We start from the raw sequence: 57,506 nt of genomic DNA, 5'->3' as shown, positions 1-57,506 counted from the left end.
GAGCTGTGGCGGCTGGCCGATAACCAGATCAACGGCGCCCTGGTGGTGGGCAGCGGTGTGACCGACTGGCAGAACATAGAGCTTGGCAAGCAGCCGGTGATACTGCGCTTCAACGGCGTCGAGCAGGCCAACAAGGTGGGTGGTCATCCGTTGGCTGATCCCACCCTGATCCTGACGGAAGCGGTCAATCATCTGGTGGCGCGCAACGGTGGCCTGCAGGAGGGAGATTTGATCACCGCCGGCACCTGGACCGGCATGATCTTCGTCGAGCCGGGTACCGAGGTGGAAGTGATCTTCCCCGGTATCGGCGAAGCTCGGGTTCTCCTCGGCGAATAAAGGAGCCGCATCATCGTCTGGTTATTCCCACTGGGGCTGTGTCTGGCGTTCGGCGCCGCCCTGCTGTTGCCGGCCCCCGGCATCTGGCTGAACCAGCTGGGGCTCTTGCCCTGGCTGGTGGCGCTGATCTTCCTGATGAACGGTCTGCAGACGTCGCTGCGGCAGTTGCGGCCGGAGCCGGGCTTTGGCCGCACCCTGTTGAGCGGTGCGCTGATAAGCCTGTTGCTGTCGCCGCTGTTGGGCTGGCTGGTGTATGCCTTCGGCGGGCTGGACGAGAGCCTGCGTCTGGGGCCGCTGGTGATGTCGATGGTGCCGCCGACCCTGTCGTCCTGCGTGGTGCTGACCCGCATCACCGGGGGCAAGGCCGGCTGGTCGCTGTTCATGACCCTGGGGCTGAACTTCCTCGGTATCGTCACCATTCCCTTCATGCTCAGCCTGCTGGTGGGGGGAGAGCTGGCTCTTTCGCCCTGGCCCATGCTGGTGACCCTGCTCAAGATAGTGTTGCTGCCCTTTATCGTCGGCATGCTGTTGCGACAGTGGCGCCCGGCACTGGGAGGCCTGTTCTGGTTGGGGCAGGTATCGACCCTGAGCGTGATTGTGACTTCCTGGGTTACCCTGTCGGCCAGCGGGCAGGCGCTGTATCAGCTCTCGGCCGGTGCCTTGCTCGAGCTATCGGTCTGGTCTGTGTTGTTGCATGCGACCCTGTTACTGCTGTGTGTGCTGGGCGGCCGCCTGTTGCGGCTGGCGCTGGCGGAGCGGCGGGCGCTGATGTTTACCACGTCCCAGAAAACCATGCCGGTGGCGGTGAGCGTGCTGGTGGGGCTGGGTTCCAGCAGCGGGGCGGCGGTGGTCAGTTGCATTCTGTTTCACTTTCTGCAGATGCTGTTCGACTCCCTGCTGGCCTCCCGCATCCAGCGGCGGCAAAGGCAGCCGGCTGCGCTTGAAGAAGCGACTTAGCCGGAAGAGGAGGACGGCGATAGTGTATCCATAAAGGTGTCCAGCACCAGATTGGCTCTGCGGCTACGGGCGGTGATGGCACAAAAACGGGTAGTGAAGCCGGCATTGTCCGGCTGCAAGGCCCGCACTCGGCCGCGCTCCACCCAGGGGCGGGCGTAGTGATCCGGCAGGTAGCCGAGATAACAGCCGGTGAGCAGCAGAAACATGATGCCTTCTCTATCATTGGCCTGCGCGCCCTGCGGATGACGGTGATACAGCGCCTGCGCTTCGGCGGGCTGGGCGAAGCTGGGCACCACTACCTCGTGGTCGGTCAGTGTTATGGTTTTGTCGCTCGCATAAAATAGCGAGTGTCCGGTGGCGCAATAGAGGCTGGAGCTTTCTTCATAGAGTGGCAGATAATCCAGCCCCGGCAGCTCGCGCACCCGGGGCACCACGCCGATATTGAGCCGGCCGTCGAGCACACCGATTTCGATATCATCCGACGGCTGCATGTGAATGTTGATCTTCACCTCCGGCCCCCGGGCCTTGAGCGCGGCCAGGCCGTGGGTGATTTTCATACCCGGGTGGCTGACCAGGTTATCGGTAATGCCGATGGCCAGGGTGCCGCGCAGGTGCCGGTGCAGATCGTTGATTTCGGCCTTGAAGTGGTCGATGGCGCCCACCAGCCGATCGCTGGCTTCCAGTACCCGTCGCCCTTCGTCGGTGAGGGCAAAACCGGCCCGACCGCGCTGACACAGCTTGAACCCCAGCCGGCTTTCCAGATCCGCCATCTGCATGCTGATCGCCGCCCGACTGATGCCCAGGCTCACTTCCGCCGCCGAAAAGCCGCCGCAGGCCGCCACGGTACGAAATACCTTCAACAGTTTCAGCTCGAAATCACTGACCTGATTCAGCAGCGGCTGCCTTGCTTGCTCCATGGTTTCTCCTTGTGTCTCTCATTGCCTGCGACGTCACCCCGAGTCTCTGCTCATGCCTCAACCCCGTAGGCGCCCATTTATGTGGCGCAATCCTTCATGCGACCCGGTGCCTGCCGGCATGGCGCCATAATCTGAGCATGCTGTGTCGTCTGTATTGCCTTGCGCTGCAAGCCTGCCGGCTAAAGTGGCGGCGACACGGCAGCATCGAGCTGCTCAATGTTGAGCGACGTTTATAGCGGCGAATGAAAGTTAAGTAAATACTGAACTGAAGTTCACAAAGTTTACATTTAACCTTTTGGTAACAGATTGCATTATCCGGTTATCGCGTGGCGTCCATGAGGCGCTGGCATGTAACAGGGATACAGGGAGCCGTGATGAACAGCATGATTGACTTATCATCCACCGCCGAGGCCAGGGCCCGGCAGTTGAATCTGGATGCCTTCTGGATGCCGTTTTCCGGCAACCGGGCCTTCAAGTCCGCCCCCCGACTGATTGCCGGGGCCGAGGGGGCCTGGTTTACCGACACCCGGGGCAACAAGCTGTTTGACAGCCTCTCGGGCCTCTGGTGTACCGGGTTGGGCCATAAACACCCCAAAATCAACGAGGCCATCACCCATCAGCTGAGTACCCTGGATTATGCCCCGGGTTTTCAGGTGGGGCATCCGCTGGCCTTCGAGCTGGCCGAGCGACTGGCCAGGCTGGCACCGGCGGATCTTAATCGGGTGTTCTTCACCAACTCCGGCTCCGAATGCGCGGACACGGCGCTGAAAATGGCCCGCGCCTACTGGCGTGCCAGGGGCAAGCCGGAAAAAACCAGGCTGATCGGTCGGGCCCGGGGCTACCACGGGGTCAACATGGGCGGCACCAGCCTGGGGGGCATAGGTGGCAACCGCAAGCACTATGGCCAATTGATGGATGCGGATCACCTGCCTCATACCCTGCTGACCGAAAACGCCTTCAGCAAGGGGCAGCCCGAGCATGGCGCCGGGCTGGCGGATCATCTGCTGCAGCTGATTGAGCTGCACGATGCCTCCAACATCGCCGCCGTGATTGTCGAGCCAATGGCGGGATCTGCCGGGGTGATAGTGCCACCGGTGGGTTACCTGCAACGGTTGCGCGAGTTGTGCGACCGGCACGATATTCTGCTGATTTTCGACGAGGTGATCACCGGCTTCGGGCGTATGGGCGCCATGTTCGGTGCCGAGGCGTTTGGCGTGGTGCCCGACATCATGAACCTGGCCAAACAGCTCACCAACGGGATCATCCCCATGGGGGCGGTGATCGCCAAGGATCATATCTATCAGGCCTTCATGGATCAGCCAGGCCCCGATTATATGGTGGAATTTCCGCACGGCTATACCTATTCAGGGCATCCGGTGGCCTGCGCCGCCGCCATGGCCTCGCTCGATGTGCTCATTGATGAAGACATGCCGGGCCGGGTACGCGGCCTGATGCCGGTGTTCGAGGAACAGATCCACCGTCTGAAAGGGCTGCCTCATGTGGTGGACATCCGTAACTGTGGCCTGGCCGGCGCGGTGCAACTGGCGCCCTGTCCGGGGGAGCCGGCTCGTCGCCCGATGGAGCTGGCACTCAGCCTGTGGCAGCAGGGCTACTATGTGCGTTTTGGCGGCGATACCCTGCAGTTTGGCCCCCCCTTCATTTCCACCCCGGACGAGCTGGAGCAGCTGTTCAACGCCGTGCACGGCACCCTCAAGGCTCAGGTTTGAATATGACGCCGGAGATAGCCCGATGTAGCAGCCGCATTGGCTGGCAGGCCTTGCCGCGCAAGGCAGTACCAACGACACATGACGCTATACCTGCAGGCACCGAATTGCCTGCAGATTTGCGCCGCATAAATGGGCGCCTACTGGAGTCATTTTCGAGCAGGGGTGCAACATCCTGCTCGTTTCAATCTATTCGCATAACAAGCAAAAGGACCACAAGATGAACACCATTCCTCACCTGATCAATGGCGAACGCCACCACAGTACCCCTACCCTGGACGTGTATAACCCGTCCACCGGCCAGGTGTGCCGCCAGCTTTGCATGGGCGACCAAAGCCTGGTGGCCGAAGCGGTGGCCGTTGCCAGGGCGGCGTTTCCGGCCTGGCGCGATACGCCGCCGGCCAAGCGGGCGCGGGTGATGTTCCGCTTCAAGCAGTTGCTGGAAGAGCGGGCCGATGATATCTGCGCCCTGATCAGCGAAGAGCACGGCAAGACGCTGGAAGACGCCCGGGGTGAGCTGCAGCGGGGCATCGAAAACGTGGAATACGCCTGTGGCGTGCCCGAGCTGCTGAAAGGCGACTACACCCGTAATGTGGGCCCCAGTATCGATGCCTGGTCCGACTTTCAGCCGCTGGGCGTGGTGGCCGGCATCACGCCGTTCAACTTTCCGGCCATGGTGCCGCTGTGGATGCTGCCCATGGCCATCGCCTGCGGTAACTGCTTTATTCTCAAGCCGTCGGAAAAAGATCCCGGCTCTTCGTTGCTGATTGCCCAACTGCTGGAAGAGGCCGGTCTGCCCAAGGGGGTGATTGGCGTGGTGCACGGCAACAAGACGGTGGTCGATGCCTTGCTGGCCCACAAGGATGTCAAGGCCATCAGCTTTGTCGGCTCCACCCCGGTAGCGGAATACATCTATGCCCAGGGCACCGCCAACGGCAAACGGGTGCAGGCACTGGGGGGCGCCAAGAATCATGCGGTGCTGATGCCCGATGCGGATCTGGACAACGCCGTGAGTGCCCTGATGGGCGCCGCCTATGGGTCTTGTGGTGAACGCTGCATGGCCATTTCGGTGGTGGTGTGCGTGGGCGATGCGGTGGCCGATGCGCTGATCGCCAGGCTGGAGCCTCAGATCCGCGCCCTGAAAGTCGGCCCCGGCACCCAAAGCGGCCAGGACATGGGCCCGGTGATCAGTCGTGAGCATCTGATCAAAATAGAAGGCTACATCGGCGCCGGGCTAGAGCAGGGGGCGGCGCTCACCGTCGACGGCCGGGGCCTGACGGTTCCCGGCCATGAAGGGGGCTACTTCCTCGGTGGCTGCCTGTTTGACCGGGTCACCCCGGAGATGAGTATCTACCGGGAAGAGATCTTCGGCCCCGTGCTGTGCGTGGTTCGGGTCAACAGCCTGGAAGCCGCTATCGAGCTTATCAACGGCCACGAATACGGCAACGGCACCTGCATTTTCACCCGCGACGGTGAGGCCGCCCGGTTGTTTGGCGATGAAATCGAAGTGGGCATGGTCGGCATCAATGTGCCGCTGCCGGTACCGGTTTCCTACCACAGTTTCGGCGGCTGGAAACGCTCGTTGTTCGGTGATCTGTCCGCCTACGGACCCGACTCGGTACGCTTCTATACCCGCCGCAAGACCATCACCCAGCGCTGGCCCGAACGCGCCAGCCATCAGGCCTCGGACTTCGCCTTTCCGAGTATGTAGGACCTGAGTGGTGAAGAGTGAGGGACATGGCGGCCGTAGGATCCAGTTTATTGGACCGATCCAAGCCGCCGTCTTCATATATACCGACCTGAAGGACCTTTTCTTGGCTGCGGCAAGCTGTCACAATATGCGCCTCTTGGGGGAGTAATCGTTCGGCGCCGGCCGAAACCATCGTCAACAATCTCTAAGCCGAAGGCTTATGGTGGTGGTGTCCTGTTGGATTGATGAGACCTGAGTCAGACCTATTTCCGGGCGGGATCTGGGTCTTTCTCTGGTATTCAAGATCCCGCCCTGAAGAGTCTTTATGCTACCCACTGCTGTTAAAACCCTGGTCACCACCTGCTTTGCTCCGGCGGGAGGTGTCTCATGCTGATGTCTGTTGCCGCCATTGTTCTCGGCCTTGCCGTACTGGTGTGGAGTGCCGACCGCTTTGTAGACGGCGCCTCGGCCACGGCCAGATATGCGGGCATGCCGCCCTTGCTGATTGGTATGGTGATTGTCGGTTTCGGCACCTCGGCGCCGGAAATCGTGGTGTCGATTATCTCTGCGCTGGAAGGCAATCCGGGCCTGGCTCTGGGTAACGGTTATGGCTCCAACATCGCCAATATCGGCCTTATTCTTGGTGTTACCGCCCTGATCAGCCCGATTTTGGTGCATTCCCAGGTGCTGCGCAAAGAGTTGCCGATACTGCTGCTGATCACTCTGCTGTCGTTGGCGCTGGTGTGGAATGGCACTATTACCCGGCTGGATGCCGGTATGCTGCTCGGCGTCTTTGTGTTGCTGATGGGCTGGAGCATCAAGCAGGGCATGAGTAACGGCAACGACAGCATGACCGGTGAGGAGGTAAAGGAGCTGAATGATAACCTGATGAGCCTGAAACAGGCTATCTTCTGGCTGCTGGCCGGCTTGCTGCTGCTGATTGTCAGCTCTCGTATCCTGGTATGGGGCGCGGTGAATATCGCTCACTCTTTTGGGGTGAGCGACCTGATCATCGGCCTGACCATAGTGGCCATCGGCACCTCGCTGCCGGAGCTGGCGTCGTCCATTGCCGCCATTCGCAAGAATCAGCACGATCTGGCCATCGGCAACGTCATCGGTTCCAACCTGTTCAACACCCTGGCGGTAGTAGGCCTGGCGGGCATTATCCATCCGATGGAGGTGGCGTCCGAGGTGATCAGCCGTGACTTCATGGTGATGGGGGGCCTGACCCTGTCGTTGTTTGTGCTGGGCTACGGCTTCGGGGGCCGTCAGGGGCGCGTCAATCGTTATGAAGGCGCCCTGCTGCTGGCGGTGTACGTTTGTTACACCGGCTGGCTGGCTCGGGGCGTACTCGTCGCCGGCTGAGCCGGTACCCGACTATGGCTGAATACAAGCACCAACCTGTCATGGGGCGGTGCTTTTTTGTGTGTGTCGACGGAAACTTCCCGGGCTTACGCAGGTTGGGCTGACGCCGATCTGCCCTGGGTAGCAGACCGACCACGCCCAAGCTGCAGCTTATACACCCGAATTCAGATTGAAGATTCACCTGGAAATCAAAACTACTTGATCAATTTTATGATATTTGTTCTCATTCGCGCCTTTCTTTAGGTTTTGAATGTTGAAACGGACTTAACACCATGCTACCCAAACCTCACCCCCTTGCTCTTTCCGTGGCATTGGCCTGCGGCCTGCCAATGCTGGCCCAGGCCGATGCAGTTTTTACTCTGGACGATGTTCTGGTGGAAGCCGAGCTGTACAAGAGCTATGCGGAGTACGCGCCCACTTCCGGTACCAAAACCGACCTTCCCTGGCAGCAGGTGCCCCAGTCGGTGTCGGTGGTGTCCAGTGCCGAAATGCAGGACAAGGGCGCCATTCGGCTGGTGGATGCGCTGGAGGGCGTAGCCGGGGTCAACAACACCCTGGGGGAGGGCAGCCGGGATCAGTTCGTGATCCGGGGCTTTGATGCCCTCAACGACACCTATCGTGACGGCCTGCGCGACGATGGCGGCTTTCAGACCTTTCGCAGCCTGGCCAACATAGAGCGGGTGGAAGTGGTAAAGGGGCCGGCCGGCGCCCTCTATGGCCGAGGCTCGGCCGGCGGTATCATCAACCTTATCAGCAAGAGGGCCGACGGTCGCAAGGTACTGGATGTGAACCTCGGCGCCGGCAGCGAAGGTCGTTTCGGCAGCCGGCTGGACGCGGGGGGGAATCTGACCGATTCGCTGAACGGGCGTATCAACCTTGAGCTGCGGCAAGGCGACAGCTATGTAAACGAAGTGGACTACAGCGATTACTTTATCGCCCCCACGGTGCGCTGGGAGCCGGGCGAGCGGCAGACTCTGGATCTGGATCTGGAATTACTGCATCAGGAAGTAACGCCTTATCGCGGCGTGCCCTCGGTAAACGGCAAGCCGGTAGATGTGCCGGTAGAAACCTACTACGGTGCGCGCAACGATTTTCAGGAGGCCGACAGCCAGCGGCTGGCGCTTACCCACAAGGTGGCTCTGGCCGACAGCTGGGAGTGGGTTAACCGCGCCGCCTATAACCGTATTACCCTGCAGCAAAAGGGCACCCGCAACGCGAATGTGAACGGTAACCGCCTGGAGCAGACGGTTAACAATTTCGGCTTCGATCCCCAGACCAGCGCTACCCTGCAATCGGAGCTGACCTGGAACACCGAGCATAACCAGTTGCTGATGGGGGTGGATTACAACGAATTTGAACGTGATTTTACCCTGGCCACCATCAAGAAAGATCAGGTGCCGACACAGGACTTGCTTAACCCGGAAGGCAGAAACACCGACAACCCCGGTTTTGCCCCGTTCAGACAAAACAGCACCGACTCTCTGGGACTCTATGCGCAGAATGTGGTGACTCTCGGGCCCTGGTCGGTGCTGGGCGGGGTGCGCTACGACCGCATGGAGCTGGAACAGCAATTCAAGGGTACAACAAGCAGCAACGAGGATGAAAAGCTGAGTCCTCGCCTGGGCCTGGTGTACACCCTGAGTGATGAACTGTCGTTTTACGGCAGTTGGGGCCGCTCCTGGCAATTGCCCTACGGCGGTATTTACGTCAACCCCAGGTTGGCCGAATTCTACCGTACCGACCTGCTCGAGCTGGGGATGAAATCCTACCTGTTCGAAGACCGGCTGATGTTGCACGGCGCCCTGTTCCGCATCGACCAGCAGCAGCCCGAAACCAACGATAACGGCGAGATCACCGCCCGCAACGAGTTTCGTCATGAGGGTCTGGAGCTGGAAGCCCGGGGCCAGATCACCGATGCCTGGAATATTGCCGCCGGCTACAGCTATCTGGAGGCGAAAGACCGGGAAACCGGCTACCGGCCCAATGATGTGTCCGACCATTTGTTTTCCCTGTGGACCAGCTATCAGACTGACTTTGGCCTGAAACTGGGCGGCGGCGTCAAGTACGTGGGCAATCGCTTCGCAGGCAACAACGAGGCCGTGACCCTGGGGGATTACACCAAGGTAGACCTGATGGCCGCCTACAGCTGGCAGCAGCATCATACCCTGCAGCTGAATCTGGATAACGTGCTCAACGAAAAATACATACTGGGTACCACCTCCGGTGGCAGCGGTGCACATCAGCTGGGCTATGGCGCCCCGACTCAATGGATGCTGAGCTACCGTTACCAGCTTTGATCCATCTTGTACGCAGGCGTTGAACCACAGTACCAGGCGGGGCGTCGGTGGCACCCCGCAGATCTGGACGCCATACAGCACCCATTCCCTGGCCTATGCCCGGCTGATCCCGCCGGGCTGAGCCTCTACCTCCCCCAACGACATTCCTCATACTCGACCAAGGTCTGGTGTACCTTTTTGTCGGGGTTTGCTAAGGTCGCCGGCTTTACCGGTGCTGCAACAGTACCTTTTGTCTATTCGGCCCTTTGTAATCTATCTATGGGGTCATTTAACGGACTATTAGACGATCATGTGGAATATATTGAAAATCGCCAGTGCATTCATTGGCATTATCGTAGGGGCCGGATTCGCTTCCGGTCAGGAAGTGCTGCAGTACTTCACCAGCTTCGGTTACCTGGGAACCGCCGCCGCCGTGGTGGCCACGGCCCTGTTCGCCTATCTGGGCATGATGCTCACCCTGTTGGGTAGTCGCACCGGTACCCGTTCCCATAAAACCGTGGTGTATCAGATCAGCGGTCGTTACATCGGCGTGATCGTGGATTACGTGATCATCTTTACCCTGTTCGGGGTAGGGGTGGTGATGATTGCCGGCGCCGGCTCGTTGGTTAACCAGCAGTTCGGGCTGGATGCCTACATCGGCAGCGTACTGATGACATTGCTGATGGGGGCGACGGTGCTGATGAACGTGCAGCGCGTCGTGGCCCTGATCGGCAGTATTACTCCCTTTCTGGTGCTGGCGCTGGTGTTGAGCTGCATATACAGCCTGGCCACCATGGATCGCACCTTTGCCGAATTGGCACCCATTGCCGAAAGCGTAGAATCCACCTTGCCGCACTGGCTGGTGTCTGCGGTCAACTATGTGTCGTTCAACATCGCCGTGGGGGCTGCCATGTCACTGGTGATGGGGGGCGCCGAGAAAAACGAAAACATCGCCAAATGGGGCGGCCTGCTCGGCGGCGCCGGGGTGGGGGTGCTGATCATGATCAGCCACCTGGCCATGTTCTCGCAAATCGACAACATTGCCGGTTATGCCCTGCCACTGCTTAAAATCATCGACGGTATTTCACCCTGGCTGGCGAAAGGCATGGCCTTTGTGCTGTTTGGCATGATTTTCAGCACAGGTGCCAGCATGTTTTATGCCTTTGTCGCCCGTTTTGTGGAAATGCGTACTCCGGCCGCCAACCGCTTTGCCCTTATCACCCTGGCAGTGGGTTTTGTGGCCAGCTTTGCCGGCTTTACCCAACTGGTTGCCTTCTTCTACCCCTTGATCGGCTACCTGGGCCTGTTCCTGGTGGGCGCGCTTATTTACGCCCCCTTCAAGCTCAAGCGGGATGCCCGCCAGCCGGTTAGGGCACCGGCGGCTCGCGGCACCGATTAAGAGAACGGCCGAACACTGAGCCGAGAAGACAAAAGCCGCCATCAACAGATGGCGGCTTTTGTCTTCGCTATTCGATGCGTTACCTTATGCTGCCGCTACCCATACCCGGAATCCGGGCTTTCCTGCCACTCAGCCTGGCCAGCATGAAGTAAGCCACCCGTAACAATCCCATGAGTAGTGGGCCAAAGAGCCAAAGCAGCCAGCTGCCAAGGTAAAGCGCCGGAATCAACAGCAAGAGCCACCCCGCAAACTGCACGGCCGGCACGGGGTAACCCAGCACATCCGCGACACCCGCGAACAGGTCACTGACAAGGCTGGGGTGGGTCATCACCAGGTAGCCGGCACCAATAACCAGGGGCCACTTCGCATAGCGGGCACCGCTCAGCACCATGCGCCCGCCCTGACTTGCCCGGGCAGCCAGGGCCGCCGAGCGGGCACTTCGGCCGGCACCCTGAGTGGTGACTGCTGCCGCACGCCCCATGCGCAACACTTTTACGGCACTGGTTAATACCAGCACATCGACCGATGCCCAGCCGATATCCCCTGCTGTGAGCTCTTCACCGGCGCGGTATTTGGTTTCCAGGCGCCGGATGCCGCCGGTAAAAAACTGGTTCAGACCTTCCAGCATGCGTTCGGTCACTATCCACCGGGTTTCACCCTGGGTATCCACCACAAACTGGCCGAGAAAGTCATGGCCTTCATGCTTGATGAAGTTGACGGCATACCAGCCGCGCTCTTCCGGCGAAAGCGTCTGATGCCGGCCCTGGGTTGAGATCGGGCTTGTGGTGTTGGCCCCTTCCGGGGAAGCGCTAAAGTACTGCTTGATGGCCTGGTAGCCTTGGTTGGCCTGGTTTATCAGCTCGATGCTGTGGATGGGGTGGCTCAGAAAATGATGGATAGGTGGCAGAATCGTTTCACCGTAGCGCAGCAGAATTTCCTGAAATTCAGGCTCCTGGCCGTAGAGAAAAAACACCCTGCGGGCCATGCCCGGATAACGAACAAACGCCGCCTGCGCTTTCACCAGCAGCAGCGGGTTATCGGTCAGATCCAGCAGCACGGCCTGAACCTCGACCGGTTCTTCCTCAATATCGGAAAACCCCTGCAGCACATCGCCGGCCTGAATCTGTATCAGTCTCTGCTCAATGGGAACCGGGCGGCTAACCACACTGAACACCGTTGCCAGCAGCAGGGCCAGGCCACAAATCAAAAATAGCTTCTTCACGGGATCACCACTCAGGACGACTCAACAGCCAAGGGTATATCCGGTTTGTTCCGAGTCTACAACCGTTAACTGCATCTGATTTGAGAATATAGCGGTGAGCTTTGTGGCCAGTTTGCCGGTTTTCCCAGCTGGTCGCATTGTTTTACCCGCTGATCGGCTATCTGAGCCTGTTTCTGGTGGGCGCTAATCTACGCTCCCTTCAAACTTAAGCGGGGCGCTAGCCAGCCCAGTATGGAGCAGGGAGTTCACAGCAACGATTAAGTGAAAGCTCGAATACTGAGCCGTACTGATAAAAATCCGCCATCTGTAGATGGAGAGTTTTTTCATATTGAGAGCTTAGCCGAGGAGCTCTGTAGTTGGTATGGCATTAAATAGAGCAAAGAGGGGAGAGTTCAGAATAAATGTGTTCCCCTCTCTGGTTGGTCAAGTATTGAACAGTGGGTTAGGCAACGATCGTCGATAATGATCAGATAATTTTCTGTTAGCCCTTTAACTATTGGCCGCTTTTAGATTCAATAGGCTACTCTTCCAAAATTACATTATTTTTAGGGCTATCACGTGAGTGGACTCATTCTCAGAAAGGCCCTTGGGGTCTTGGCTAAATCTTCATCATTTTCGGTTAAAACTTCATCGGATCGCCGACCAGATGTTTACGATGAGTTGAAGGATTATCTCTACGTTAAACCAGAGATTGAACTGGATTTTGAGAAAAACCTCAGATCTCTTCAGCCTGGGGAGTGTCTTTTTCTCTGTGGAAGTAGTGGTGACGGCAAATCAGAAATTTTATCTCGTAATGTTGAGCAATATAAACACCGCTTCAACTTCCACCTTGATGCGACCCACAGCTTTGCGCCCCACCAGTCGGCCATAGAAGCGCTGGATGAGCTTTTTGATCGCAGTGGTCAAGGACACCCCCCTCTGGTTGTCGGGATCAACATTGGCATGCTGGCCAATTTTGCGAAGGCAGGGGATGAACGGCATGCTGAGCTGAGAGCTGTGATCGAACGTTTCTTGACGGAAGGAATACGTACAGAAGGGCCCTATCATTTTCTGGATTTTGAGTCATACCCGAAGTTTCGCTTCGACGACGAATCCGGCTGTTATTCCGGCTTTATGCGTCAACTACTTAAGCGTTTAACTCAGCAAAGTGATGAGAACCTGTTCCATATTATCGCGCAGCGAGATGAGCAACAGCAGCGTGATGCTCGTTTAACGACCAACTTCAGGCTGCTTGCCGATGAAAGCATCCAAGATATCATCATCACTACCTTGTTCAAGACTCGGTTGATCAAGGATCAATTCATCACCACCCGAGCCTTGTTGGATTTTTTGCATCAGATACTGGTGGGTGAAAATTATCTGTTCGATAACTTATTTATGGGGCGGGAGAACGAACTGAGTTTGCGCATTGCCGAGTTTGATCCCGCTCTGATCCACACCCAAGCTATTGACCAGTTTGTTTTACGCTATGAGTTGTCTTTGCCAGATCCTAAGCTGGATGATTATTTGGCCGAGCTTGCCTCGTTAGGCATTGTTTTTACTGAACCCAGGTCGACGCCAGGGCAAGCAGCATCGCTTATTCGCCTTTTTTACCTACTCAAAAATAATGATCTAGGTAATAACTATCATCATCAGTTTAGATCCAATTTTGAGGAGCAATTGCTGGAACACTATGCCAGTGTTTGGCTACAACATGAGCAATACAGTGGCGCAAGTGAGATCCAGAGTACATTGCGTGCCTTTTATACGAAGGAGCTCATTCCCGCCATCTTTAAATACGCGAATCGCAATGCGCCTGAGTTGTCCAAGCGTGAACTATTTCTAGGGCAGTTTGGACCCTGTAAGGTGGCAGCTCCCATTGACCTAAAAGCGGATTTTAAAGTCATACAATCTCAAAATGTCGAGAAGTACGACTATTTCTGTGTCTACCTCAAGGTCAGCGACCAAGCGCTCAAGCCGATGGATATCAACCTGAATTTGTTTGAATTGATCTGCAAGCTCAATAGTGGTTATCGACCCAACAAGTACGACAAAAACGCCATTATTTTACTTGATGAAATGGTTGAACAGGTCCGAACCGTCGCTAAAATCAGCCCAACACTCAAGTATTACGAGGGAGGGGATAGCTATCTCCTAGAGCAGGATGATGACATGATTATCGTGGAGGGAGCCGTCTGATATGTACCAATATCCCATTTCTGAAGGGCTAGCCCCCACAGATAAAAATAAGCTTTCCAACTACTGGCCTATCCGCAACAAGGGCAATGATTTTGATTGGGATACAGTGACGGGAGTCGTGCTTAGTTTGGCACTACGTAGACAAGTTACGGGTTATGAATTCGAGCAATATAGAGAAGATTGTAGAGAGCGTTTTCTCAACAAGCTGGACGAGCCAGATTTTTGGTCGGTAGTGAACAGAGCCTATTTTGCTAGTGAGGCATTATTTGATATTTCACCGCTTTTTTTGTTGTTCAAGGCGAAAGGCCGGCAGAGTGGGAAAGTGGATGTCAGCGCTTCAGACTTACGGTTGTGTAAGTTGTTTGCGGGCTTACTGGGTAATTATTTTCTTGAAAATGCGCTCGATGACCGCCTTAATTTTATAGAGCAGGAAATGCTGACGGTGCTGCAGTCCCGTCTTCAACAAGGTACTGCAGTTCAGAATAATGAACAGCCATATTTACCCTTCTTGAATAAGGTTTTTCGAGAAGATATCGCTTTTTTAGCTGAACACCCGCAGTACCTGCTGCAAGCCCTACCCAAAATGCTCAAGCTTTATGCCTTTGCTTACTGTGCTCAACTGGCCTTGAATGTCACAGATTGGCGAGATGCAGAAGTGCCCCAGAGCAAGCCGCTTTATTTCATCCTCGATTCAGAGAAGGCAAGCTCAGAGCGGACCTCGGTCAAGCGTTCGGGTTATAAGTTGCTGGCCTCCGCCTGTGAGCGAGTGTTCCCCATGCTGTCGGCCCTTGATGCGCTGCAAATTCCAGACTCGGCACCTCGTCCACTTTGGCAGGTGTATCAGGAGGCAAAGCGTTATTACGATCAGCCCAGATTGCTTGGCGAACTCAATAGTTACCTTCAGGCCTTTATCGAAAAAAGAAAATTGCAGCCTCGAGCTCAGGCCGAAGATATTGAGAGCGCTTTTGAGCAGCTAAAAGAGCTGGCTTTGGAACAGTTTCGAGATGCCAAAACTACCCGAGGGGGAGTTAACAAAAAATATATGAAGGAGCTGGAAGAGCAGCTTCTGCGCGATTTTGTACAGGCACGCGGTGCTGCCGGTAGAACCTTAGTGCTGAATCAAGATCAGATTCTGTTGCTGACTAATTTAACAATAGGCAAGGCGGAAAAGCTGCGCTTGCACGAGCTGCGAGAAGGTTTTGAGCAGCGAGGCTTTTATCTGGATAACCAATCTTTGCAGATGTTGGTGAGCTTTTATGAGCGCATGGGCAATGTGGAACGTATGAGTGACAGTGGAGATGCCGTTTATGTCCGTAAGACCCTTTGAACAATTTTTGGCAGAGTGTTTTATTGAATGGGTTTCCGCTGACATTCAGACAGGCTCCCGTTACCAATTTAAATCGCCGAGTGCCGATAATGGGCTGAGCTTGTATCAGGCATTGGTTGCCAAGGCGACAGATACACCATTACAAACGGAAGACGGTATCGATCTGCCACGTATTCTTTGCAACGGTGTGAACATACTACCGGTACTACATGGTGGGGATAAGGGATTTACCGAGAACTATATTTCTCGCTTGCGAGACCTGGTGGCTGGGCGCAGTGGTGATTTTTCTTGCACTGCCCTGTTGATCATCCACAACAGCATGCTCGATACCCTGATCAACAGCGCGTTCGATTTGGGAGCGCCAGGTGCAGTCTGGCACCCGGATAGCCTGTCACAGAAATTGGCTGAGCTGATCGATATTGGCAGCAACCATAAAGAGCTTTCTGCCTGTCTGCTAGAGGAGCAACTGGCCATCATCGCCGAGGAAGGGGCAACCGTCTTTGGTTTTTCGCCTCTGTTTAGTGCTCTTGAAAATGATGGTGTACTGGAATTTCAAGAGCTGAAACTCTTTGATGACCAAGTGCTTTTGGAGTTGAGCGGCAATAAAAACCAGATTAGCAAGCGGTTGCAGGCCAATCGACAGCTACACCATGACATTGAAGAGGCTGTAGAGCACTACGATGTAGATCAGCTAGAAAACGTGCTTAAGGAATTCAGTGCAAAATTTATTCGCCAGCACTTTCAAGATGACAGTTGGCGCAAACTGGAATATGCAGCCTACAACAATGAGATCGAAGCCAACAAGGCACAGAAACTGATACTGGAAGAGATAGCGGTAGATGGAACAGAAGTACAGCAAAGGGCTAAGAGCCAAACCAAGGCAGGGCAACGCGAGCTGAGTTTGCTTATTCAACTGCCACCTGGTCAGAACGAGTTAGCGCTGTCGCTTACCTTTACCGGTAACGATTTGGATGAAAGACAGTTCAAGTTGATGCATAACACGGCCCTTAAGAAGCAAGCGCGTTATAACGTTAGCCGTGCTGGTGGCAAGCGTTGTAAGGCTACCGTTACCTTGCCGGTTAATGGCAATCCTACATTTTTCAGCCTTGAGCTTAAGCGAGACAATCGTTCTGAAGAGTACAAGCTGCGTTGTCTGGTGGTGGTGCAGGGGGACTTCTATTTTGACGACATTCTTCATCGTTTTCGTGTGGAGCCGCTCAAAGGTTGGTTAACTCTGCTATTGGAAGAAGATCGGCTGAGGATAAATAGCGAGCAAGAGTCCTGCTATAACCTGGAAGAGGATGACGTTGAGGTAGATTGCCATCGCTTTGGTTGGGTTAATTTCGAGTCGTTGGCCGAGCAAAGTGAACAGACTCTGTTCAACCTGAGATCGGGAGAGCGCCTACTCCCGATCAATATCGAAGGGCCAGCGGCCGACGAGAGTATTTGTGTCCCTCTGTTGTTTGATAAGGATCGTTTCAGCAAGCTGTTTAGAGATGATCGCAACGCCGAATATAATCGTGCCAAAGGTAAAATCATTTTCGACAATGCCGAGAGTGGTGTGGTCGGCTTGCGCCAGCAGCTACTCAACCTGGAAGCGCGTATGGTTGATGAACAAGTGCTCTACATTGGCAGTCATGGTGAGCCTATGCCATTGAGCACTTTAAGAGCCCCATTTGCTGCATTACATTCCGCCTACGAGTCTCTGCTGAATTATCTGCAACGGCACAAGACACTGCCGAGCCTGGCTGCCTGGGGAGAGAGTTATCGCGGTCTGGTGCAGAGAGTGTTGGATGCCTATGAGGCGGCATTAAACACAATCCCGACCAATGCGGTGCTAAGTCTTGAGCATAAGCAATTGCTGCGCCTTGGATTATGTCGGCAGGAAGAATGGCAGCGAGTGACCCCGCTTCACCCCTTGGTTTTGGCCTATCACCAGCAGCTGGTGGTGGCTATTCAAGAAGATAGGGATGAGGATGGATTAAGCAGCTTTGCTGATTTACCGGAGGTAACCCGAGAACGTTTAGTCGCCTCTGGCTTATTACCGTTTGTCTACGACAATGACTCTGGCTATGCCCATTTGTTGCCGGTGCGGGAAAATAGCTTCTGGCTGGATGTGATCCCGCAAAAGCAGGAAAGCTACAGCTACATCAAACGTTTGGTTCGCGACAAGTTGGCCGAGTTTACCCAAGCGTATGCACGGCTGTTCAGCGCGGGCTCGAAGAGCACGCTGATCGTCAATGCCATCAACCAGGCAAACGCTGTCGAGCTTTTCTTAGGGTTAGTGGAGCATTTCAAGCAACACAAAGAGAGAGCCATCGCCATTCATGTAAACTTCTACGATGAACGGCTGCAATATAACGACTTCGACCGTTTCGCTGAAACGGCCTCCTATGACGAGTTGAAAACCTGGCTGGGGCTCAATACCGCGGCGTTACGCGCAGATGCCGACTTGTTGATTGATCTGATCCGAAGCCGCTTAACCTACAGCAAATTTACCTTGCCGAAAGAAGGGGAGGCGTTTGCCTATGCCCATCTCGCCTTCTTCCGTAACAAGGAGCCGGTGGAGTGCCGCCCCATCAATACCGATGAGGCCGTAAGCGGCGTTTTGTGTGATGGCTTAATAGCCGGGGAAGCCGCCGAAACCCAGGGTGGTGCCTACTTCACCGCATTTGGCTTGCGCGGGGTTGAATACGCCCCGGTGCAGTCTTTACGCCTGGCGCGCCTGTTGGGTAATTTGTGGCAGCCGGCCATTCAAAGTAATGCTCAATATCTTGAGACCAGCCTAGGGTTGGCCGTGAGTGCCGACTTTAAAGGATTGCTCGGTCGCTCTTACGACAGTGCACTATGGACCACCATTATCGACCCTAAGGTGACCCTGGACTTCTTTACCAGCCAGAAGGATGTGGTGCTGATCCATTACTCGGATCAATACACCAGTGCGGCAGGTTACGATGCGATTACCGTCACCAAGCAGGTGGATCTGTTTAAGCGCTTGCTGCAAAAAGAGGGGCATGGTCAAGGTGAAGACCTGCTCTCTGAATTTAACGCCTTCAACGGCGAGTGGTTGCTGAAGATGCTGACCTCCAACGAGAAGGAGCGCAAAGAAAAAAATGGCATCATAGGTGCCTACAAGTTTGTGTCGGCACTGCTGTGCAAGTCGGACATCTGCTGGGTACCGCTTTCGGTGGCCGAAATGATACGTGTCTCTGGCAATGTCGGCCTCAAGATGAGCGACAGCGAGTTTGCCCGCAAGGTGCATGGTTATCGCAAAGGGGCCATTTCGGACGACGTGCTGTTTGTTGGCTTTAAAGGTGACCAGCTTTATCTCTTGCCACTGGAGGTTAAAACCGGAGCCAGGCCCGACTTTTCTTATGCCGGGGCACAGGCGCTGGAGCTGAAACGTTACCTGATGGAAGAAGTACTGGGGCCAAATACCTTGGCTGCCCGGCTTTATCGTGGGCTGTTTATTCGCCAGGTATTGATGCAGGTCGATAAGCTTTGCCTTTATCAGGTGATAACACAACAACAGCTGGTGCCTTTGTTGTCGCATCGCGAATGGTGGCTTAAGGGCGAATATAGTCTGGCTAACGTGCCTGACTATGTTGAAGGCTTTGTAGTGGCCCATGTAGAGAATGACAGCTGTTTTGTGCCCGAGTACAAAACTACCGACAAGGGTATTTTACAGGTTGAATTGCCTTATTCGCTGTTGCCGGCATTGATTAATGCCAGAGTGGGGGAGACGTTAGAAGAGCTAGTTGCCCTCTGCTATGTGCCCCCAGAGTATCAGCTTGGCGCACGCACAGCGCCGCCAAGCCAGGCGGCAATCACGCCTGAGGGCATTTCATCGCAAGCAGGCCAGCCCGGTGAAACGTCTCAGGTTGAACACTCAAATACCCAAATAGAGCCTGAACCGGTTGACCCTTTTCCACAGGAGAAGACGCCGCTTCGCATACTGTTTGGTCATGAGGCCATGCGCCAGACTCCGCTCTATTGGGAGCCGACCAATACCGCTCGTTTCATGAATACCAATACCGGCATTATCGGCACCATGGGTACCGGTAAGACCCAGTTTACCAAGTCGTTGATCACCCAGTTGATTCAGCAGCAAGGCAGCAATGTGAATGCTGCGCCCATTGGTTTGCTGATATTTGACTACAAGTCCGACTATGTGGATGAGGACTTTACTAAGGCGAATCAAAGCCGTCGATTGCGGCTACACCGCTTGCCCTATAACCCCCTCTCTCTGTATGGGGATATGCCCATGCTGCCGGTGCATACCGCTACCGGCTTTGCCGAAACCCTGGCTAAGGCGTTTGGTTTGGGACCAAAGCAGCAGTTGCGTTTGCGTAAGTTGATTCTGGATGCCTATGAGTTGGCTGGCATTAGTAAGTCTGACTCTAGTACCTGGCAACGTCCGGCCCCTACTCTGGCACAGGTTTGGGATCTCTATTTGGAACAGGAGAAAGTAGAAGAGGATTCGCTGTATGCGGCGCTCGACTCTTTGGTGACCTACGAAATTTTTGAGACGATGCCAGATTCGGTCTGCTCCCTCTATGACCTGCTTGAGGGCGTGACCGTTATCGAGCTTGCCGGTTACTCGCCTCAAATTCAAAACCTGGTAGTAGCGCTGACGTTGGATCTCTTTTATTCGCAGATGCAGAAACGCGGCAAACCGCAAGTGGATGGCGATTACCGCCAGATCACCAAGATGATTCTGGTAGATGAGGCCGACAATTTTATGTCGCAGGACTTCCCCAGCTTGCGCAAAATCTTGAAAGAAGGTCGAGAGTATGGAGTAGGGGTGATCCTCTCAACCCAGGATCTCAGCCACTTCAAGACGGGGGAAAATAACTATGGCTCTTATGTTTTAACCTGGGTAGTACATCGTGTTGCCGAGATAAAAAACGCCGATATCAAGGCCATCTTTAATAAAGATGATAAGAGTGAACAAGAACAGTTAATGGAAACCATTCGTAAGCTGGATAAGCACTTTAGCCTCTATATCGATGGCGACAAGCGTGTATCTATGATGCGAGATAAAGCGTTTTGGGAGTTAATTTGAGGTTGTTATGGATGTAAAGCCAAATTATTGTTCTATGGAATCTGTATTTGCTGACTCTGCAATATACGAAGTACCAAAGTATCAACGAGCATATTCATGGGAAAGGAAACATATAGAGCAATTTATTTCAGATATAAATCTGTTGTGGGAAGGCTATAAACAAAAAAATGATGGTGGTGAACAAGACTGTAATCATTTTTTTGGTGGTGTGGTATGCGTAAAGGTAAAGAATAAAGATAGTTTAGATGATAAGAATCTCTATGTTTTAGTTGATGGGCAACAACGGTTGTCTACAATTGTTCTTTTTGTATCTAGACTAATTGTTAATATAAAGGAACTGAAGTTAAATGAAGAGATGTCAAAGGTTAGAGATAGAAGGGTTGAGAAATATAAAAAAGGATTTATTACATTTACAACAGAGGAAAATAATAAAGAAATATCATATCCAAGAATTTCATTATCTAAAAGAGATCTAAACTACTATGATGATCTAATACAAAGCGGTGATATAAAACCATCAAAACTAAAATCACATGAGTTATTAGCAAAAGCAGCTAAAAAAATTGATTTATGGTTAAATGATTTTTTTCCTGAAAAATATTCATCAGAAGATATACTCACTGAAGTTGAACATTTATATAAGGTAGTATCTAAGTTTTGTAAGATTCTAATTATTAGAATGTCAGATGTTAATGATGCATATAGACTTTTTCAAGTGATAAATGATAGAGGGCGAACATTAACTGCAAGTGATTTATTACGAGCGTCATCATTAGGTGCTATTGATTCGGCGGGAGTTGAGGAAAATATCATTCATGATTCAGAAGTCATTTGGGATAAATTAACTGAAAATGGTTCTAGGTCAACGGACGAGAAGTTGATAGCTTACTACACATCTAAGAAAGGAAGATCATGTCAGAAAAGTGCTTTATTTGAGACTTTCAACAAAGCTTTCTTTTCAAAGCCTGAAATGGTTGTGAATGAAATTAAAAGCATTAAGAATGGAATAGATATCTATAATGTATTGTCCAAAGGAGTTTGGCCATATGAAAAAAGTAATTTAACAGGATATCAAAAAAGAAAATTATACAATCTCACTGTGACATTTAAACATAGTCATTGTATTCCTCTCTTGATGGCAGCGACTAATTTGGTAGAAAAGAAATTCTACCAATTAGTGTTTTTCTTAGAAAAGTTCTTTTTTATTTTTAGAGTTGCTCTTGAGAGAAGAATGACAGCAGTCACAAACTTATATCACAGTGCTATATTGTCGATTAACATAAACCCTAATGCATATCAAGTTAAATCATTTTATTCTGAGTTGCAAGCTATACTAAAAAGAAGTGTTACAGTACTAGATATACAAAATTACTTATTGAAGCTTCACTATGTGGCAGATGGTGACAATAGAAATATTAAATATATACTGTCTTCTCTCGAGGAGTCTTATAAGTACTTATCCATTAATAAAAAAAGTGCTCCTCTTATGTACAGGCATGCATTTAAAGGCTTAGCTTCTGATTATTTTGTTTTTACTATAGAGCACATTTATCCTCAGAACTCTAAGGTTGAACATGTTGATTTTGATTTGGAAAGCATGAAAAATAGTATTCCAAACCTTGCGATTCTGTATGGTCAAGATAATGAAGAATTCAAAAATGCTCCTTTTTCACAGAAAAGAAAAGAATATAAAAAATCTAGACTTAACTCTACAGTTGAACTGTCTACTGTTGAAGCTTGGGATAAAGTTGAAATTGAAAAGAGAAGAGAGTTTTTGGTTAAAAGTATAGTTGATATCTTTGGGATTGGTGTGGAGCTTAAGTCAGGTTTAGATGGTTTGGTAGAAGCTAAGAGTGAGGCTTTTATCGAATAAATATTAATTGACAAAGTGAAGTGGCCCTTTATTTAATTCAGGGCCACTTTATTAAGTTTATTTTATTTTGGTAAGTTAGTCGCTTTCAGTGAAGTATATAGTCCATTTTTTTAAGAAATAATATAATTACATTGTATGGAGTCATAACGTTTGAGAAAAATCTTTGAGGCTACGATGGTTACGAAGTGCCGCTATGCCATCTTCCACATGGGCAGCCCAAGCTTTTATTAATTCTTTTTGTTCTAGCTCAGGGTAAGTCATCTTTAGCACTAGTTCGGTCACTGCCAGAGTTCCCCCCAGCCAGGTGATTTTGTCTAGTACTAAGCTGCCGTCCAGCTTCTTATCGCTATCGGTATGATAGCGAAAATCAGACTCAACCGATCGGAAAAAAGCTAAGCGTGCGGCAACGTTTGGAGTAATTCCGGTGTTCGCTTTGAGGCGCTTAAGCTGGTCTTCTGTTTGTCGGGTTAACTGCATACGATTAGGAAGCATTAGTTGACCTCCCTGGCTAGGGTGTGTTTAGGTTGCCAAAAGTAACCTTTTACTAAACTCGATGATTTGCTAGCGGCATCGAATTGAATCTGATACGAATGGGAAATATCGTCTTTTAGTTTAGAAGCAAAGTAACGTTCATCCACCTCGGTATCTGTCGATAGCAGAATTACTTGGTGGCTAGCAAAAGGAAAATAGTGCTCGATGAGCTTATCTCTATGATGCGAATCTAATCGGCCCAATGGCGTGTCTATAATTACAGGAAGTTGTCTACCTGAAGTAGTAGCAAGAGCCTCCAAAATAGCTATGGCATAAATCTGTTTCTCACCGGCAGAGAGTGATTTACGGTTAATCGCGATACCAGATTCATCAACCAGCTCCACATCAAAGGATTGAGGGTTGATACGCGCCTTTATTTGAAGATCTTCTTTACGTGCCAGTTTACGGTAGGCTTTTTCGAAATTTTTCTCTAGGGTCTTCACTCGAGCTTGAGTCAAAACGTGGCTGTACTCATCCAGTAAGTTGATGCTCTCTTCGGCATGCTTAATCGCGCTGGAAAAACCATAATGCTCACGTTCTTTATCATGTAACTTTTGGATCTGGCGTGCACAGTCAAGCTGGCTTATCATAGCCTGCTTTGCTTTTTCTAGTAAGGATTTGTATTTATGTCGTTCATCTTGACGTTTCGCATCCAAGTCGCGTAGAGTTTGAAATAAATCAAGCAGCTGTTCGTCCTCCGGAGCCCGCTCAATATTACTTGCCGCTTGCTCTAGCTGATGTTCGATTTGGTTCAATAAACCTCTTTGTTCGATAAACCTGGACCAGGCACGTTGGCTTTCTTGCTCTATAGCGTGCTGGATCATACCGGTCTCACGTTCTGAGATGTCAAATATTACTTTTCCCTGAGGTTTGCTTTCCATATAAATGGCAAGCTGGTCTTCTATCGCCTCGGTAGCAATTTTTAGAGAGCCTTTACCTCTAAAGCCAATGTTAGCTTTGAGTTGATCTAAAAAATGAGATAACTCAGTATTAAAGCTATCGGCTCGCTTTATTGCTGCTTCATCGGAAAGTTTTTTTAACAGTCGACTTAATATATTAGGTGCGAGAGCATAGGGAAGTGTACCATCACACTCATTGCGCAGGCTTTTTTCAAGTAGATCTTTTTCTTTGATTAGCTCGGCGACCTTCTGCTGCTCTTGTGTTTTGGTTAAGGCAAATGCACCACCCTGAGCAGATAGCATTCCTTCATACTTTAGAATATCTCTACTAATTAACTCAATACGAGCCATTGCCAAGTCCGCTTCAAAGCGGAAATGTTCTGACTTTTTAGCAAAGAGATTTTTCTCTTCTTCTAGCTGCTCTATTTTTTTCTGCTGTTGACTGCCAAGTGATTTAGCTCCCTGTCGCTTCAAAAATATACTAAGGTCGCTACGTAGCTTTGAAATAAGATCAAGGCCTAGTAGGCGTCGCACAGCCGTTTGCAATATTTTTCCTGATTCATCCTCTGCTAGTGATGCTATTTTTTCACCATCAAAGAAGAAAAGATCAGCAATTCCATGGGGTATTAATTCATTAAGAAATCCCTGGCATTGATCATAGTTTAGTTCATCTAGCGATTTGCCATTTTGTAGGAGTTGGAGTCTATCTTTTTTGTCTCGTTTCCAGCTGCGGATAACGGTAAACTCAGACTCTACTCCGCTCTGATTATAGGTAAAAACCAGCTCAACTGATGCGTTATCTGGCCGCACTGTCTGGTTTACGCCATTGTGAATAAGAGCGGAGAGTTGGTCGATATAGTCCTGGTTATGTACCAGTCCATCAAAGGCTAAACGACCATAAAGAGCCAAGCGAATGGCAGACAAAATAGATGTTTTACCAGCACCATTTAAGCCACCAAATAGCACTATGGGTCTATCATGATATTCACTTTCTCGTCGTTTTGGCATAAGCTCAATTTCATGGCTACCGCGAAACACTCTAAAGTTATGCAGCACTAATTTCTTAATGATCATCTTTTATTGCCTCACTAAATAGGGCTGCCATATCATCCGCTTTCATTAATTGTGCTTGCAAGTCAGACAGTTCACGCTCTACTCTGTCCACTTCTGCTTGGTGTATATCTAACTCATTACGTGTTTGCAGTTTGGCTTGCTTATTCTTTATGGCTTCAAGCGAACCCCAGTCTTGTTTTAAGATAGATCCAATTTTTTCAAAAACGCCCTGGCGACGACTCAAGCCCTCAAGCGAAATTTCAAGCTCGATCAACTTCATTACCATTTCTGGCTCAATTTCATATTTTTGAGTTATCTGTGCCAGTAGTTCAGCATCACTGGCATTAAAGCGTGATTGATCATCTACCAGCCACTCGATATCTCTAGCGTAAACATCTCGATAGATGGCGGGCAATGAGTCATTCCAGTCGGGCTCGTTAGGATCTTTAAGCCACTCTTGCCGAATGGCATGTAACTCTGGCTGAGTAATCAGAGTAATAGCGTGGCCTTTAAGATTTAGATCTCTCTCAATTTCGAGTAGTTCTTTCAACCAAGATTGGCGATACTTTAACCAGTAGGGGCCAGGGACATGCTTACGTTCAGCGCTGATGTCCTCTCCCTCTTTGGCATACTGATAACTAACCTTACCCGAGCGCCGTTTGTAGTTTCGATAGGTATCTTTCTGCTCGGGGTTTGTAGTCAGAGCCAACTGGTTGCGGAATTTAAGCAGTGGCAACATCCAGTCTTCACCATTCTTGATCAGGCTTTCCATTGCTCTGTCTTTAGTGACCACGGTACAAGTCCAGCAGCCAAAGCGCGAATTTCCGCAAGAAGGAGTGCTGTCATCAATGACGAGCGGGCATTCACCTTGATCTGATGAGTCCATATAAAGGGTCCAGAGAGGACGGTTGTTACCACCCCATGGGTTTTCCCACTCTTCTATATCATCAGGTGAATATTTGAATGCCCCCCGCAATACCTTCCACACATCTTCGGTATCCCAAGTATCTATCGGAGTGTATATAAAAGCATTCGATAGCGTGGTATGGCGAGCTAATCGTGTCCCGTCAATTTTATGCTTGGCAATGACTTGTGCGCGTGATGCACTCTCGCTGCTACGTGAGCCTAATACGACGATAACTTCATCAAACTGACTGACCTTGTCTTTGATAAAGTCACTTACCGGATTAATTTTCATCCGTTCGGTACACCAGCGGAAGCTGCGGGTGGGTGCAGGGTAACCCTTACCTAATAAGTTGACCCAGAAGGTTTCATGGGTTTTGGGTACGACCGGATGAGAGGTGATGGGTAAGCCGTCTCGCTTAGCCCCTTTTTCTATCTGCTCCATGGTACGGATAATCAGGTCTACTACAACTGGCGTTTCTACCAGCGTATCGGAGGAGACTACAAATACTTGCTTGGTGCGCATTGCTTGAGGCAAGCCCAACAATGCCAAGTATACTAGGGTAACCACAGCCGATGAGTCTTTTCCACCGCTGTAACCAATTACCCAAGGGCGATTGTCTGCACAATAGATACGCTGAACTTCCGACACATAATCGGCTAAAGGGCGACCAGCAAAGGGCTCTAAATTGATAAAATCTTCATAATCGGCCAAGTCGTGGGCCTGAATTAAGGTGCTCATTTCTGTACAACCTGTTCTTCGAGCATCTTTTCCTCTGGTGAGAGGGAAAGGTTCAAATGATGTTTAAGTTCGTTACAGGTAAGCTGTATAGCCGTATTCGACTTGCTTAACTTGCCATGCAACATGGTTCTGCGAATCCATTCCGGATTAGTTTTTCGCCAATCAATAGTGCTTAGTTTACCAAGCTCTTGTTGCCAGTTTTGAGGGTGTTCACATACTAATTTATGACCTAACAGGCCAAGAGCATGCAGGCCAACACCATGAGCATGAATGTATTCTTGCCGCAGCTGAGCCGGTGATACTTCTTTATTGATGGCCATTTTCCAGTCTGGCATGTTGTGGTAAACCGTTTGCCAAAATTCGGTAGCCAGAGCTGTCTCTTCCTCGTTACAGCCATCTTTCGGGCCTTTACCGAGTAAAGCTCTGGTTGCCTGTTTAATGCTGCTAAGGGTAAACAGCTTGCTTGAATATAGAGATATACTGGACTTTTCCATTTCGGTCAGTCCGATAAAGGGCTTAGTGGTGGTAGCAAGAATACGTGCCAATTCGGAGCCAAGATCTCTATGATCATAGAGTGTGGCTAATGAAGGGCTGGGTTTAACGGCGTACTTGTTTAAATCCGCAAACATCTGCTGGCTACGTTGTAAGCCTTCATCTACAAAAAACAGAACAGGAATGTTGTCGTGACCGAGTTCGGGTCTTTCTTCTATCGCCTCTTCAATCGCTTTACGGCGATGTTGACCGTCATTGATGAGGATCTGTGCATCCATAGGGACTCGCAGAGTGCCCAAATTGTTGGAGCCAGGATGCTCATCAAACATCACATCGATGGCGATAGAGGCAGTAAGCGCTGAAAACACATAATCCTTAGGGTTATCCAACAGATAACGGACCATTTCTGGGATGCGCGCTTTGTTTAACGTTCGTTGTGCTCGGAGCTCAGGGGGTACTTCAGTCTCATCAAAATTAAAGATCTTGGGGATGATACGAAGGGGGCAGGTGGCTATGTAGAAGGGTCTACCCGCCTGGATACCACGAACAGCAGGAAATGAGTAGCAGTAGTCAGCGTCAAAGTGGCTCATGATTTGCTCCTTCTTTCGGTCGTGTACAAAAAATGAACAATAATGACCGCTACGTCAAATTTAACGTAATAATGTTTTTATATAAGCTTTTTCACTGCTATTACGTTTTATATGACGTATTTTTCGTGGGGCTATGTCATTAAGGGCGTATATTCTACTGATCTTGGTCTTGTTGGTAAAGTCGAAACCCCTTGAGGTGGCAATTATGCTGGGCCAGAAGAGCATCAAACTGCGCTCCTTTCAGATTCAAATCTGCGCTAAGATCTAGCCCTAGCAGCTTACCTAACCGCTGCTCGAGTGAGGGACATTTCTGAGCCAGGCTGACGTTTTATGGGGGAATTATGGTTTTTAACGAGCAGGATTTACGACATCTGCGCCGTTGCGTGGCGTTGGCGGAAGAGGCGCTGGCCGGTGGCGACATGGCCTTCGGCTCTGTGCTGGTATCGGCCGAAGGAGCCGTTCTGGCGGAGGATCACAACCGTATTCACAGCCATGAACCCACCTGGCACCCGGAGATTGCCCTGGCCGATGGGCGGCCGAGCATTTGAGTGAAACCGAGCGGGCCCGGGCTACCCTGTATACCTCGGGCGAGCATTGTCCCATGTGTTCTGCGGCACACGCCTGGGCGGGCCTGGGGCGCATTGTGTATGCCAGCTCGGCGGCGCAGTTTACCGACTGGTGTGCCGAGTGGAGGCTGCCGCCTTCACCGGTGAAGCCGTTGGCCATCAAGGAAGTGGCGCCGGAAATTGAAGTCGCGGGCCCGGTGCCCGAGCTGGCCGAGCAAATTCGTGAATTGCACAAGCGGTATTTCGGCATGGCCCGATGACGGCATGAATGCCGGAGTGGCGGTGGGCACTCGGGGTTGAAAGCGGCCGTAAAACGGCGTCATGTCTACCATCAGGGTATTCAACCGTTCAGGCGGTTTGATGGTCGCCGTCTACCGCCAGGATCTTCTGCCGGGAAATAAAGATGGTTCGGTCCCCTGCCTGAGTCAGGAAGCAGACACAGGGACGAGCGTGTTGCTTGCCTACGGGGGAAGACCTACGTTGCGTCTCAGTTACCAGTGGTGCGGAATAAACGTGCCAGTTTCTTTCCCAGTTCAGTCAGCATTTGTTCGGCATTGGTCTCGGGCCGGTTCAGGCCGTGGAGCAGGGTCATGAAGTAGCAGTCCATCATGATCTCGGCGTCCAGTTCGTTATTCTCGTCCTGGTCTGCCCGGTCGGCAAACAGCAGCCGTTTGAAGTCGTCCACCTGCGGCCGAAAGTAGTCGTATTGCCAGATGGCTTCCTTGAACAGTTCCCGGCTGAATTCCCGGTTATCCGCATAAAAGCCATACAGAAAGCCGGCATGGTGCAGCAGTTTTTGAGCGGGTGAGCCGCCCTGTTTTTCTTGTCGGGCTTTCGTCAGCACCAGTTCTACCTGGGTCAGCATGCCAGCCTTGAGCATGTCCAGTTTGGTGGGAAAGTGACTGAACACGGTGCCGTCTGCCACTCCGGCCTCCCGGGCGATCTGGCGAGTGCTGGTCTCGGGGTAACCTTGCTGGCGAAACAGGTGCCAGGCGGCCTTCAGGATCTTTTCCCGGGTGAGCTGTTTTTTGGTGGTGGTCATCTTGGTGTCTGACATGTAACGGTAGCGGCATGCTAGCAAGCCCGTCGGTTTTTTCAATGAAAACAGTTGATAATTGAGCGTGCTCAGTTTAATTTGAGCGCACTCATTTATTGGAGGTGATGATGAAAAAACTGTTATTGCGGCTGCTGGGGAGCCTGCTCTATATGCCTTTCATACTGTTTTACTGTTATGTGATCGGCCCCATTCTCAAGTTGGTACTGGTGCCAGGGGCCATACTGCTGTTACTGGTGATTGGCCGTGGAGAGGCCTGGCAGGCGCTGAAGGAAGGCGTATTTTACTCTGGTTCCAAAACAAAAAACCGTGTGCTGCCGTAGGGTTAGCCAGGAAGCCATCTGCTTTGAGCCTTATATTCCAAACGCCGTTCGGCCGGTCCGATACAGCGCTGTGTGGCGTTGGCCGAGCAGATTCGAGAGTTGCACAAGGGGTGTTTTGGGGTGAAAGACAGCCATAAGCCGTAAGCTATCAGCGGTAAGTTAAACCACCAGAGCGGTAGGGTTGGTGTTGTTCCTGATGTTTGTGCATCGCCTGTTCCGGCAGCTAAAGCGCCGGCTACAACACTGATTCCGATGTCTGTTGAGGGTTTGCTCCGCATGAATGGGGGGCTATGGTGTGGCTTTTGGTCGAATGAATTCGACCCTACGAAAATGAATTCGACCCTACGTAATACCAATCTGGAAAACTAACTGATCTGTTTAGCTGCCCAGTAAAGGTCGAACGAAAGGTCTACTCCACCGACACGCTGCAAGCACCTCCATGTGGCGCTCAGCACATGACGTCCCTGTCATGTGATGGTCGGTAGAGTAGAACCCTTCATCCGCCCCTCTGCTGCGGAGTAGCCTGTGGGAGCCTCCTGCAGATAACTCGGTGCTTAAGGAGAGGCAACAGAGATCGGCTCCCACGACCGTGAAATGCCAGGGATGGCATTTTCCGAGCCCCCATGGATGGGTTTATGGCGTGTCGCGGGAGGTGGCTCTGTTTCCTCGAGTATTCAGTTTTAAACTAGATCATATTTTTACTTAGATTGGTATGAAATGGGGACAGCGGAAACAAAAAAGCCGTAGGCGGTTCTGCCTACGGCTTTTAGCTTTATGGCTTCTAGCTTCTAGCTTCTAGCTTCTAGCTTCTAGCTTCTAGCTTCTAGCTTTCAGCTTGGTTTGGTCGCGGCTTTCATGCTTTGCACGAAACCGGTCAGGGCGTCCAGCATTGCCTGAGGATTGCTCAGGTTCTGCTCGATGATCTTGACCACGGCCGAGCCGGAGATGGCGCCGGCGGCACCGGCGGCAATGGCGTCACGCACCTGCTCGGGGCTGGAGATGCCAAAGCCGAGCAGTGATGGCGGCGCCTTATATTGCTTGAGGGTGGCGACCAGGGTGTCTACCGGCTTGCCGGCCCTGGTTTCGGTGCCGGTTACCCCGGCGCGGCTCAGCAGGTAGGTGTAGCCGGAGCCCATTTCGGCCACGGCCTTCAGGGTGGCTTCGTCACCGTTGGGCGGGGCGATGAAAATGGTCTCAATGCCGGCCTTGTCGGCGGCGGCCTTGAAGGGCTGCGCCATTTCCAGCGGCACGTCGGCCACCAGTACCGAGTCCACACCGGCCCTGGCGGCACGGCCATAGAAGCTGTCCATGCCCGGTGCATAGACCAGGTTGGCGTACACCAGCAGGCCGATGGGCAGCTCGGGGTACTTTTCCCGTACTCGGGTCAGCATGTCGAAGCATATTTGCGAGTTGGTACCGGCACCCCGGGCGCGCAGGGTGGCGGCCTGAATGGTGGGGCCGTCGGCCACAGGATCGGAGAAGGGAATGCCCAGCTCCAGCGCGTCTGCACCACCGGCCACCAGGGCGTCGATTACCTCGAGCGAATGTTCCGGCGTGGGGTCGCCCAGGGTCACGAAAGGCACGAAGGCGCCTTCATCTTTGGCCTTGAGGCGGTCAAACAGGCGGTTGTAGCGGCTCATTTCAGTTCTCCTTTCTGTTCCAGAATCTCGGCGACGGTAAAGATATCCTTGTCACCACGACCGGACAGGTTAACCACTAGTACCTGCTCTTTTTCCGGCTCGGCTTCGGCTATTTTCAGGGCGTAGGCCAGGGCGTGAGACGACTCCAGCGCCGGAATGATACCTTCGTTGCGGGCCAGGGCCTGGAAGGCGTTCAGCGCTTCGCCATCGGTCACCGACACATACTGGGCACGGCCCGTGGTGGCCAGAAACGCGTGCTGGGGGCCGACCGAGGGAAAGTCGAGCCCGGCAGAAACGGAGTAGGATTCTTCTACCTGGCCGTCTGCGTCGTGCATCATCAGCGAGAGCATGCCGAAGAACACGCCCTTGGTGCCTTCGCCCAGGGTGGCGCCGTGTTCGCCGGTTTCAATGCCCTTGCCGGCGGGTTCTACGCCGATCAGTTTGACGTTTTCTTCATCGATAAAGTCGGCGAACAGGCCGATGGCGTTGGAGCCGCCGCCCACGCAGGCGATCACCGCGTCGGGCAGGCGCGCTTCGTGCTCCATTATCTGCACCTTGGCCTCTTCGCCGATCATGCGCTGAAATTCACGCACTATGGTAGGAAAGGGGTGTGGGCCGGCGGCGGTACCCAGCATGTAGTGGGTGGTGTCGTAGTTGGCGGTCCAGTCGCGCAGCGCTTCGTTACAGGCATCCTTGAGGGTGGCGGAGCCGGAGTGTACCGGTACCACCTTGGCGCCCATCAGCTCCATGCGGAATACGTTGGGCTTCTGGCGTTCGCAGTCTTTCGCACCCATGTAGACGATGCATTCCATGCCCATCAGGGCGCAGGCCAGGGCGGTGGCAACGCCGTGCTGGCCGGCTCCGGTTTCGGCGATGATGCGCTTCTTGCCCATGCGCTTGGCCAGCAATGCCTGGCCCAGTACCTGATTGGTCTTGTGGGCGCCGCCGTGCAGCAGATCTTCCCGCTTCAGGTAGATGCGGGTCTTGGTGTTGGCGGCGAGGTTGCGCACCCGGGTCAGCGGGGTGGGGCGGCCGGCGTACTCGGTCAGCAGCTCGCGAAATTCACGGTCAAACTCCGGATCCTGCTGGGCATCCACGAAGGCCTGCTCCAGTTGCAGCAGCGCCGGCATCAGGATTTGCGGCACGTACATGCCGCCAAAGTCGCCGAAAAAGGGGTTCAGTAAGCTCATAGTGTGGTTATCCTGCGTCCGTAATGTCTGAGTGAGGCGAAGGCGGCGTTCAGTTTGGCCGCGTCTTTCTGCCCGGGAGCGCTTTCTACGCCGGAGTTCAAGTCCAGACCAATGCAGCCGAGGGCGGCGGCGCGGGCCGCGTTATCCGGGGTTAGGCCGCCGGCCAGCATGGCGCTGGCCTTGTCGATGTCATTCAGCAGTTGCCAGTTAAAGACCCGACCGGTGCCGCCGCTCTGGCCGCCGGCTTTGGTGTCGAACAGTAGCCGGTCGGCCTGCTGGGGCCGGGGGGGTAGGCTGTCGCTTACCGGCACCGCCTTCCATACCGCCACGTCGGGCAGCAACGGCTTCAGTTCACTGATGTAGGCGTCGTCTTCATCGCCATGCAACTGTACCGTACTCAGGCCCAACTCGTGGGCGGTGGCGGCCACCTCATGCAGCGGCTGGTTCTGGAACACGCCCACGTAATGGAGCGGAGCGGCGGCCATGACGATTCTCGCCTGCTCTATGTCTACACAGCGCGGGCTCTTGCCCACGAAGATCAGGCCGCCGAACACGGCACCGGCCGCATGGGCGGAGGCCGCATCTTGTGGCCGGGTCAGGCCGCAGACCTTGTTGTCGCCCAGAGTCAGCCGGCGTACGGCTAGCTCCAGATCGTCTTCGGCCATCAGCGAACTGCCTACCAGAAAGCCGTCGGCGTGGGCCGACAGCGCCTTGACCTGGGTATGGCGATGAATGCCGGACTCGGAGATCACGATGCGATCATCCGGAATAAGGGCGGAAAGCACCCGGGTACGGTCGAGATCTATGCTCAAATCGCGCAGGTCTCTGTTGTTGATGCCGATAACCTGAGCGTCCAGTTTGATGGCGCGTTCCACTTCTTCACGGCTTATCACCTCGGTCAGCACCCCCATGTTCAGGGACTGGGCCACCGCATTCAGCTCGCGATATTCGTCATCGTTCAACACCGACAGCATCAGCAGTATGGCGTCGGCCTTGTGGTGGCGCGCCAGCTTGATCTGGTAGGGGTCTATGATGAAGTCTTTGCAGATCACCGGCTGGTGAACTTGATCGCGCACCCGGGTCACGAACTCGAATTTGCCCTGAAAGTACTTTTCGTCGGTCAGCACCGAAATGGCCGAGGCATGGCGGCCGTAAACGGCGGCGATGGCGTCCAGATCGAAGTGTTCTCGGATCAGTCCCTTGGAGGGTGAGGCTTTCTTGCATTCGAGAATAAAGGCCGGCTTGCCGGCGCTCAGGGCCGCCACAAAGGGGCGGTCGCTGGGGGTCAGTTCGGCTTCAAAACTGCTCAGGGGCTGGCTCTGTTTGCGCTCGGCTACCCAGATTTTCTTGTCGGCAACAATCTTGCCGAGAACGGTACTTAACATTGGCTCAACTCCGCCAGTTTATTGGCTACTTCCATGGCTTTGCCCGATTTTAACACAGTCAGCACCTGGCTCACCGCTTCTTTCAGGGTCTCGGTCTGGCCGCTCATCACCAGCAACGGCGCCACGTTCATGGCTATGACACCCTGCTGGGCCGGGGTGCCACCGCCTTGCAGCAGGCTCAGGGTAATGGCCTTGTTTTCACTGGGCTCACCGCCGGCAATGGCGCTGATGTCGTAGCGCTCCAGGCCTAGCTCTTCGGGGGTGATGCTGTATTCGCTGATCACGCCGTGGTTGATTTCCGCCACCATGGTGGGGCCGTGAATGGCAATTTCATCCAGGCCGCTGCCATGCACCACCATGCCGCGTTTGAGGCCCATGGCCAGCAGGGTGTCGGCAATGGGCCGCACCAGCTGTTCGGAATACACCCCCAGCAGCATAAAGTCCGGGCGGGCCGGGTTAACCAGCGGGCCCAGCACGTTGAAGATGGTGCGGGTTTTCAGGGCCTGACGCACCGGCATGGCATTGCGCATGCCGCCGTGATAGTTGGGCGCAAACAGGAAACAGGCGTTGACTTCATCCAGGCAGCGGCGGGCGCGATCCGGGCTCATGTTCAGGTTGATTCCCAGTTGTTCCAGCAGATCGGAAGAACCGGACTTGGACGAGACACCACGGTTGCCGTGTTTGGCTACTTTAATGCCACAGGCGGCGGCCACCAGGGCCGAGGTGGTCGAGACGTTGATGGTGTTCATGCCATCGCCACCGGTGCCGACGATGTCGCAGAACGGATAGTCCGGGCGCGGAAAGGGGCTGGCGGCTTCCAGCAGGGCTTGCGCCGCGCCGGCAATTTCATCCGGGGTTTCGCCTTTCATTTTCAGCACTGTCAGCAAGGAGGCCATGGTCATCTGATCCATTTCGCCCTTGATCAGCTCGCCAAACAAGGCCTGTGCCTGGCTGCGGCTGATGTGCTCGCCACGATACAGCTGATCCATGGCTTTGGTTTCCGGCGCGCTTAAAAAGGCCAGGCTCTGCTCCAGGAGCCTGGCACCCTCGGTGGTCATGATGGATTCGGGGTGAAACTGAAAACCCAGTACCCGCTTGGCGGTATCCTGCACCGCCATGGTCATGCCATGGTGGTCGGCAATGACCGGCAGGGTGCTGGGGATTTTAGTACCTACCAGCGAGTGGTAACGGGCCACCGGCAGCGGGTTGGACAAACCGGCAAACACTCCCTGGCCGTTATGGCTGATGAGCGAACTCTTGCCGTGCCTGATTTCACCGGCGCTTTCTACGGTGCCGCCGTAGTGCTCCACCAGGGCCTGATGGCCCAGGCAAATGCCCAGGATGGGGAAGCGACCGATGCAGGCATGGATCAGGGCCGGCATGTTACCGGCGTCGCTGGGAATACCGGGACCGGGAGAAAGCACCAGTATGGGCCGCTCGTCTTGCTGCTCGCATTGCGTCATGGTGGCGACCAGTTGCGCCACCGGCACCGTGTTGCGATATACCTTGACGGTGGCGCCCAGGGTGCGGAACTGATCCACCAGGTTGTAGGTGAAGGAGTCGTAGTTATCGAGTAAAAAAATGGTATTAGTCATGGCTCACCTCCGCCAGTGTAGTGCCGTGGGCCAGAGCGATGGCGTTGAGTACCGCCGCGGCCTTGTTGCGGGTTTCGTCGGCTTCCGACTGGGGATTGGAGTCATACACCACGCCGGCGCCGGCCTGCACATGGGCCACGCCATTACTGACAAAGGCGGAGCGAATGACGATGCAGGTGTCCATGTCGCCCAGGCCGTTAACGTAGCCTACGGCACCGCCGTAGCTGCCCCGGCGTTGCTGTTCTACCTGGCGAATAAGCTCGCTGGCGCTGATTTTGGGGGCACCGGTCAGGGTACCCATGTTCATGCAGGCCTGATAGCCGTGCAGGGCGTCCAGGTCGTGACGCAGGGTGCCGACCACGCGGGATACCAGGTGCATCACGTGGCTGTAGCGGTCCACGCTCAGCAGGTCTTTCACATAACGGCTGCCGGGCTCGCTGATACGGGCGATGTCGTTGCGGGCCAGATCCACCAGCATCAGGTGCTCGGCGGTCTCTTTGGCGTCTTGGCGCAGATCCAGCTCGATGCGGCCGTCCAGGTCCAGGTTGATGCTGCCGTCCGGGTTGATACCGCGCTTGCGAGTACCGGCAATGGGATACATTTCTACCTGGCGGCTGTGGTGATCAAATTTGACCGAGCTCTCGGGGCTGGCGCCGAACAGGGTGAAGTCCTGATCGTTCACATAGAACAGGTAGGGGCTGGGGTTGGTTTGCTTGAGCTTGCGATAGGCGGCCAGCGGATGCGGGCAGGGCAGGCTGAAGCTGCGCGACGGCACCACCTGAAAAATATCGCCCGCCAGAATGTGCTCCTTCAGGTTGACGACGTCGGTCCTGAATTCGGCATCACTCTTGCTCGCCTGTATCTTGCCCTCTAAACGTTCGCCGCCCCGGGGCTCCGGGTGTTGCCGACCACAGGCCTGGGCCAGTTGGTCCAGCCGGGCCTGCAACCGGGGCTGTTCGGCCGGGTCGAACACACAGGCAGACAGGCGACCGGTTTCCTGCTTGTGATCCAGGGTTATCAGGGTTTCGGCCAGGTAGAAACAGAAGTCTGGGCAGTTGTTGATGCCCTCGGCAACGTCCGGCAACTGCTCGAAGGAGGCAATAAGATCGTAAGAGAAGGTGCCGGCCATAAACAGGTGCTGCTGGCCCTGGCTGGCGGTGAAGCGAGTCAGGATAAGGCGCAGGGTGTGCAGCACGGACGGGGCCTTGAGGCGGCTGTCTTCGTCCAGGTTGCCATCGGCCTGGGGCAGGGTAACCACCAGTTGGTGCCCGGTGCGCTCGCCGCCGAGTTCCTGTTCCACCAGGTTCAGGGCGGGCAGGCCGTTGCCGTTGAGGGCCGTCAGGGTCACCTGATGGTGCCGGCATACCAGACGCACACAGGCGTCCAGCATCAGCAGACTCTGGGTGCCGGCCTTGGTGTCGATTTCGGCGGACTCCAGCAGCATGCTGTTGTCGCCCGCCTGGGTGAGGGCCGCGAATAACGCGAGCGGATCATCGGTATAGGGTGCGTCTTGCAATAACACGTGGAGCTGACCATGCGCCATCTTGTTTTCCTTTTTTAGTTAGTCGCGGTCATCAGGTATTTGCCTGATCACCTGGCTGGCAATGTCGTCATCGGTAATGGACACGAATGTTGTTTGTATCGGCGTAAAATCCGGTTCGGCTTGCCATCGCCAAAAAACTGCCTTGCTCGGTTTCATCGCATCACCTTTTGCTGGATAATAAAAAAGCCCGCAAGGTTGCGGGCTTTTATGTTCGCTGAGACTTTAAGACGAATACAGCAAATCACACCACCCGAGGTTAGGGAGTGTGCCACCACCAGATAATGCGTAGAGTGGAATTTTGCTGAAACATCGCGCTCTTCTCGTTAATCAGAAACTGGATACAGTTAAACGATAATCGGGGGTGCAAGTCAACCCTGAACACAGGATTTTTTATGCGAATCGATCTGCACAGTCATTCCACCGCCTCCGATGGCCAGCTGACGCCTGCCGAGTTGATGGCCCGGGCCGCCGAAAAAGAGGTGGATGTGCTGGCGCTGACCGACCACGATACCCTGGCCGGGCTGGAAGAGGCGGCTCTGGCGGCCGAAGCCCATGGCGTGCGTCTGATCAATGGCGTAGAAATCTCCTGCCTGTGGGAAGCGCTGGAAGTGCACGTGGTGGGGCTGAATATAGAACGGCACCACCCGGGCCTGAATGGGCTGCTGGCCGAACAGCAAGCGCGGCGCGAGCAAAGAGCCAGGTTGATGGCCGAACGGCTGGAAAAGGCGCGCTTTCCCGGTGCCTATGAAGGGGCCCGGGCACTGGCGGGCGACGCGCCCATTACCCGAACCCACATGGCCAAATGGTTGCTGAGTCAGGGGGCGGCGGACTCGACTCCCAAGATCTTCAAGAAATTTCTGAGTCGGGGCAATACCGGCTATGCGCCGCCCAACTGGTGTTTGCTGAACGAGGCCATTAGCGCCATTCAGCAGGCCGGTGGAGTGGCGGTGCTGGCGCACCCGACCCGTTACGACTTGTCCAACAAGTGGGTCAGGAAAATGCTGACGGCCTTTGCCGAGGCGGGAGGCGATGCGATGGAGGTTTCCATGGCGCAGCAGAGCCCGCAAGAACGTGCTACGTTGGGGCAATGGAGCAAGGATCATCAGCTGGAAGCCTCGGTAGGCTCCGACTTCCATTACCCCAGCCAGTGGCGGGAGCTGGGTCGGCAGTTGTGGCTGCCGAAGGAAGCCACGCCCGTATGGACACGCTTTATCTAAATCATTCCGGGAGGAATTATGAGTCAATATTTTGAACTGCATCCCGACAACCCGCAGGCTCGTCTGATCAATCAGGCGGTGGCCATTGTGCGTCAGGGCGGGGTGCTGGTGTATCCCACCGATTCCGGTTACGCCATCGGCTGCCTGGTGGGCGACAAGAGTGCCATGGAGCGTATCTGTCGTATCCGTAAAATCGAAAAGGATCACAACTTTACCCTGGTGTGTCGGGATCTCTCCGAGCTGTCTTTTTACGCCCGGGTCGATAATGGCGCCTTCCGGTTGATGAAAAACAACACCCCCGGCGCCTATACCTTTATTTTGCAGGCCACCAAGGAAGTGCCCAAGCGGCTGCAAAACCCCAAGCGTAAAACCATAGGTCTGCGGGTACCCGATAACGCCATCAGCCTGGCCCTGCTGGAGGCGCTGGGCGAACCGCTGATGTCCTGCAGCCTGATCCTGCCCGGTGAAACCGAGGCGGAATACGATCCGCACCTGACTCGCGAAAAGCTGGAAAAACTGGTCGACCTCATCATCGATGGTGGCGTGCTGGATCCCAGACCCACGACCGTGGTCGAGCTGTATGATAATACCCCTGTTATTGCCCGTGAAGGCGCTGGCGATATCCGTCCCTTTGAATAAGTGAATGATATGACTGAGAAACTGCAAAAAGTGCTGGCCCGAGCAGGCAAGGGCTCACGCCGCGAAATTGAAACGCTGATAAGCCAGGGACGGGTCAGCGTAAACGGCAACGTTGCCCACCTGGGTGACAGAGTCACCGGCCGCGAGCCCATTCGGGTTGACGGCCATTTGGTAGAAACGCAGCCCGAAGGCGAAATCATCTGCCGCGTGCTGGCTTACCACAAGCCGGAAGGCGAGGTCAGCACCCGCAAGGATCCTGAAGGTCGGCCTACTGTGTTCGATCGACTGCCCAAGCTGCAGGGCTCCCGCTGGGTGGCGGTAGGCCGACTGGACGTGAATACCTCCGGTTTGCTGCTGTTTACCACCGATGGCGAGTTAGCCAACCGCCTGATGCACCCGCGTCATGAAATCGACCGGGAATATGCGGTGCGGGTATTCGGTGAAGTGACCGAAGCCATGCTGCAACGGCTGCGCAAGGGGGTGATGCTGGAAGACGGCATGGCCAGGTTCGACACCATCAAGTACAGCGGTGGCGAAGGCATGAACCATTGGTTCCATGTCACCCTGAAAGAAGGCCGCAACCGGGAAGTGCGTCGTCTGTGGGAATCGCAGGAGATGCAGGTCAGCCGGCTGATCCGGGTGCGTTACGGCAAGATTGAACTGCCCCGCAACCTGCCGCGTGGCGGCTGGTCCGAAATGCCACTGGATCAGGTGAACTACCTGCGCAGTGAAGTAGGCTTGACCGCGGAAGCACAGAGCAAGGTCGACGTACACGCTACCGAACGTTACAAGCAGGTGGCGCAAATCCGCAAGGCGGTACGCAAACACAACTCCCGGGTGAAAGGCGACGGCGCAGGAGCTGCGGCGAAAAAGCCCGCTCCTACTCGCTCGCGCAGCCCCAGCCAGCGCCAGAAGCGCAAGACACGGCTGTAACCGACGATCAGAAGCGGTAGGCTGCAATAAAAACGGCGCCGGGGGCAAGCTCGGCGCCGTTTTTTTGCTTTAACCCCCGAGGGGGGATCTCGTCATTCTTGCGAAGGCGGGAATCCAGATCAGTCCACGCGAGACCTTCGGGCGATATGTATGAGCTACAGATAAAGCTTTGGCTGCAGGTTTGAGCCGCATAAATAGACGGCTACCATGTTCCGCGTTACGCCTCTTGCCGCTCAAAACACTTCGCTGGCAAACTCCTTGCGCGAGAAGGTGACTCGCTCTTCCGGAGTCAGGGTGATCTTCTTGCCCAGCTTTTCGATTTTGTGCAGGCGGGGTACCAGGCCGGCGCCGTTGGCGGTTTGAATGGCCAGGCCCGGGCGGGCGTTCAGCTCCAGCAGCATGGGACCGTGCTGTTTGTCCAGCACCATGTCGGTGCCGATATAGCCCAGCCCGGACATCTCGTAACAGGACGACGACAGGCTGAGCAGCTGTTCCCAGTAGGGGACTTTAAGCTCCAGCAGATCGCGACCGGTATCCGGGTGATAGCGGATAGGCAGGTTGAATTGCACTGCGCGAATGGCGCGGCCGGTGTTGATATCCAGCCCCACCCCCACGGCGCCCTGGTGCAGGTTGGCCTTGCCGTCTGAGGCCTCGGTCGACAATCGCATCATCGCCATCACGGGAAACCCCTTGAACACTATCACCCGGGTGTCGGGCACGCCTTCGTAAGAGAAACCGTCGAACACATCATCGAAGTTGATAAGGGCTTCAATCAATGCCACATCCGGCTTGCCGCCCAGCGAGAATAGTCCGGCCAGAATGTTGGATACGTGCCGTTCCAAATCGCCGATGCTTTCACCCTTGCCGCTGGGTTTGACGAAGTTCTTTCGGTCGTGGTTGATGATCACCATGATGCCCTTGCCGCCGGAGCCCTTGGCGGGCTTGATGCAGAAGCCTGGCCAGTCTTTGATCATATCCCACAGGCGGGCGACCTGGTGCTGAAACTCGATAACCCCGATCAGATCGGGCACGGTCACGCCGGCATCCAGCGCAATTTTCTTGGTCTGCAGTTTGTCGTCCACCAGCGGATACAGTCGGCGCGGATTATAGCGGCTGATATAGGAAATATTGCGCCGGTTCATGCCCATGATACCCATCTTGTCGAGGGCGAAGGGGGAGGCATATTGTTCAAGCCAGCGCTTAATCATTTTTCTGCCCACTCGACTGTTCATCGACAAGGGGTTTGAAACGCTTGAGCTCGGTCAGGCGATAACCGGTGTAGTTGCCCAGCAGCAACACAGCCGCCATCACGATCAGCTGCAAGCCGAGGAAGTTGAAGGTGAGGTGACGAACCAGTTCGCTGTTCATCGCCAGAAATGCCACCACGGCCACCATGAGGGAGCCGCCCCCCTGCTTGACCACTTCCTTGGGGCCTTCTTCTTCCCATAGAATCGACATCCGCTCTATGGTCCAGGCCAGGATGATCATCGGGAAAAAGGTGATCTTCATGCCCTCGGTCAGGCCGAGCTGATAGGCGACGATGCTGAAGAAGCCGATCATGCCGATAACCATGATGATCACCGCCGATATTCGCGCCACCAACAGCAGGTTAAGGTGCGACAGGTACGAACGCAGTATCAGACCGGTGCCGACAATGATCAGGAAGCCCACCAGGCCGGTAAGCAGACTGGTCTGAATAAAGGCCATGGCGATCAGTACCGGCATGAAGGTGCCCGAGGTCTTGATGCCGACGATAATGCGCAGGAACACGACCACCAGTACCCCGATGGGGATCAACAATATGCCCTTGAACAGGGCCTGTTCTTCCAGTGGAAGGTTATAGAGCGAGACGTTGATCCAGTGTGGCTGATCGAATTTCTTTGCCAGCGCCACGTTCACCGGTTGCTCCTGCTCCAGCATGGTAAAGGTCACCCGGGAGTTGCTGCCGCCGACCAGATCCAGCACGGGTGCTGAATGATATTCCCACAGCAGCAGCTGTTCCTGACGTCCCTGATCACCGGTGACCGGGTTGAATATTTCGTACTGCTCGCCGTTGTACACCTGCACTATGTTGATTAGCGGCTGACGGCGACGACCGTCTTCCAGCTGCAGCCCCTTGAGCAAGCGGGCCGGCACATTGGCACGGTGCAACAATTCGACCAGTAGCGGGCCCGGGGACTGGTACTGAGCCAGTAACTCGGCGTTCTGGCCGCGGTTGTTCAGCTCTTTCAGCAGTTCTCGGGTCAGAGTGATACCGTCGGAGGAGCGTTCCTCGGCCAGTGACAGCACCTGATCCATGGCGGTGGCATAGGGCTCGGCCACGTCGGCCTGCATCATGGCCGGGATCTGGGTCGACAGCGGGCCCTTGGCGAAGGGATCCAGCATCATGTCGACCTTGTAGTACAGCTCCTGGTGGCCCGAAGCGTTGCGAATCGACCATTCGGCCCGGCTGGTGCCGTTGGCTTCGATAAACGACAGGCCGTAACCCGGAGAGGCGGCGGATTCGTTCATCAGGGTAAAGCCGGGCTGGCTACCGGGAATGGCCAGTGAGGCCTTTACCGGTTTGCCGTTGGCTTCAAACTCCACCTTGGCCTCAATGGACCAGATCTGGCGTTTTTCGCCGGGTAGCCAGGGCACTTCGTACACGAAATAGCGGTGCAGCATCAGTGCCAGGCCAACCAGAAACAGGGCGGCTACGATCAGATAAAACGGCTTGCGTGAGTACATGAAGTTTACTCGCTGGCAGGAGTCGGACGCTTAGGCTTGCCCTGCACGTTCTGACGGGCAATATCCACCACGGCGATGTCTTTTAAAAACTCCCGGCCCAGCAGTACCGGATAGGTCATCTGGCTTCTGTCGGTCAGGGTAAATTCGGTTTTTTCGGACAGGCGGCCCAGACGCATGGTCAGCGCTACCACAGGACGACGCTCTGTGCTGTCGGCAGAGGCCTGGCGAATGCGCACATAACGTACCAGCGGCGTTTCGACCGACAGTTTTTCGTCCACGCCTTCGTGAGCCAGATTGAAACTGACCCAGGGCTTGCCATCGCGTTCGAAGACGGTGATGTCCTGTGCGCTGAGCGAAGAGGTGGTGGCGCCGGTATCGATACGGGCAGGAAAGCTGTCGCTGACCACATCCAGCCAGACGGCTTCGGTTTCGCCCACGATCAGTTTTCCGTCCCGGGTTTCATTTTCGGGGTAGTCGGCCGGGGCGGCTTGTTGCACCGCAGGCTGTGCGGCGGGAGTGGGAGCGGGGATCTGCTTTTTCAAATTCCTGATATCCTGTTGCAAGGCTTTCATGAAGGCGTGATGGTTGCTGCTGAGCTGCGCATTCTGCTGGAACATGGTGTCTGTCAGCCGGGCTTCGAGGTTTGAGAGGGTAGCATCGAGCCGGGCCTCGGAAACAGGCTGCGGCTCGGGCTGCGCGTCCATCGGTGACGTCTGGCTGACACAAGCGGTCAGCAACAGCGGTAATACCAGTGATGTCGCGACGTTATTCATAGCTTCCCTCGTGTTGTTGGTATTGCGGGTCTATCGGCTTGTTGGCGATGATGATCGTCCGTTTGGGTGCCGGGTAGCCCTCGATGGTTTTAGCGGAATCTTCCGGATCCAGAAAGTCCGCCAGTGATTCGTTGCGCATCCAGTCGGTGCGTCTTTGTTCCTGCAGCGTGGTCGGATTCTCGTCCACCACACGTATGTTTTCGAACCCGCATTTCGCAAGCCAGCCCACCAGAGCGGCCGAACTTGGAATAAACCAGACGTTGCGCATCTTGCCGTAACGTTCACCCGGCACCAGCACCTGATGCTCGTCGCCGTCAATGATCAGGGTTTCCAGTACCAGCTCGCCGCCGCCACGCAACTGCGCCTTGAGTTGCAGCAGATGGTCGATGGGCGAGCGGCGATGATAGAGCACGCCCATGGAGAATACGGTGTCGAACGCTCGCAACTCGGGCAGTTCTTCTATTCCCAAGGGTAATACCTGGATCCCGTTATAACCATTGGCAAAGTGTTTTATCGCCTCAAACTGGCACAGAAACAGCTGGGAGGGGTCGATACCCACCGCCATTTTGGCGCCGGCGCCCATCATGCGCCACAGGTGATAACCGCTGCCGCAGCCCACATCCAGTACGTAACGATATTTCAGCGGGCTGATATGGGGCACCAGTCGGTCCCATTTCCAGTCGGAACGCCATTCGGTGTCGATACTGATGCCGTGCACCTCGAAAGGCCCCTTGCGCCAGGGATGAAACTGGCCGAGCAGGCTTTCTATTTTTTTCATCTCACCGGAGCTTATCTCGCCGGGGCGACCGATGCTGACGCTGTCGGTCAGTTCGACACGCTCGGTGCTGATCTTCGGCAGCTTGTGCAGGGCCCGGACCCAGCGTGCCAGATCGCCATGCAGATGCTGTTTTTGCCAGTCGTGCAATTGGCCCGGCAGACAATGCAGCCAGTGGCTCAGGCGGTTCTTTGCTATCTGTTGATAGAAGTCGCTGAAGTCGATCATTTGATGGCAACCATGGACCCGAAGTTGAAACACTGGAACCAGAGATCCACATGCTGGAAGCCCACTCGCTTCAGTCGTGTTTTGTGCAGCTCGGGGGTATCAGGGCGCATCACGTTTTCCAGCGCGGTGCGTTTCTGGCTGATTTCCAGTTCGCTGTAGCCGTTGGCCCGCTTGAAGTCGTGATGAAGATCGATCAGCAGCTCGTTGACCGTCTCGTCGTGGCTTACAAACTTTTCGCTCAATATCAGCACGCCACCCGGTTTCAGCCCCCGGTAAATCTTGCCGAGCAGAGTTTCACGCTGGCCGGGATCGATAAACTGCAGGGTAAAGTTCAGCACCACCACGGAGGCGTTGTCGATCTCGATATCACAGAGATCCGCCTCGGTCAGCGTCACGGGCACCTCGGATTTGAACGCGGCGAGGTGACTGGCGGCCCGTTCCAGCATGGCGGCGGAGTTGTCCACGGCGATAATGCGACAGCCCGGCTGCGTCAGGTTGCGGCGCATTTCCTGGGTGGCGGCACCAAGCGAACACCCCAGATCGTAGAGCCGGCTGTCGGGCTGGGCGAAGCGGGTGGTCATCATGCCGATGGCGGAGATGATATTTGAATAACCGGGCACGGATCTTTTGATCATGTCCGGAAACACCTCGGCGACATTCTGATCGAAACAGAAATCACCAAGCTGGGCGATGGGGGCGGCGAAGATATGATCTTTTGATTGCATGGCTTTAGTAATAACGACCTTGGCTTACGGCAGCAATGGCTGCACACAATGACGGCCATTGTAAAAGAAGCGCTGTGTCTTGTCTTGCAGGCGGCAAGGGGCGATGAAAATATATTTTTGCCGAAAAAGCGGTGAAACAAGGTGTAATGAAGGAATGAGGAGGATGAAACACCCTCGTTCAACCTTAGATTTACGGTTTTAAAACAACGAGCCCTGGGGACCGGGGGCCAGGCCGGGAAAGTCGGGCAGCGGCCGTTGCAGGGCCGTCGCTAACTCTGCCGCCAGCAGCGGGGCCAGTCGGTTGTCGGCGGTATGCACGAACAGGTACACCGACTTGCCTTCGCCCAGCCAGGCGTGAATGCGTGGCACCCAGGGCTGCCAGAAGGGGCGGTTGAGCTCTTGTTCGGGATGACCGATAAAGCGGATCACCGGCGCCGGGCCCGTGCTGATGATATGCACCGGGACCTGCGGCTTTTTTTGTTGGGCATCCGCCAGCGCCGGCGTGGTAGGCGGGCAGGAAAACACCGGGCGCGAGTCCATGATGATGCGGTTGGCGCCCCGCTCCAGCAGCAGACGGTTGAACCGGCGTTCGGCTTCACCCTTGGCGAAGAAGGCCGGATGCCTTACCTCCACCCCGTATTGAAACCGGTCCGGCAGTGCGGCCAGCAGTTGCTCGAGACCGTCCAGCTGTTCGGGGCCGCAGGCGGCGGGCAGTTGCAGCATCAGCATGCCTAGTTGCCTGTGCAGCGGACTCAGTTGCTCGATAAAGTCCAGCGCGGTCGTGATGTTGTCGCCCAGTCGGCCCTGATGGCTGACGGTGGCGGGAAACTTGAAGGTGAAGCGAAAATGGTCGGGCACCTGGGTCGCCCAACGGTGCAGGCTGTTGGCATCGGGCACGCCATAGAAACTGGTGTTGCCTTCCACCGAGTTGAACACGCGGCCGTAGTCGAGCAGATGCTCGGTGGTTTTGAGTTCTCGCCCCAGCAGTTGGCCGGGCCAGGCGGGATGGGACCACTGGCTGAGGCCCAGATATAACGGCATAACATTCCTTTCGTCGAGCTGTAAGTAGATCGAGTCGTTGGAAGGGACTGCGCTGTGCTGGCAGAGCCGGTAAAACCGGCAGGCCAGACGGATTTCCCTGTCCCCATCTCCGGGCGGCTTACAGCATGAAGCTGACCGCTTGCAGCTACCGAGCAGCGGTTAGGACGGTAAGGATTTTACCCCCCTTCTGGTTTTCCATTATACTAGCGCGCTATTTACTGACAAATTCATGCTTCGCGGCCGCCTGGTCGCGTGACAACACCAATAGGAAGACTCCATGCGCACTCATTATTGCGGGCAGGTTGATGCTGCCCTGGTTGGCCAGAGCGTGACCCTAAGTGGCTGGGTACATCGTCGTCGTGATCTGGGCGGTCTGATTTTCATCGACATGCGCGATCGGGAAGGCATAGTGCAGGTGTTCTTCGATCCGGACAAGGCCGAAGCCTATGACAAGGCGGCTTCGCTGCGTGCCGAGTTCTGTATCCAGGTAACCGGTGTGGTACGTGCCCGCCCGGAGTCTCAGGTGAACAAGGACATGGCCACCGGTGCGGTGGAAATCTTCGCCCATGAACTGACCATTATCAACAAGGCCGATCCGCTGCCGCTGGACTTCAACCAGAACAACTCGGAAGAGCAGCGCCTCAAGTATCGCTATCTGGACCTGCGTCGTCCCGAGCAGGCCCGTTACCTGAAAACCCGCGCCCAGGTCACCAGCCGGGTACGTCGTTTCATGGACGAGCAGGGCTTCCTGGATATCGAAACTCCCATGCTGACCAAGGCCACACCGGAAGGTGCGCGTGATTATCTGGTGCCGAGCCGGGTTCACAAGGGCTACTTCTACGCGCTGCCCCAGTCGCCTCAGCTGTTCAAGCAGTTGCTGATGATGAGCGGCTTCGACCGTTATTATCAAATCGTCAAATGCTTCCGCGACGAAGACCTGCGTGCCGACCGTCAGCCTGAGTTTACCCAGATCGATGTGGAAACCTCCTTCATGAGCGCCGAACAGGTGCGGGAAGTGATGGAACAGCTGGTGCACGAACTGTGGCAGGACGTGGCCGGCGTGGATCTGGGCGCCTTCCCGGTGATGAGCTATGCCGAAGCCATGCGTCGTTACGGCTCCGACAAGCCGGATCTGCGTATTGCGATGGAGCTGGTGGATATTGCCGATCTGGTGAAGAACGTCGACTTTCAGGTGTTCTCCGGCCCGGCCAACGACACCAGGGGCCGCGTGGCCGCGCTTCGGGTACCCGGTGGTGCCGCCCTGTCTCGCAAGCAAATCGATGAATACGGCAAGTTCGTCGGCATCTACGGTGCCCGGGGCCTGGCCTGGCTCAAGGTAAACGACGTCACCAAGGGGGGGGAGGGCGTGCAGTCACCGGTTGCCAAGTTCCTGAACGAAGAAATCGTGACCGAGCTGTTGACCCGTACCGGTGCGCAAGACGGCGATGCCATCTTCTTCGGTGCCGACTCCGCCAAGGTGGTGAGCGATGCCATGGGGGCCCTGCGTCTGAAGCTGGGCAAGGATCTGGATCTGATCGAACAGTGCTGGAAGCCACTGTGGGTCGTCGACTTCCCGATGTTTGAGGAAGAAGACGAGCGTCTGTACGCCATGCATCATCCCTTTACCGCCGCCAAGGACATCAGCGCCGAGACACTGGAGGCCGATCCGACGGCGGCCGTGGCCAACGCCTACGACATGGTGATCAACGGTTACGAAGTGGGCGGTGGCTCGGTGCGTATCCACAACAACGAGATGCAGCAAACCGTGTTCCGTCTGCTCGGCATCAATGCCGACGAGCAGCAGGAGAAGTTCGGCTTCCTGCTCGATGCGCTGAAATACGGTACTCCGCCGCATGCGGGTCTGGCCTTTGGTCTGGACCGTCTGGTGATGCTGCTGACCGGTACCGACAACATCCGGGACGTGATTGCCTTCCCCAAGACTACCACCGCCTCCTGCCTGTTGACCGATGCGCCCAGCCTCGCCAACCCGGACTCACTGGTAGAACTGGCCATTCGCACCGAATTGCCGGCAGCCAAGGCAGACAAATCTGCAGATAAGGCAGACAGCTAAGCCATGGCTCACAAGCACCCGGAATCGGTGCTGATCCTCATTCATACCGAGGATCAGGTACTGTTACTGCAACGTCAGGACAACCCGGACTTCTGGCAGTCGGTCACCGGCAGCCTGGAAGTGGGCGAAACACGCTATCAGGCGGCAGAGCGCGAGCTGGAGGAAGAAACCGGACTGCGGCTGAACAACGGCTTGCAGCTGGTGGAAACCGGGCACCGGGTGCGCTTTGAAATCTACCCCCGCTGGCGGCATCGTTACCGCCCGGGGGTGACCCACAACTGGGAATACGAATTTTACCTGCGCCTGTCGAGCCCGCAGCAGGTGTGTCTTACCGAGCACCTTTCCCAGCGCTGGCTGCCGCTGGCCGAGGCCCGGGAGCAGGCCAGCTCCTGGACCAACAAGCTGGCCATCGACAGGCTGATCCAGGAATTACAGCAAGAAAAGAACAAGGGAGACGAGACTGATGGCAGGTCATAGTAAATGGGCTAATATCAAGCATCGCAAGGCGGCACAGGATGCCAAACGCGGCAAAATCTTCACCAAGCTGATTCGTGAGCTGACCACGGCGGCCCGCGAGGGCGGCTCGGATCCGTCGGCCAACCCCCGACTGCGAGCGGCCATCGACAAGGCGTTGTCCAACAACATGACCCGCGACACCGTCGATCGGGCGGTGAAGCGCGGTGCCGGCGAGCTGGACGGCCAGGTGCTGGAAACCATTATCTACGAAGGCTATGGCCCGGGCGGCACCGCCGTGATGGTGGAATGCATGACCGACAACCGTAACCGCACCGTGTCCGATGTGCGTCATGCCTTTACCAAGAACGGCGGCAACCTGGGCACCGACGGCTCGGTGGCCTATCTGTTCGAGAAGAAGGGGGTGATCAGCTATGCCAATGCCGACGAAGAGACGGTGATGGAAGCGGCACTCGAAGCCGGTGCCGACGATGTGGTGGTCAACGACGATGGTTCCATCGATGTTTACACCCAGTGGGACGAATTCGGCAGTGTCAAGGATGCACTGGATGCCGGTGGCCTGGAAGCCGAAAACGCCGAAGTGACCATGATCCCCTCGACCAGTGCCGAACTGGACGAAGAGACGGCGCCCAGGTTCATGCGCCTCATCGACATGCTGGAAGATGCCGACGACGTGCAGGAGGTTTACCACAATGGCGAGATCTCCGACGAACTGGCGGAGAAGCTCTAAGCGGGGCAAGCTGTCAGCTTTAAGTGGTGTTGGCTGCAGGCCAGGCTTTAGCCGGGCGAGGGTGTGCCCTGTGCCATGGTTTACCCGATTAAATTCGGGCCTGCAGGTATACGTCTCTCCGGGCTTGACCCTGAGTCCATCCGGCAGACGGCATAAAGGTTGATTCGCTTCGTTCATCCCGACTTGCCCGTACTGCTTCCAGCGTAAGGCTACAGCTTTCTTTTTATGGCAATAATACTCGGTATCGATCCCGGCTCGCGCATTACCGGCTACGGCGTGGTGCGCCAGAGCGGCAACAAAATGGAATACCTGGGCTCGGGCTGTATTCGCATGACCGACGAGGAGCTGGCGCCTCGACTCAAGAAAATCTACGACGGCGTCAGCGAAATCATACTGCAGTTTCGGCCCGACCTGTTTGCCATCGAGCAGGTGTTCATGGCCCGCAACCCGGACTCGGCGCTTAAACTGGGTCAGGCCCGGGGGGCCGCCATCGTTGCCGCCGCCAACGGCGGGTTGGAGGTGGCGGAGTATTCCGCCCGGCAAATCAAGCAGGCGGTGGTGGGGCAGGGCGGCGCCGACAAGACCCAGGTGCAACACATGGTGGTCAAGCTGCTGAGCCTGCCGGGCACGCCCCAGGCCGATGCCGCCGATGCCCTGGCGGTGGCCCTGTGCCACGGCAATACCCGCCAGAGCCTGGTCAGCATGGCCGGCCAGGTTCGGGGCACGGTGCGGGGACGGCTGCGTTGAAAACAAGATGTTGGTGTTTTGTCGCCGCCGCTTCGGCTGTCGGTTCGCGCCGCATACATGGGCGCCTGCAGACGCCATATATTCGTAGGGTCGACTTATTTTAGGTAAGAGTATTCGATCGCTTTAGCCGAGTGTCACACCCATTGGTCGATTGACATCGGCCTTACGGCTTACAGCTTTGTTTAACTGGATGTTTATCCAGTTATTCATTATTCTTGGCGCAACTCAGATTGGTTAGCGGGGATCCCCAGTGATAGGTCGGTTGAAAGGTATTATCAGCGAAAAACAGGCGCCGGAAATTTTGCTGGATATCGGCGGTGTCGGTTATGAAGTGACGCTGCCGATGAGCTGTTTTTACGAGTTGCCCAATATCGGCGAGGCGGCCACCCTGCTGACGCATTTCGTGGTGCGTGAAGACGCCCAGCTGCTGTTCGGCTTTAATACCAAAACCGAACGGGCCCTGTTTCGTGAACTGATCAAAACCAACGGCGTTGGCCCCAAGCTGGCGCTGGCTATCCTGTCCGGCATGACCGCCGATCAGTTTATCTATAATGTCGAGCAGGGCGAAATCGGCGCCCTGGTCAAGTTGCCCGGTGTGGGCAAGAAAACCGCCGAGCGGCTGATCGTGGAAATGCGCGACCGGCTCAAGGGCTTTGGCGGTTACGACCTGTTCAACCCGGCTCCCGAAGGCATGGGCTCCGCCGCTGCGGTGGCCGACAGTGCGCGTGACGAGGCCATTGCCGCCCTGCAGGCACTGGGCTACAAGGCGAATCAGGCCGAGCAGATCGTCAAGAAAATCGCCAAACCCGGGCTGGATGCGGAACAGCTGATCCGCGAAGCTCTGCGCAGCATGGTATAAGGCATGATAGAAGCGGATCGTTTTATCAATCCCGCGCCCCAGCGGGAAGAAGAAGTCATCGACCGGGCCATCCGGCCCAAGGCACTGGCCGATTATCGCGGCCAGGATCATGTGCGCAGCCAGATGGAAATTTTCATCGAGGCGGCCCGTCGCCGGGAAGAAGCGCTCGATCATCTGCTGATCTTCGGCCCGCCGGGCCTCGGCAAGACCACTTTGGCCAATATCGTCGCCAACGAGATGGGCGTCAGCATCAAGACCACCTCGGGCCCGGTGCTGGAAAAGGCCGGCGATCTGGCGGCCATGCTCACCAATCTGGAGCCGGGGGATGTGCTCTTTATCGATGAAATTCACCGCCTGAGCCCGGTGGTGGAAGAAATTCTCTATCCGGCGATGGAAGACTATCAGCTCGATATCATGATCGGTGAGGGCCCCGCGGCCCGTTCCATCAAGCTGGAGCTGCCACCCTTTACCCTGGTCGGCGCCACCACCCGTGCCGGCTCCCTGACGTCGCCGCTGCGTGACCGTTTCGGCATAGTGCAGCGGCTGGAGTTTTATCAGGTTGGGGATCTGGCCCACATCATCAGCCGCAGTGCCGACAAGCTGGGCCTGCCCATCAATGACGAGGGCGCCTTCGAAATGGCACGCCGGGCCCGGGGTACGCCGCGCATCGCCAATCGGTTGCTGCGCCGGGTGCGGGACTTCGCCGAGGTCAAGGGCAGCGGCGACATCGATGCCACCATCGCCATGCAGGCGCTGGACATGCTGGATGTGGACAAACAGGGCTTCGACTACATGGATCGCAAGCTGCTGACCGCCGTTCTCGACAAATTCATGGGCGGCCCGGTGGGGCTGGACAATCTGGCGGCGGCCATCGGTGAAGAAAAGGAAACCATAGAGGACGTGATAGAGCCCTATCTTATCCAGCAGGGTTTTCTGCAACGCACCCCCCGTGGCCGCATCGCCACCCCCAGAGCCTACCTGCACTTTGGTTTCGACTTGCCGGAATCACGGCTGGGGGAATAAAGTCGCCAGCCTGCAGGCTGCCCGGTATTTCAGGCATGGCAACAGACTGCACCTTCCCTTGGCTGCGGGGCCACAGGAATGACACCGGATATTCGCCAGGAAGGCGGGGAGGGCGCAAAGCTGTTCCGTGTCTGAACATGTCGACCGCTCACGCCCTTTCCTGTCGTGCCTAAAAAGCACTCTCTTCTTTCCTAAATTTGACTCAGGTATAGTATCGACATCTTTTTAGCCCCTATGGCTGACCGAATGACGACTGATACAAGCTTTGACTGGCCGGTGCGTATCTATTACGAAGATACCGATGCCGGTGGTATTGTTTATAACGCTAATTATCTGAAATTCATGGAAAGAGCACGCACCGAATGGTTGCGCAGCTTAGGAATTGAGCAAGACAGCCTGCTCGAACAGGGGCTGGCTTTCGTGGTGCGACGGGTAGAGATGGATCTTCGAAAACCCGCGCGTTTCAATGATGCACTAAACGTCACCGTGACGGTGAAATTACTGAAACGTGCCTCTATTGTATTTGAGCAGGAAATTCTGGATGATGCCGGCCTTTCGCTGGTTCGGGGAACGGTGCAGATCGCTTGCGTCAAGATTCCTCATATGAAACCCTTTGCTATTCCTGAGCCGCTGATGGGAGTATTGTCAGGTGCACGCTGAAATATCGTTTTTAGGTCTGTTTTTACAAGCCAGCCTGCTGGTGAAACTGGTGATGCTGCTGCTGATGGGCATGTCTATTCTGTCCTGGGCGATGATCATCAATCGGCGCAAGATCCTGACCACTGCCCAGAATGATTCTGTGCAGTTCGAAGACAAATTCTGGTCCGGTGCCGATCTGAGTCGTCTCTATCACGAGAGCAACGCCCGCCGTGACAACCTGGCCGGCATGGAGCAGATTTTTTACGCCGGCTTCAAGGAGTTCGTCCGGCTGCAAAAACAGGGGCGCTCGCAGGAGAGCATGCTCGAAGGCACCTATCGCACCATGCGGGTGGCGCTGTCGCGAGAAGTGGATCGCCTGGAGACCAATCTGTCGATGCTGGCGACCATCGGTTCCATCAGCCCCTACATCGGTCTGTTTGGCACCGTTTGGGGCATCATGAATGCCTTTATCGCCCTGGCTGAAGTACAACAGGCCACGTTGTCGATGGTCGCGCCCGGTATTGCCGAGGCCCTTATCGCCACGGCGCTGGGTCTGTTTGCGGCCATTCCGGCGGTTATCGCCTATAACCGCTTCAGCTATCAGGTCGAGCGGCAGGAAAATCATCTGGCCAACTTCATGGATGAGTTTTCTACCATTCTCAACCGCCAGGTGGCGGCGGGTAGCAACTGATGCACGGCTATCAACGCAGACGTCGTAAACGCGTTGCCGAGATCAACGTGGTGCCCTATATCGATGTGATGCTGGTACTGCTGATTATTTTCATGGCGACCGCACCGGTAATAACCCAGGGCGTCAAGGTCGACTTGCCTCAGGCCGAGGCAGAAATGATGCCGGAAGACAGCGACAAACCGCTGGTGGCGTCTATCGATGCCGAAGGGCGTTACTTTCTCGATATCGGCGAAAACCGGGACGAGGCGGTGGACCTGCTGGCGCTGGCGACCATGGTACAGACACAGCTCAAAACCACCCCCAAGGCACCGGTGGTGGTGAAGGGTGATGCCAACGTGCGTTATGACGCCGTGATCCAGTTGATGGCCACGCTGAAGGCGGCCGGAGTGCCGACCGTTGGCCTGATGACTCAACCGGAGCAGTAGCGGACTCATGACGGAGCAAGGCGGTATTCGCAAATCGTTATTGGTTTCGCTGGCGTTACATCTGCTGATTGGCGTGGTGTTGCTGGTCGGAATCGATTTTAGTGCGCCCAAGCGGCCTGCTCAGGCGGTGTCCATCATAGAAGCCACCATGATAGATGATGGCATGGTGGCGGCACAGGCCGAGCGTCTGGCCGAGATGCAGGCGCAGCAAGATCGGGCCAGGGCCGCTGAGCAGGCCAGCGCCGAGGCGGAACAGAAAGCGGCGGAAGATGCCGAGCGTCTGGCCGAGCAGCAACAGGCAGCCAGGGAGGCCGAGCGCCTGGTCGAGCAACAGAAAGCGTTGGCCGCTCAACAGGCCAGGGCCGAAAATGAACGCCAGCAGCTAGTGGAGCAAGAGCGCAAGGCGCAAGCGGCCCAGAAAGCGGCGGAAGCGAAGAAGCAGGCCGAGGCGGCAGCAGCACAGAAGCAGGCGGAAGCCAAAGCCGCGGAAGCCAAGGCGTTAGCCGCGAAGAAGCAGGCCGAGGCCAAGGCGGCGGAGGCGAAGAAGCAGGCCGAGGCCAAGGCGGCGGAGGCGAAGAAGCAGGCCGAAGCCAAGGCGGCGGAAGCGAAGAAACAGGCCGAGGCCAAGGCGGCGGAAGCGAAGAAGCAGGCCGAAGCCAAGGCGGCGGAAGCGAAGAGGCAGGCCGAGGCCAAGGCGGCGGAGGCGAAGAAGCAGGCGGAAGCCAAGGCCGCGGAAGCGAAGAAGCAGGCCGAAGCCAGCAAAAAGGCCGAAGCCGAGCAGGCGCTGAAAGATTTAGAGGCTCTGATGGGGTCGGAAACGGGGGGAGCCAGCTCTCCACCGGCGGCCTCGAAGGGCGACTTCGATCGTCAGGTTGCGCTGATCACGGCGGCGATTAAACGGAACTGGCTGGTCAGCTCGACCATGATAGGCAAGAAGTGTGTTATTAATATTCGAGTGGCGTCCGATGGCTTGATACTCAAGATCGGAGAAGGCAGTGGTGATAGGGCGGTCTGCCAGTCTGCGGCTATTGCCATTCGTAAAACCGGTCCCCTTCCTATGCCCAAGGATCCTGTCCTGAACAAGCGCTTTCAGGACATCAATATTGAACTGATTCCGGAGTAAACGATGACGAAACGATGGATATGGTTATGGCTGCCGCTGCTGTTGTTGACGACGCGCGCACAGGCGGCTCTTGATATCGTGATTACCGGCGGTATCGACAGTGCACGGCCGGTCGCGGTGGTGCCCTTTAAATGGACCGGTGGCGGCGCCGCCCCTCAGGATCTGGCCGAGGTGATTGGCAACGACTTGCGCAACAGTGGCATGTTCCGTCCCGTGGATCGCAATCGGTTGCCACAACAGGTGGCTGCGGCCTCCGAGCTGAATGCGAGTCTGTGGACTCCGCATCAGGTCGAAGCCGTGCTGGTGGGCACCATAGAGCCGGCCGGTGGTGACCAGTACCGAGTCAGTTTTGAGCTGGCGGATGTATTGGGTAAAAACGGTGCCCAACTGCTGGAAAGCCGCAGTGCCACCGTGCCTGCCGCCCAGTTGCGCCAGTATGCCCACCGCATCTCCGATATCGTGTTTGAAAAGCTGACCGGTATCAAGGGGGCTTTCCTGACCCGCATCGCCTATGTGAACGTGCAACACAAGGCGCAGTTTCCGTTCCAGCTGATGATTGCCGATTATGATGGCTTCAATGAGCAGGTACTGCTGCGTTCTCGCGAGCCGTTGATGTCACCGGCCTGGTCGCCGGACGGACGCAAGCTGGCCTATGTGTCGTTCGAGAACAAGAAAGCCGAAATCGTGGTACAGGATATTTACAGTCAACAGCGCCAGGTGGTGAGCTCTCAGCAGGGCATCAACGGAGCGCCTCAGTGGTCACCGGATGGCAGCAAGCTGGCACTGGTGCTGTCACGTGACGGGCAGCCGGAAGTCTATATACTCAACCTGGCCAGTCGGCAGCTGAGCCGGGTGACCAATAATCGTGCCATCGACACCGAGCCGACTTGGGCGGCAGACGGCAAGGCTATTTATTTTGTGTCCGAGCGGGGCGGTCGGCCTCAGGTGTACCGGGCCGATCTGAATTCCGGTGATACGCGTCGCGTCACCTTTCAGGGGGATACCAATTTAGGCCCCCGTGTGACCCATGATGGCAACAGCATGGTGCTGGTCAGCCGTTCACAGGGACAATACCGCATTGCTCGTCAGGAGCTGGATGGAGGTCAACAGCAGGTGTTAACAGAAACCCAGCTGGATGAATCGCCAAGCCCTGCACCTAACGGCACTATGATCATCTATAGTACCACCTATCAGGGGCGCCAGGTGCTGTCTCTGGTGTCTATGGATGGTCGTTTTAAGGCCAGGCTGCCCGCACGAAATGGTGATGTTCGTGCACCGGCATGGTCACCATATCTTAATTGATCCAACGTGATTTCTAAGGAAATACAATGCAAATGAAAAAACTGCTTCAGAGTCTGGCCGTTGCTCTTCCGATGTTGACCCTGGCTGCATGTAGCTCTACCACCGACTCTGATGCGATGACCGGTACCGAAGGCAGCTATCAGAACGGTGGCGCTCAGACTGGTGGCGCGGGCGGAGCCCTGTCGGCCGAAGAGCAGATGCGTCAGCAGTACGAAGCACTGCGTCGCGAAAACGTGATTTTCTTCGAATTCGATCAGGACGAAGTGACTGGCCATTACGCCCAGGTACTGGAAGCGCATGCCAATTTCCTGCGTTCCAACCCGTCTGTCAGCATTCTGGTTGAAGGCCATGCGGATGAGCGCGGCACTCCCGAGTACAACATCGCTCTGGGTGAGCGTCGTGCCAAGGCCGTGACCAGCTATCTGCAGAGCCTGGGTGTGAGCGGCTCCCAGCTGGCTATCGTCAGCTACGGTGAAGAGAAGCCGGCCGATACTTCACATACCGAGTCTGCTTTTTCCCAGAACCGCCGTGCGGTTCTGGTCTACTAAGGTTTGATCCGACGTTATGAAATGTAAATTAGCGGCCATTTCGATGGCCGCTGTTTTATCCACATCGAGCTGGGCACAGGCACCAGTGAGCAGTGTGGGTAGCAGCGGTTCCGTCAATGATCGCCTGGCTGAGCTGGAAAGGGCCTTCAGCGCCAGAAGCCAGGCCCAAATCGATCAGCAGCGGCAGTTAAACGCCATGCAGCAGGAGGTGAGTGAACTGCGCGGCTTGCTGGAAGAGCAGAGTTATCGTCTGGAGCAGGTGATAGAACGCCAGCGTTCCCTGCTGATGGCTCAGCAGGACGCGGCAGAGAAGCCGGAAAAGGCAGCTTCGCCGACGGCTCGGTCTGGCGGTGAGAAAGAAGCCGCCGAGCCCCGGCAAGGCAAGGCGTCAGCCGCACCGGCCAGCGGCGATGAGCAGGCGGCATATGATAGTGCGGTCAATCTGGTGTTGCAGGACAAAGACTACGACGCGGCCATCCCCGCCTTTGCCCGCTTTATTACCCAGTATCCGCAATCCAGCTATGTACCCAATGCCCATTACTGGCTGGGCCAGCTGTTGTTCACCCAGAAGCGGTTTGACCAGGCTAAAGCCCAGTTTACCCGCGTGGTGGAAGCCTATCAGGACTCCAACAAGCGCGCAGATTCACTGCTCAAGCTGGGCATGATTGCCAAAGAGCAGGGCGACAAGGGGCAGGCAAGGCAGTATTTTGAGCAGGTGGTAAAAGAATACGGCAACACAGGCGCGGCGCGGCTGGCCCAGGAAAATCTCAACGGCCTCTGAGTCGGGGCCTGAACTGGTGATTTTTTGAGAGAGTCGCTTGATCCTTAATCAAGCAGCATGAAATGATGATTTAGCTGTTGCGCCATAAAATTAAATCCGTATTATAGGCCGCCGTTGGCAGGGTGCTTTAGCCATTCCGCCGAATGGGTCGTTAGCTCAGTTGGTAGAGCAGTTGACTTTTAATCAATTGGTCGCAGGTT

Annotated in this window: 49 protein-coding genes, 1 pseudogene and 1 other annotated feature (1 of these 51 running past the window's edge); of the genes and pseudogenes, 30 read left to right on the top strand and 20 right to left on the bottom strand. The window is 55.3% G+C overall.

Annotated features, from left to right (window positions below; genetic code table 11):
* On the top strand, nt 1-336 hold the 3' end of the coding sequence (locus tag ACLEIV_RS15335; RefSeq protein ID WP_410457502.1) for a 2-keto-4-pentenoate hydratase. 447 nt of this gene lie to the left of the window's left edge; the window shows 336 of its 783 coding nt (coding positions 448-783); its start codon lies off the left edge, out of view; it ends in the stop codon at nt 334-336.
* A gap of 9 nt (nt 337-345) precedes the next feature.
* Entirely contained in the window at nt 346-1,293 is a 948-nt protein-coding gene (locus ACLEIV_RS15330; protein WP_410457535.1) for a bile acid:sodium symporter family protein, read from the top strand.
* Here the strand turns inward: ACLEIV_RS15330 and ACLEIV_RS15325 are convergent.
* Nucleotides 1,290-2,210 (bottom strand): LysR family transcriptional regulator, encoded by a 921-nt coding sequence (locus tag ACLEIV_RS15325; RefSeq protein WP_410457501.1) that lies wholly within the window; start codon nt 2,208-2,210, stop codon nt 1,290-1,292. The two genes, ACLEIV_RS15330 and ACLEIV_RS15325, sit on opposite strands and share 4 nt — an antisense overlap.
* A gap of 374 nt (nt 2,211-2,584) precedes the next feature.
* Here ACLEIV_RS15325 and aptA point away from each other — a divergent pair, with 374 nt between their 5' ends.
* The 5 genes from aptA to ACLEIV_RS15300 all read left to right on the top strand — a co-directional run bounded on the left by aptA (nt 2,585) and on the right by ACLEIV_RS15300 (nt 10,664).
* On the top strand, nt 2,585-3,937 hold the full coding sequence (gene aptA / locus ACLEIV_RS15320; RefSeq protein ID WP_410457500.1) for an omega-aminotransferase AptA: 1,353 nt from the start codon (nt 2,585-2,587) through the stop codon (nt 3,935-3,937).
* Nucleotides 3,938-4,154: 217 nt separating this feature from the next.
* Nucleotides 4,155-5,645 carry a CoA-acylating methylmalonate-semialdehyde dehydrogenase gene (locus tag ACLEIV_RS15315; RefSeq protein WP_410457499.1) on the top strand — a complete coding sequence of 497 codons (1,491 nt, stop codon included), beginning with the start codon at nt 4,155-4,157 and terminating at the stop codon, nt 5,643-5,645.
* A gap of 366 nt (nt 5,646-6,011) precedes the next feature.
* Complete coding sequence (locus ACLEIV_RS15310; RefSeq protein ID WP_410457498.1) at nt 6,012-6,989, top strand: calcium/sodium antiporter; 978 nt, start codon at nt 6,012-6,014, stop codon at nt 6,987-6,989.
* Nucleotides 6,990-7,261: 272 nt separating this feature from the next.
* Nucleotides 7,262-9,286 (top strand): TonB-dependent receptor, encoded by a 2,025-nt coding sequence (locus tag ACLEIV_RS15305; RefSeq protein WP_410457497.1) that lies wholly within the window; start codon nt 7,262-7,264, stop codon nt 9,284-9,286.
* 289 nt (nt 9,287-9,575) lie between these two features.
* The gene (locus ACLEIV_RS15300) at nt 9,576-10,664 is read left to right on the top strand and encodes a YkvI family membrane protein (protein ID WP_410457496.1); all 1,089 of its coding nucleotides are present in this window, start codon (nt 9,576-9,578) and stop codon (nt 10,662-10,664) included.
* 79 nt (nt 10,665-10,743) lie between these two features.
* On the opposite strand, the gene ACLEIV_RS15295 is transcribed toward ACLEIV_RS15300, so the two are convergent.
* On the bottom strand, nt 10,744-11,886 hold the full coding sequence (locus ACLEIV_RS15295; RefSeq protein ID WP_410457495.1) for a hypothetical protein: 1,143 nt from the start codon (nt 11,884-11,886) through the stop codon (nt 10,744-10,746).
* 594 nt (nt 11,887-12,480) lie between these two features.
* On the opposite strand from ACLEIV_RS15295, the gene dptF reads away from it, so the two are divergent.
* The 4 genes from dptF to ACLEIV_RS15275 are packed head-to-tail and all read left to right on the top strand — an operon-like array spanning nt 12,481 to nt 22,329.
* Complete coding sequence (gene dptF / locus ACLEIV_RS15290; protein WP_410457494.1) at nt 12,481-14,064, top strand: DNA phosphorothioation-dependent restriction protein DptF; 1,584 nt, start codon at nt 12,481-12,483, stop codon at nt 14,062-14,064.
* A 1-nt stretch (nt 14,065) separates the two neighbouring features.
* Nucleotides 14,066-15,391 (top strand): DNA phosphorothioation-dependent restriction protein DptG, encoded by a 1,326-nt coding sequence (dptG, locus tag ACLEIV_RS15285; RefSeq protein WP_410457493.1) that lies wholly within the window; start codon nt 14,066-14,068, stop codon nt 15,389-15,391.
* Nucleotides 15,372-20,456 (top strand): DNA phosphorothioation-dependent restriction protein DptH, encoded by a 5,085-nt coding sequence (gene dptH, locus ACLEIV_RS15280; RefSeq protein ID WP_410457492.1) that lies wholly within the window; start codon nt 15,372-15,374, stop codon nt 20,454-20,456. Before dptG ends, dptH begins: the two co-directional genes overlap by 20 nt.
* 7 nt (nt 20,457-20,463) lie before the next feature.
* On the top strand, nt 20,464-22,329 hold the full coding sequence (locus tag ACLEIV_RS15275) for a DUF262 domain-containing protein (RefSeq protein WP_410457491.1): 1,866 nt from the start codon (nt 20,464-20,466) through the stop codon (nt 22,327-22,329).
* Nucleotides 22,330-22,470: 141 nt separating this feature from the next.
* Here the strand turns inward: ACLEIV_RS15275 and dndE are convergent, their stop codons facing one another.
* Genes dndE through dndB form a run of 4 tightly spaced genes read right to left on the bottom strand, consistent with a single transcriptional unit; the run spans nt 22,471 to nt 27,539 of the window.
* Complete coding sequence (gene dndE, locus ACLEIV_RS15270) at nt 22,471-22,821, bottom strand: DNA sulfur modification protein DndE (RefSeq protein WP_410457490.1); 351 nt, start codon at nt 22,819-22,821, stop codon at nt 22,471-22,473.
* Complete coding sequence (gene dndD, locus ACLEIV_RS15265; RefSeq protein ID WP_410457489.1) at nt 22,821-24,833, bottom strand: DNA sulfur modification protein DndD; 2,013 nt, start codon at nt 24,831-24,833, stop codon at nt 22,821-22,823. Before dndD ends, dndE begins: the two co-directional genes overlap by 1 nt.
* Nucleotides 24,823-26,457, bottom strand: a complete 1,635-nt coding sequence (gene dndC, locus ACLEIV_RS15260) for a DNA phosphorothioation system sulfurtransferase DndC (RefSeq protein WP_410457488.1) — start codon at nt 26,455-26,457, stop codon at nt 24,823-24,825. Before dndC ends, dndD begins: the two co-directional genes overlap by 11 nt.
* A complete protein-coding gene (gene dndB, locus ACLEIV_RS15255; RefSeq protein ID WP_410457487.1) occupies nt 26,454-27,539 on the bottom strand; it encodes a DNA sulfur modification protein DndB in 1,086 nt (361 codons plus the stop codon). Before dndB ends, dndC begins: the two co-directional genes overlap by 4 nt.
* A gap of 341 nt (nt 27,540-27,880) precedes the next feature.
* On the opposite strand from dndB, the gene ACLEIV_RS15250 reads away from it, so the two are divergent.
* Both ACLEIV_RS15250 and ACLEIV_RS15245 read left to right on the top strand, forming a co-directional pair.
* Entirely contained in the window at nt 27,881-28,087 is a 207-nt protein-coding gene (locus ACLEIV_RS15250; protein WP_410457486.1) for a tRNA-specific adenosine deaminase, read from the top strand.
* Nucleotides 28,084-28,365 (top strand): tRNA-specific adenosine deaminase, encoded by a 282-nt coding sequence (locus tag ACLEIV_RS15245; RefSeq protein WP_410457485.1) that lies wholly within the window; start codon nt 28,084-28,086, stop codon nt 28,363-28,365. The genes ACLEIV_RS15250 and ACLEIV_RS15245 overlap by 4 nt, the downstream gene beginning before the upstream one ends.
* Nucleotides 28,366-28,592: 227 nt before the next feature.
* Here the strand turns inward: ACLEIV_RS15245 and ACLEIV_RS15240 are convergent, their stop codons facing one another.
* Nucleotides 28,593-29,147 (bottom strand): TetR/AcrR family transcriptional regulator, encoded by a 555-nt coding sequence (locus ACLEIV_RS15240; protein ID WP_410457484.1) that lies wholly within the window; start codon nt 29,145-29,147, stop codon nt 28,593-28,595.
* 122 nt (nt 29,148-29,269) lie between these two features.
* Between ACLEIV_RS15240 and ACLEIV_RS15235 the strand changes: the two genes are divergently transcribed.
* Nucleotides 29,270-29,482 (top strand): hypothetical protein, encoded by a 213-nt coding sequence (locus ACLEIV_RS15235; protein WP_410457483.1) that lies wholly within the window; start codon nt 29,270-29,272, stop codon nt 29,480-29,482.
* Between the two features lie 830 nt (nt 29,483-30,312).
* Here ACLEIV_RS15235 and trpA read toward each other — a convergent pair.
* The 7 genes and pseudogenes from trpA to ACLEIV_RS15200 all read right to left on the bottom strand — a co-directional run bounded on the left by trpA (nt 30,313) and on the right by ACLEIV_RS15200 (nt 36,991).
* Entirely contained in the window at nt 30,313-31,122 is an 810-nt protein-coding gene (trpA, locus tag ACLEIV_RS15230) for a tryptophan synthase subunit alpha (RefSeq protein ID WP_410457482.1), read from the bottom strand.
* Nucleotides 31,119-32,312, bottom strand: coding sequence for a tryptophan synthase subunit beta (gene trpB / locus ACLEIV_RS15225; protein ID WP_410457481.1), 1,194 nt, complete (start codon nt 32,310-32,312; stop codon nt 31,119-31,121). The genes trpA and trpB overlap by 4 nt, the downstream gene beginning before the upstream one ends.
* Nucleotides 32,309-33,697: a bifunctional indole-3-glycerol-phosphate synthase TrpC/phosphoribosylanthranilate isomerase TrpF gene (trpCF, locus tag ACLEIV_RS15220; RefSeq protein WP_410457480.1), complete on the bottom strand. Its 1,389-nt coding sequence runs from the start codon at nt 33,695-33,697 to the stop codon at nt 32,309-32,311. Before trpCF ends, trpB begins: the two co-directional genes overlap by 4 nt.
* On the bottom strand, nt 33,691-34,686 hold the full coding sequence (trpD, locus tag ACLEIV_RS15215; protein ID WP_410457534.1) for an anthranilate phosphoribosyltransferase: 996 nt from the start codon (nt 34,684-34,686) through the stop codon (nt 33,691-33,693). The genes trpCF and trpD overlap by 7 nt, the downstream gene beginning before the upstream one ends.
* Nucleotides 34,687-34,695: 9 nt before the next feature.
* Nucleotides 34,696-35,292 (bottom strand): annotated as a pseudogene (locus ACLEIV_RS15210) (aminodeoxychorismate/anthranilate synthase component II); the annotation flags it as partial.
* Complete coding sequence (locus ACLEIV_RS15205) at nt 35,285-36,835, bottom strand: anthranilate synthase component 1 (RefSeq protein WP_410457479.1); 1,551 nt, start codon at nt 36,833-36,835, stop codon at nt 35,285-35,287. The gene ACLEIV_RS15205 and the pseudogene ACLEIV_RS15210, both read right to left, overlap by 8 nt.
* Before the next feature lie 18 nt (nt 36,836-36,853).
* On the bottom strand, nt 36,854-36,991 hold the full coding sequence (locus tag ACLEIV_RS15200) for a hypothetical protein (protein WP_410457478.1): 138 nt from the start codon (nt 36,989-36,991) through the stop codon (nt 36,854-36,856).
* A 21-nt stretch (nt 36,992-37,012) separates the two neighbouring features.
* Nucleotides 37,013-37,115, bottom strand: a sequence feature (Trp leader region).
* A 112-nt stretch (nt 37,116-37,227) separates the two neighbouring features.
* Here ACLEIV_RS15200 and rnm point away from each other — a divergent pair.
* The 3 genes from rnm to rluB are packed head-to-tail and all read left to right on the top strand — an operon-like array spanning nt 37,228 to nt 39,624.
* Nucleotides 37,228-38,052, top strand: coding sequence for an RNase RNM (gene rnm / locus ACLEIV_RS15195; RefSeq protein WP_410457477.1), 825 nt, complete (start codon nt 37,228-37,230; stop codon nt 38,050-38,052).
* 18 nt (nt 38,053-38,070) lie between these two features.
* Complete coding sequence (locus ACLEIV_RS15190) at nt 38,071-38,691, top strand: L-threonylcarbamoyladenylate synthase (protein ID WP_298723427.1); 621 nt, start codon at nt 38,071-38,073, stop codon at nt 38,689-38,691.
* Between the two features lie 9 nt (nt 38,692-38,700).
* A complete protein-coding gene (gene rluB / locus ACLEIV_RS15185) occupies nt 38,701-39,624 on the top strand; it encodes a 23S rRNA pseudouridine(2605) synthase RluB (protein ID WP_410457476.1) in 924 nt (307 codons plus the stop codon).
* Between the two features lie 233 nt (nt 39,625-39,857).
* On the opposite strand, the gene ACLEIV_RS15180 is transcribed toward rluB, so the two are convergent.
* From ACLEIV_RS15180 to ACLEIV_RS15155, 6 genes are all read right to left on the bottom strand, one after another.
* On the bottom strand, nt 39,858-40,832 hold the full coding sequence (locus ACLEIV_RS15180; RefSeq protein WP_410457475.1) for an alpha-L-glutamate ligase-like protein: 975 nt from the start codon (nt 40,830-40,832) through the stop codon (nt 39,858-39,860).
* Complete coding sequence (locus tag ACLEIV_RS15175; protein ID WP_410457474.1) at nt 40,825-42,351, bottom strand: inactive transglutaminase family protein; 1,527 nt, start codon at nt 42,349-42,351, stop codon at nt 40,825-40,827. The genes ACLEIV_RS15180 and ACLEIV_RS15175 overlap by 8 nt, the downstream gene beginning before the upstream one ends.
* Before the next feature lie 5 nt (nt 42,352-42,356).
* Nucleotides 42,357-43,124, bottom strand: a complete 768-nt coding sequence (locus ACLEIV_RS15170; RefSeq protein WP_410457473.1) for an ATP-dependent zinc protease family protein — start codon at nt 43,122-43,124, stop codon at nt 42,357-42,359.
* Nucleotides 43,117-44,127: a tRNA 5-methoxyuridine(34)/uridine 5-oxyacetic acid(34) synthase CmoB gene (gene cmoB / locus ACLEIV_RS15165; protein ID WP_410457472.1), complete on the bottom strand. Its 1,011-nt coding sequence runs from the start codon at nt 44,125-44,127 to the stop codon at nt 43,117-43,119. The genes ACLEIV_RS15170 and cmoB overlap by 8 nt, the downstream gene beginning before the upstream one ends.
* Entirely contained in the window at nt 44,124-44,852 is a 729-nt protein-coding gene (cmoA, locus tag ACLEIV_RS15160; RefSeq protein ID WP_410457471.1) for a carboxy-S-adenosyl-L-methionine synthase CmoA, read from the bottom strand. The genes cmoB and cmoA overlap by 4 nt, the downstream gene beginning before the upstream one ends.
* A 198-nt stretch (nt 44,853-45,050) precedes the next feature.
* Complete coding sequence (locus tag ACLEIV_RS15155; RefSeq protein WP_410457470.1) at nt 45,051-45,893, bottom strand: DUF72 domain-containing protein; 843 nt, start codon at nt 45,891-45,893, stop codon at nt 45,051-45,053.
* Nucleotides 45,894-46,170: 277 nt separating this feature from the next.
* Between ACLEIV_RS15155 and aspS the strand changes: the two genes are divergently transcribed.
* The 13 genes from aspS to ybgF all read left to right on the top strand — a co-directional run bounded on the left by aspS (nt 46,171) and on the right by ybgF (nt 57,306).
* Nucleotides 46,171-47,964: an aspartate--tRNA ligase gene (gene aspS, locus ACLEIV_RS15150; RefSeq protein ID WP_410457469.1), complete on the top strand. Its 1,794-nt coding sequence runs from the start codon at nt 46,171-46,173 to the stop codon at nt 47,962-47,964.
* Nucleotides 47,965-47,967: 3 nt separating this feature from the next.
* Nucleotides 47,968-48,441 (top strand): dihydroneopterin triphosphate diphosphatase, encoded by a 474-nt coding sequence (gene nudB, locus ACLEIV_RS15145; protein WP_410457468.1) that lies wholly within the window; start codon nt 47,968-47,970, stop codon nt 48,439-48,441.
* The gene (locus tag ACLEIV_RS15140) at nt 48,428-49,168 is read left to right on the top strand and encodes a YebC/PmpR family DNA-binding transcriptional regulator (protein WP_410457467.1); all 741 of its coding nucleotides are present in this window, start codon (nt 48,428-48,430) and stop codon (nt 49,166-49,168) included. The genes nudB and ACLEIV_RS15140 overlap by 14 nt, the downstream gene beginning before the upstream one ends.
* Nucleotides 49,169-49,393: 225 nt before the next feature.
* On the top strand, nt 49,394-49,915 hold the full coding sequence (ruvC, locus tag ACLEIV_RS15135; RefSeq protein WP_410457466.1) for a crossover junction endodeoxyribonuclease RuvC: 522 nt from the start codon (nt 49,394-49,396) through the stop codon (nt 49,913-49,915).
* Nucleotides 49,916-50,165: 250 nt separating this feature from the next.
* Nucleotides 50,166-50,774 (top strand): Holliday junction branch migration protein RuvA, encoded by a 609-nt coding sequence (gene ruvA / locus ACLEIV_RS15130; protein WP_410457465.1) that lies wholly within the window; start codon nt 50,166-50,168, stop codon nt 50,772-50,774.
* A 3-nt stretch (nt 50,775-50,777) separates the two neighbouring features.
* Nucleotides 50,778-51,797 carry a Holliday junction branch migration DNA helicase RuvB gene (gene ruvB / locus ACLEIV_RS15125; protein WP_410457464.1) on the top strand — a complete coding sequence of 340 codons (1,020 nt, stop codon included), beginning with the start codon at nt 50,778-50,780 and terminating at the stop codon, nt 51,795-51,797.
* A 246-nt stretch (nt 51,798-52,043) separates the two neighbouring features.
* Nucleotides 52,044-52,457 (top strand): tol-pal system-associated acyl-CoA thioesterase, encoded by a 414-nt coding sequence (gene ybgC, locus ACLEIV_RS15120; RefSeq protein ID WP_410457463.1) that lies wholly within the window; start codon nt 52,044-52,046, stop codon nt 52,455-52,457.
* Nucleotides 52,447-53,127, top strand: a complete 681-nt coding sequence (gene tolQ, locus ACLEIV_RS15115; RefSeq protein ID WP_477529396.1) for a protein TolQ — start codon at nt 52,447-52,449, stop codon at nt 53,125-53,127. Before ybgC ends, tolQ begins: the two co-directional genes overlap by 11 nt.
* Entirely contained in the window at nt 53,127-53,552 is a 426-nt protein-coding gene (gene tolR, locus ACLEIV_RS15110) for a protein TolR (RefSeq protein ID WP_410457462.1), read from the top strand. The genes tolQ and tolR overlap by 1 nt, the downstream gene beginning before the upstream one ends.
* 7 nt (nt 53,553-53,559) lie before the next feature.
* Nucleotides 53,560-54,675, top strand: a complete 1,116-nt coding sequence (gene tolA, locus ACLEIV_RS15105) for a cell envelope integrity protein TolA (protein ID WP_410457461.1) — start codon at nt 53,560-53,562, stop codon at nt 54,673-54,675.
* A 3-nt stretch (nt 54,676-54,678) separates the two neighbouring features.
* Nucleotides 54,679-55,977, top strand: coding sequence for a Tol-Pal system beta propeller repeat protein TolB (tolB, locus tag ACLEIV_RS15100; RefSeq protein ID WP_410457460.1), 1,299 nt, complete (start codon nt 54,679-54,681; stop codon nt 55,975-55,977).
* Between the two features lie 26 nt (nt 55,978-56,003).
* Complete coding sequence (pal, locus tag ACLEIV_RS15095; RefSeq protein ID WP_410457459.1) at nt 56,004-56,525, top strand: peptidoglycan-associated lipoprotein Pal; 522 nt, start codon at nt 56,004-56,006, stop codon at nt 56,523-56,525.
* 16 nt (nt 56,526-56,541) lie between these two features.
* On the top strand, nt 56,542-57,306 hold the full coding sequence (gene ybgF, locus ACLEIV_RS15090) for a tol-pal system protein YbgF (protein ID WP_410457458.1): 765 nt from the start codon (nt 56,542-56,544) through the stop codon (nt 57,304-57,306).
* Nucleotides 57,307-57,506: the final 200 nt, after the last annotated feature.

This window comes from Oceanisphaera submarina, from assembly GCF_046521305.1.
Classification (GTDB): Bacteria; Pseudomonadota; Gammaproteobacteria; order Enterobacterales; family Aeromonadaceae; genus Oceanimonas; species Oceanimonas submarina.
This window is presented reverse-complemented; position numbering and strand designations above follow the sequence as displayed.

What these genes read in the sequence shown, in the direction of transcription:
- pal (WP_410457459.1), top strand. Translation starts at nt 56,004, where the DNA reads ATGCAAATGAAAAAACTGCTTCAGAGTCTGGCCGTTGCTCTTCCGATG.
- ACLEIV_RS15315 (WP_410457499.1), top strand. Translation starts at nt 4,155, where the DNA reads ATGAACACCATTCCTCACCTGATCAATGGCGAACGCCACCACAGTACC.
- dptH (WP_410457492.1), top strand. Translation starts at nt 15,372, where the DNA reads ATGTCCGTAAGACCCTTTGAACAATTTTTGGCAGAGTGTTTTATTGAA.
- dndC (WP_410457488.1), bottom strand. Translation starts at nt 26,457, where the DNA reads ATGAGCACCTTAATTCAGGCCCACGACTTGGCCGATTATGAAGATTTT.
- trpB (WP_410457481.1), bottom strand. Translation starts at nt 32,312, where the DNA reads ATGAGCTTACTGAACCCCTTTTTCGGCGACTTTGGCGGCATGTACGTG.
- ruvC (WP_410457466.1), top strand. Translation starts at nt 49,394, where the DNA reads ATGGCAATAATACTCGGTATCGATCCCGGCTCGCGCATTACCGGCTAC.
- ACLEIV_RS15205 (WP_410457479.1), bottom strand. Translation starts at nt 36,835, where the DNA reads ATGGCGCATGGTCAGCTCCACGTGTTATTGCAAGACGCACCCTATACC.
- ACLEIV_RS15325 (WP_410457501.1), bottom strand. Translation starts at nt 2,210, where the DNA reads ATGGAGCAAGCAAGGCAGCCGCTGCTGAATCAGGTCAGTGATTTCGAG.
- ACLEIV_RS15235 (WP_410457483.1), top strand. Translation starts at nt 29,270, where the DNA reads ATGAAAAAACTGTTATTGCGGCTGCTGGGGAGCCTGCTCTATATGCCT.
- cmoA (WP_410457471.1), bottom strand. Translation starts at nt 44,852, where the DNA reads ATGCAATCAAAAGATCATATCTTCGCCGCCCCCATCGCCCAGCTTGGT.
- ACLEIV_RS15240 (WP_410457484.1), bottom strand. Translation starts at nt 29,147, where the DNA reads ATGACCACCACCAAAAAACAGCTCACCCGGGAAAAGATCCTGAAGGCC.
- aptA (WP_410457500.1), top strand. Translation starts at nt 2,585, where the DNA reads ATGAACAGCATGATTGACTTATCATCCACCGCCGAGGCCAGGGCCCGG.
- ACLEIV_RS15175 (WP_410457474.1), bottom strand. Translation starts at nt 42,351, where the DNA reads ATGTACTCACGCAAGCCGTTTTATCTGATCGTAGCCGCCCTGTTTCTG.
- dndD (WP_410457489.1), bottom strand. Translation starts at nt 24,833, where the DNA reads ATGATCATTAAGAAATTAGTGCTGCATAACTTTAGAGTGTTTCGCGGT.
- ACLEIV_RS15200 (WP_410457478.1), bottom strand. Translation starts at nt 36,991, where the DNA reads ATGAAACCGAGCAAGGCAGTTTTTTGGCGATGGCAAGCCGAACCGGAT.
- rluB (WP_410457476.1), top strand. Translation starts at nt 38,701, where the DNA reads ATGACTGAGAAACTGCAAAAAGTGCTGGCCCGAGCAGGCAAGGGCTCA.
- tolA (WP_410457461.1), top strand. Translation starts at nt 53,560, where the DNA reads ATGACGGAGCAAGGCGGTATTCGCAAATCGTTATTGGTTTCGCTGGCG.
- cmoB (WP_410457472.1), bottom strand. Translation starts at nt 44,127, where the DNA reads ATGATCGACTTCAGCGACTTCTATCAACAGATAGCAAAGAACCGCCTG.
- ACLEIV_RS15275 (WP_410457491.1), top strand. Translation starts at nt 20,464, where the DNA reads ATGGATGTAAAGCCAAATTATTGTTCTATGGAATCTGTATTTGCTGAC.
- ACLEIV_RS15250 (WP_410457486.1), top strand. Translation starts at nt 27,881, where the DNA reads ATGGTTTTTAACGAGCAGGATTTACGACATCTGCGCCGTTGCGTGGCG.
- ACLEIV_RS15180 (WP_410457475.1), bottom strand. Translation starts at nt 40,832, where the DNA reads ATGATTAAGCGCTGGCTTGAACAATATGCCTCCCCCTTCGCCCTCGAC.
- dndE (WP_410457490.1), bottom strand. Translation starts at nt 22,821, where the DNA reads ATGCTTCCTAATCGTATGCAGTTAACCCGACAAACAGAAGACCAGCTT.
- ACLEIV_RS15310 (WP_410457498.1), top strand. Translation starts at nt 6,012, where the DNA reads ATGCTGATGTCTGTTGCCGCCATTGTTCTCGGCCTTGCCGTACTGGTG.
- ACLEIV_RS15190 (WP_298723427.1), top strand. Translation starts at nt 38,071, where the DNA reads ATGAGTCAATATTTTGAACTGCATCCCGACAACCCGCAGGCTCGTCTG.
- trpA (WP_410457482.1), bottom strand. Translation starts at nt 31,122, where the DNA reads ATGAGCCGCTACAACCGCCTGTTTGACCGCCTCAAGGCCAAAGATGAA.
- rnm (WP_410457477.1), top strand. Translation starts at nt 37,228, where the DNA reads ATGCGAATCGATCTGCACAGTCATTCCACCGCCTCCGATGGCCAGCTG.
- tolR (WP_410457462.1), top strand. Translation starts at nt 53,127, where the DNA reads ATGCACGGCTATCAACGCAGACGTCGTAAACGCGTTGCCGAGATCAAC.
- ruvB (WP_410457464.1), top strand. Translation starts at nt 50,778, where the DNA reads ATGATAGAAGCGGATCGTTTTATCAATCCCGCGCCCCAGCGGGAAGAA.
- ybgF (WP_410457458.1), top strand. Translation starts at nt 56,542, where the DNA reads ATGAAATGTAAATTAGCGGCCATTTCGATGGCCGCTGTTTTATCCACA.
- ACLEIV_RS15305 (WP_410457497.1), top strand. Translation starts at nt 7,262, where the DNA reads ATGCTACCCAAACCTCACCCCCTTGCTCTTTCCGTGGCATTGGCCTGC.
- ybgC (WP_410457463.1), top strand. Translation starts at nt 52,044, where the DNA reads ATGACGACTGATACAAGCTTTGACTGGCCGGTGCGTATCTATTACGAA.
- tolB (WP_410457460.1), top strand. Translation starts at nt 54,679, where the DNA reads ATGACGAAACGATGGATATGGTTATGGCTGCCGCTGCTGTTGTTGACG.
- nudB (WP_410457468.1), top strand. Translation starts at nt 47,968, where the DNA reads ATGGCTCACAAGCACCCGGAATCGGTGCTGATCCTCATTCATACCGAG.
- trpCF (WP_410457480.1), bottom strand. Translation starts at nt 33,697, where the DNA reads ATGTTAAGTACCGTTCTCGGCAAGATTGTTGCCGACAAGAAAATCTGG.
- aspS (WP_410457469.1), top strand. Translation starts at nt 46,171, where the DNA reads ATGCGCACTCATTATTGCGGGCAGGTTGATGCTGCCCTGGTTGGCCAG.
- trpD (WP_410457534.1), bottom strand. Translation starts at nt 34,686, where the DNA reads ATGGATCAGCTGTATCGTGGCGAGCACATCAGCCGCAGCCAGGCACAG.
- ACLEIV_RS15140 (WP_410457467.1), top strand. Translation starts at nt 48,428, where the DNA reads ATGGCAGGTCATAGTAAATGGGCTAATATCAAGCATCGCAAGGCGGCA.
- dptG (WP_410457493.1), top strand. Translation starts at nt 14,066, where the DNA reads ATGTACCAATATCCCATTTCTGAAGGGCTAGCCCCCACAGATAAAAAT.
- ACLEIV_RS15170 (WP_410457473.1), bottom strand. Translation starts at nt 43,124, where the DNA reads ATGAATAACGTCGCGACATCACTGGTATTACCGCTGTTGCTGACCGCT.
- ACLEIV_RS15155 (WP_410457470.1), bottom strand. Translation starts at nt 45,893, where the DNA reads ATGCCGTTATATCTGGGCCTCAGCCAGTGGTCCCATCCCGCCTGGCCC.
- ACLEIV_RS15300 (WP_410457496.1), top strand. Translation starts at nt 9,576, where the DNA reads ATGTGGAATATATTGAAAATCGCCAGTGCATTCATTGGCATTATCGTA.
- dndB (WP_410457487.1), bottom strand. Translation starts at nt 27,539, where the DNA reads ATGAGCCACTTTGACGCTGACTACTGCTACTCATTTCCTGCTGTTCGT.